Genomic DNA, 57,671 nt, shown 5'->3' with positions numbered 1-57,671 from the left:
CGCGTAGCTCTGAGCGTGGCTTGAAATTACGTTGCGCCGCCTCGCGGGCAAGCACCATCAGCTGGCGCAGCGGCACTACCAGGTTATGGCGAACATCGTAAAGGGCTATCGAAACCACGATAGCGATCAGCACCAGAAAAAGTAGTTGCATCATCCCCAGTAGCCGCACCTTAGCCTCGGTGCTCTGCTCCAGATAGGTCACTAGCACTTCAATGTCACTGACCATCTCAACGATCATCATTTCTAGCGTAGCGAGGTCTAGCGCCGTGCCATCGGCCGGAGCCTCTAGTGCCGGGCGAAGCGAGTGTTGCCAGTAGCTCTGAAGTTTTTCCAGTTGACGGCGGCGCTCATGACGATCATCAATGGGGATCGTTTGTTGTAGCGTTGTGCCATACAAGCGTTGATCGAAGCTCGAAATCAGTCCTTCGAGCTGCTCCTCGCTTGTCTTCTCTGGAGCATACTCCAGGCGTTGCAAGGCTCCCATAATCTGATAGGCATTCATGCGTAACGAGCCAGCGACATTAATCGCGGCCGCATCGCCACGGCTGCTGTTAGACATTGTCATGGTCAGGGTGATACTGATGAGTGCCATCCCGCTAATGGCAAGCAGGGACGCAATGATGCGAGCAACCAGGGAGCGCTGAAGTAATTTCATGGCATTTCCGATAGCGCGAAAGAGGTAAGAGAGTGTGGCACTGTCTGCATTTCGATACGAGGGCTATTCCTTTGGGGTTAGCCAGCCTACCTCCGATGCCTTTTTGACCTACGCCCAGTATTTACCGACAATTCTGGCATGTCTTCCGATGTCTTTATACCCTCGCTGGGAAACGCCATGCCATCATCTGTGCCGCCTCCCACGTTGGAGACATCAACACAGCCAGTAAATGGTTATCAGTTGCTGGTAGCCATGCTGCTAATGCCGCTAGCAAGCGCTTTAGCGGTGGCGACCTGGACACTTTATGCTCTGCTTGCAAAGCAGCCTGTCTATGTGTTGGTACCGTTGATGAGTGGTGTGCTGTTGGCGTGGCCGGCCTGGTATATCGCCAAACGGGGCGACACCTGCCGCTTGATGCAGTGGCTATTGTTGGGGCTAGCGTTGGCGCTGGGCGGGTTTGGGTTGGCTAGCCAGCCGTGGGAGTTTTTGTTGGTAGGGGCTGGGCTTGGGCTGGGAGGAGCGGTGATTACCACCGGCATCGCCCACGCCAAAGGCTGGATGCCTGGTCGTTGGGTGTGTCTTTGTATCGCCCTTTTTCTGGCGTTAGCGGCGGGGGTAGGGCTTTCCTTGCGAATGGCGCCCCTGGTAGTTCAAGCCTATGGTTGGCGCGCGGCGCCACTTAGCCTGTTGATCCCTCTGTTCATGGTAATGCTGCTGCTGTGGCTTTTCGTAGAGTCACCTGAGTAACGTCGCCTATTAGTCTCACCTGTTCATTCTTAACTACTCTCTCTCTCCTTCTGATTCTTAACTACTAGCGATAAGGCTCACTTTATGACCACAGTTGTTATGACCACCGGTTTTATGACTATAGCGACGTTTGCCGATTTACTGCAGGAAGCACGTAAACAACCTAATCCCCAGCGCCTGCTGTTTGTGTTCGTTCGCGCAGAGCTGCCCGATTTCCCCGATGCTGAACAGCGCCGTCGCTTCGAACAGGGTGAAGGGGGTGTGTTGGTGCCGGTGGTCTGCGTAGATAAGTCGACCCAGGAACTGAGCAGTATGGCGGCGTTGGTCGAGGAGTCACGGCGTACCGAGATCGAATGGGATCTTGTCTTCACTGCTGCCATGGACGATCCAAAAGATGATGCCGAGGTTGAACGGCAACTCCAGCGTATGATGGAGTCGCTGCAAATGGGTAATATCACCGCCTATCTTGCCTTCGATCATCACGGCAATGCGGTTAACGTCGGCTAGGGATGGTTAGCATGGAGCACTATTTCCTCATCAAGCATTTGCACATGACGGCCGCTGCGCTGAGCATCACGTTATTCGTAGTGCGCGCCTGGTGGTCGGTGCAGGAAAGCCCGCGACTCAACGCCCGTTGGGTCAAGGTATTGCCTCATCTTATTGATACGGCTCTGTTGGGGCTGGGGGTGACTTTGATGGTATTGCTTTCCGTATGGCCCTGGCAGCTTCCCTGGCTTGGCGCCAAGCTATTAGCACTGCTGGCCTATATCGGTATTGGTACCATTGCGATTAAACGTGGGGCCACGCCAGCGGTGCGAGCCCTAGCCGCGGTAGTGGCAGTGGCCATCTTTGCCTATATGGTGGGGGCTGCTGTTCACCACAGCCCGCTTTCCTGGTTGGGCTGATTATTTCAGCATTCTTAAGTACTGGCGAAGTACCTCGGCATTGTTGCGGCGCTCTTCCTTAGAAGCAAACACCAGAGTAACTCGCTCTTTCCTGGCACGTTGTGCAAGGTCCCGAAGAGTCTCGCGATAGGACGTTAATTCTTTGAGATAGCGTCGGCGGAAGCCATTCCAATCGAGTGAGTCAGTATGAAACGCTTTGCGAAGCTCGCTGCTCGGTGCAATTTCCTTACGCCACTCATTAATTTTAGCATCCTCCTTGGACACCCCGCGTGGCCAGATACCATCGACGAGAACACGATAACCATCCTTGTTGTGCGGTGATTCGTAGGCACGCTTTAATTCGATACTCATCGTTACCTCGTTAGTCACTGTATCGCCCTCTAAACCTAGCGAGTTAGTAGCCTCCGTTCTACCTGAAGTTTAATAAGCCCAAACAATAGCCATCAGTAGACCCCATGCCAGCATTCCGGCGGCCATAACGGTGTAAGTTACAGACATTGTTGTGACGTCATTTGCTGAGCGTTTACACAGAGCCTGCAACCCGTGGTAGACCAAACTGCAAGAGATACCAAGTGCTACTAGCACTATCAGGGTATTGAACAACAGGCTAGGGATCAGCAGGGCGATCGCTGCAGACCAAAGTGGTAAAGGTGCTAGGGCTGCCACCAGATAAGCGTCGTGGTAGCTAATTGATAGATCCCGATCGCTATTGACCACCGCGTGAATTAGCCAGCCCATCACGAAGAAGGTGAGCAGCTCAGCCAAGAACAGAATGGTAGTGATGAAGCGCCACTGTCGGTCAGCAAAGCCTGGAGCAAAAATATCTCCGTAGTGTGTGCCCGCGTAATAGAGCATCACCGGGGGGAGTAACGACATGGGCAGCACGATGCACCAAGCCAGAGTGGCGATTGAAGGATGGCGTTGCTGGAGGTCTTTCCATCCCGCTAAATGGGTAAAGGGCAATTGAATAATGCTTAGAGGGGTCATTGTGTTAGCCTCGCCGCCGGTTGAGATCGTAGCTGATAATTAAAATATCATGTTGTGATGTTATTTAAGGAGTAGGACTTACTGGCGGTTCTGTCAAGGTAGTTCTGCTTTCATCTAACGAGAGGATCGCAGTTGGCTGAGCTGTTAATGAGCGGCCTCAGGTAGATGCCGAGGCCGCCCATTATTAAGCTGCGTCGAGTGGGCGTGAGGGGCCAAAGTGCTCAAAGTGTCGGCGATCCTCGTCGACTCCCAATTCTGACAACGCATTATTAATCGCTGTCATAAACCCTTGAGGGCCGACGAAATAGCAGCGCGCCTTAAGATCAGGCAGGTAGTGAGCTAATAAGCTGCGGTCGATACGACCAATATGTTCGGCTTCGTTGCCACGCTCATGAATGCGGACAGCCTTAAGGCGTTGAGGATACTCGCTTTTCAGCGTCTCTAATTCACCTTTAAAGGCCTGATGTTCGGCATCCAGGGCGGCGTGTAGATAGATAACTTGCCGCCCAAGGGACAGGGCATGGCGTGCCATGGGGAGCAGGGGCGTTTGCCCAACGCCGCCGCTGGCAAGCAGCAGAGGCTCGTCACCTTCAATCAGCGTGAGGTCACCTGCTGGTGGTAATAGTTCCAAGGTGTCGCCGGGTTGTAAGACATCGTGGAAGTGGCGGCTGACTTGGCCCTGTTCTTCGCGTTTGATCGAGATTCGATAGCTTTGACCATTCGGCGTGTCTGAGAGGCTGTAATGCCGATAAACCAGCTCGCCATTAATGGTTAGACGTACACCGATATACTGCCCCGGCTCATGGTCAGCCACACGACCGCCATCCTCAGGTTCAAGGATAAAAGAGCGAATTAAAGCGCTTTCCTGCTGGGTACTGGCAATCTTGAAACGGCGTGTGCCACGCCATCCGCCAGGGCGCTGTTCAAACTCACGATAGCGCTGATCTTCGAGGTCGATCAACAGGGCGGCAAGCTCGTTATATAGAGCGCCCCATGCGTCGGCGATTTCCGGGGTGACAGCTTCAACCAGCACTTCGCCAATGGCCGCCAGTAGGCATTCACCGACAATAGGGTACTGCTCGGGAAGAATGCCTAGCGAGACGTGTTTACTGACCACGACATCCAAAGTAGCACGCGCCTGAGCTGGATTACTGCGTAGTTGCACATAGGCCAACACGGCGTTGGCGAGAGCACGAGGCTGGCCGCCGCTTTGCTGGTGTACCTCATTAAAAAGCGGTTTGACCTCTGGATAGCGGCTAAACATCAGCGGATAGAAGCGTTGGGTAATCGCATTTAGGTGTTCGGCCACGATGGGAGCTGTCGCGTTGATCAGCTTTTCCTGCTCATGTGTTAGCACTATTACTACCTCGGTATATTAAAATGTATTCAAAATGCATCTTAATGATATGGGTCTACAAAAGCTAGCCATAAGATGTATTTTTGATGCATGTCATGGTCTTTGTTGATGTCTAGGCGCACACTCATATTTCCAAGTAAATTAGTCGGGATTACGCCATGTCAACGACCACCTCATCCCAGCCTGTTTCTAAGCTTAAGCATTTACCCTTAATGCGCCTGGCTTTTAGGCCTTTCTTTCTGCTGGCCGCGCTGTTTAGTGTGGCGTCCCTCTTGGTGTGGTTGGCCTTCTGGCACGGCACTATTTTGCTGCGACCTTATGGCGGTCTGGTTTTCTGGCATCAGCATGAAATGTTGTTTGGCTTTGCCGCGGCGGTGGTAGCAGGATTTTTACTAACCGCTGTGCGTAACTGGACAGGGTTGCCGAGTTTAAACGGCGGGCCGCTGCTGGGTCTGGTGGTGCTATGGCTATTAGGTCGGGGGCTGATGGCTTTCCCCATGGGGCTGCCGGAGTGGATGTTGCTGACGGTTGACCTAGCGTTTCTGCCAATTGTCGCTATTGTTATGGCGCGTCTCGTTATCACCGCAAAGCGTTGGCGCAACTTGATCTTTGTACCTGTGCTGTTGCTGTTTGCCACGGCTAACCTGGCGATGCACTTAGGGGTGGTGCAAGGCGACGCCGAGCTGATCCGCCAAGCCGCCTACTTAGCCGTACTGTTAATCACACTGATGATGACCGTCGTGGGCGGACGCGTGATTGCCATGTTCACTGCCAATCGTTTGGGCCGCACCAAACCTGAACCTATTGCTTTGCTCGAAGGAGTGACGCTGTTGAGTACGGCTGGCGTAGTCGTGCTGCAGCTGGTCATCATGTTGGGGGTTGCCATTCCTACTTTATTAATGGGGGGAGTGATGCTCTTAGCAGCGTTGGCCAACACTGTTCGCATGGCGCGTTGGGGTGGGTTGCATAGCTGGCGTGAACCTTTACTTTGGGGGCTCCATGGTAGTTACGCCTGCATTCCGCTAGGGCTTGTCATGTGGGTCTTGGCACTCATGGGGCTGATGCGCGTTGAACTTGCCGTGCACGCTCTGACCATTGGTGGCATGGGCACCATGATGCTGGCCATGATGGCCAGGGTTTCGCTAGGTCATACGGGCCGCCCCATACGCACATTGCCTGGTATTGGTGTGGCGCTGGGCTTAATGCTAATAGCCGCCTTGGTGCGCTCACCCGTCTTGGCGTTATTTCCTCAGATTACCCACTGGACCTATACGCTGAGCATCATCTTCTGGTGCTTAGCCTACGCAATATTTCTCGCGCACTACACTTGGCCGCTGATGCAGGCGCGAGTCGACGGTCAGGATGGCTAGGGAGTGCTATGCGCTGACGGTAGGAATGCGCATAAGTTGCGCCAGTTGAGATCGTTGACTGCCCAGCAGGTCGGCCAACGTATAGTGGTCTAGCACACCTATAAATGCTGACAGTGCATCATTAAGAATCGGTTGAAGGCGACATGCAGGCGTAATGATGCAGGCGTTGTCGCTATGAAAGCACTCCACTAACGCCATGTCATGCTCCATCTCGCGTACTAGCTCGCCTAACCCAATGGTGGCGGGGTCCCGTGTCAGCAGTAAGCCGCCATTCTTGCCACGAATAGCGGTAACGTAGTTCTTTTGACTTAGCTCTTGAACGATTTTCATCAAATGATTGCGTGAGATATTAAAGGTCTCGGCAATCTCGTGAATGGTAGAGCGCTCCTCTCCCTTGGTAGCAAGAAAGATTAATACGCGTATCGAATAATCAGTGAATCGGGTGAGGTGCATGGAGTGCGTTTTGCTCCGAGAGTAATCCGGCTATAAAAAGCATGTTGTATGAATGTTCAGTGAGTTGCAATGTAAACGTAGTTGAAGGCCTGCGAGCATATTCCGCTCCGCTACAGCAAGCATTCAAGCACGGTGTAATTTCAACAGCGCCAACCGTCTATTCCTTTACGTTGGCCGCTCTATCACCTTAGGGGTAGATAGGGTGTATATGGAGGTAATCACGCAGTAATTCCCTTGTCGATCACGCAGAATCCACTCCATGGAGCCCGCCTGGCGGGTACGCAAATTTCCGAGGAGCCTGGAGATCGACCATGAGTCACTTCATAGATCGGCTGAATTTCTTCCGCAAGTCCCGTGAGCCTTTTGCCAACGAACACGGTGAGCTACGCAGCGAATCCCGCCAGTGGGAAGATAGTTATCGTGCCCGCTGGCAGCACGACAAAGTGGTACGCAGCACCCATGGGGTGAACTGCACCGGCTCTTGTAGCTGGAAGATCTACGTTAAGAACGGTTTAGTTACCTGGGAAACCCAGCAGACTGACTACCCCCGTACCCGTCCCGACCTGCCTAACCATGAGCCGCGTGGCTGCCCCCGCGGCGCCAGCTACTCCTGGTATCTGTACAGCGCTAACCGCCTCAAGTACCCGTTGATTCGTAAGCCGTTGCTGGCGCTATGGCGCGAAGCGCTCAAGGCTAATCCAGACCCGGTCGACGCCTGGGCGTCTATTGTTGAAGACCCTGCCAAAACTAAACAGTACAAGCGTGCCCGCGGCATGGGCGGCTTCGTTCGCGGTAACTGGGATGAGCTCAACGAGCTGGTCGCTGCCTCTAACGTTTACACCGCTAAGCAGTACGGCCCTGATCGTATCCTTGGCTTTTCGCCGATTCCTGCCATGTCGATGGTCAGCTACGCCGCGGGTAGCCGCTACCTGTCGCTGATAGGCGGCGTCTGCATGAGCTTCTACGACTGGTACTGTGACTTGCCGCCGGCCTCGCCAATGACCTGGGGTGAGCAGACCGACGTACCTGAATCCGCTGACTGGTACAACTCCGGCTATATTATCGCCTGGGGCTCTAATGTGCCTCAAACGCGTACCCCGGATGCCCACTTCTTTACCGAAGTACGTTACAAGGGCACTAAGACGGTCTCGATCACCCCGGATTATGCCGAAGTCTCCAAACTGACTGACGAGTGGCTGTCCGCCAAACAGGGCACCGATGCCGCCCTGGCGATGGCCATGGGCCACGTCATTCTCAAAGAGTTCCACCTCGATAACCCGAGTGCTTACTTCACTGACTATGTGCGCCGCTATACCGACATGCCGTTCCTGGTGGAACTGGAAGTGCGTGAAGATGGCAGCTTCGCACCGGGTCGCCAACTGCGTGCAAGTGATTTTGATGCTGCCCTGGGTCAGGAAAACAATCCCGAGTGGAAAACCGTCGCCTGGGACGAAACCCGTGACCAGCTGGTGGTGCCACGCGGTTCAATCGGTTTCCGCTGGGGCGAAACCGGCGACGAAGTGGGCAAGTGGAATCTGGAATCGCTGGACGCCGCAGGCACTGAAATCAAGCCGTTGCTAAGTTTGGTCAACCACCACGATAGCGTCGCGCGCGTGGCGTTCCCTTACTTCGGTGGCATCGAGCACGAGCACTTTGAGCACGTCAAAGGGGCCGGTGTAGGCGCCGCCGATGACCTACTGTTCCACAATTTGCCCGCCAAACGCTTGAAGAGAGCCGATGGCAGCGACATGCTGGCGGTCACCGTTTTTGATCTGATGTGTGCCAACTACGGTATCGACCGTGGCTTTGTTGGCGACGGCGAAGATGATGGCGCGACCTCATTTGATCAGATTCGTCCCTATACCCCCGCGTGGCAGGAGAAAATCACCGGCGTCCCTGCAGAGCAGTGCACCCGCATTGCCCGTGAATTTGCCGATAACGCCCATAAAACCAACGGCCGTAGCATGATCATCGTTGGTGCCGGTATGAACCACTGGTACCACATGGATATGAACTACCGCGGCCTGATTAACATGCTGGTCATGTGTGGCTGTATCGGTCAGAGCGGTGGCGGCTGGGCCCACTATGTTGGTCAGGAAAAACTGCGTCCGCAGACTGGCTGGACGCCTTTGGCCTTTGGCCTCGACTGGCAGCGCCCGCCGCGCCATATGAACTCTACTTCCTTCTTCTATAGTCACTCCTCCCAGTGGCGCTACGAGAAGCTAGAGATTAAAGAAATTCTTTCGCCGTTGGCCAAGGCCGAGGATTACCCCGGTAGCCTGATTGACTTTAACGTGCGTGCTGAGCGCATGGGCTGGCTGCCGTCAGCACCACAACTGGACACTAACCCGCTACGCCTAGCGAAAAAAGCCGAAGCCGCGGGTATGTCGACAGCCGACTATGCTGTTCAGCAGCTCAAGAGCGGTGAACTGCGCTTTGCCGCGGAAGACCCGGATGCGCCAGAGAACTTCCCGCGTAATATGTTCATCTGGCGCTCCAACCTGCTGGGTAGTTCCGGTAAGGGCCATGAGTACATGCTCAAGTACCTGCTGGGTACTCGCCACGGTATTCAGGGTAAAGATCTGGGCGACTTCGGCGGCCAGAAGCCCGAAGAAGTGGTATGGCGTGACGAGGCGCCGGAAGGCAAGCTCGACCTGCTGGTGACGCTGGATTTCCGCATGTCCACCACCTGCCTCTACTCGGATATCGTGCTGCCTACGGCGACCTGGTATGAGAAGGACGACCTTAACACTTCTGACATGCACCCCTTTATTCACCCCTTGACTGCCGCCACCGACCCGGCCTGGGAATCGCGTAGCGATTGGGATATTTACAAGGGTATTGCCAAGGCTTTCTCCAAGGTGTGTGTAGGCCACCTGGGCGAAGAGACCGACCTGGTCACGCTGCCGATGCAGCACGACTCGCCAGGAGAGTTGGCCCAACCGGCGGTGATGGATTGGAAGAAGGGCGAATGCGCGCCGATTCCCGGCAAGACCATGCCATCGCTGATTGAAGTCAAGCGCAACTATCCCGAAACCTATGAGCGCTTCACCTCCGTAGGGCCGCTGCTGGAAAGCATCGGTAACGGCGGCAAGGGTATCGCTTGGAACACCGATGCGGAAGTCGAGCTGCTGGGCAAACTCAACCATCGCAAGCTGGATGGTCCGCATAAAGGGCGTCCGTTGATCGACAGCGCTATCGATGCCGCCGAGATGATTCTGACCCTGGCACCGGAAACCAATGGCGCCGTGGCAGTAAAAGCGTGGGATGCGCTTTCCAAGATTACCGGGCGTGATCACACGCATTTGGCTAAGCCTAAGCACGAAGAGAAAATTCGCTTCCGCGATATCGTCGCTCAGCCACGCAAGATTATCTCCAGCCCGACCTGGTCCGGCCTTGAGGATGAGCATGTCTCCTATAACGCCGGTTACACCAACGTTCACGAGCTGATTCCATGGCGCACCGTGAGTGGTCGTCAGCAGTTCTATCAGGATCATGCCTGGATGCGCGCATTCGGTGAAAGCCTGCTGGTCTATCGTCCGCCCATCGATACCAAGGCGGCCAAAGGCTTCCAGCTTCCCGCCGACAACGGCTTCAAGAGCAAGGCGCTGAACTTCCTCACGCCGCACCAGAAGTGGGGCATCCACTCCACTTACTCGGACAACCTGCTGATGTTGACGCTTAACCGAGGCGGCCCGGTGGTGTGGCTCTCCGAGGCAGATGCGGCTGAGATCGATATCGAGGACAACGACTGGATCGAGGTCTACAACGCCAACGGCTCGATTGCTGCGCGGGCAGTGGTCAGCCAGCGGGTCAAAGCGGGCATGGTGATGATGTACCACGCTCAGGAGCGCAACGTGAACGTCCCTGGCTCTGAGGTCACCGGTACGCGGGGCGGTATTCACAACTCGGTCACCCGGGTCTGCCCCAAGCCAACCCACATGATCGGCGGCTACGCGCAGCTCTCTTACAGTTTTAATTATTACGGCACCGTCGGCTCAAACCGCGATGAGTTCGTGTTAGTGCGCAAGATGAAGCACGTTGACTGGCTGGATGGTGAGGGCAATGACAGCGTTCAGGAGGCCGTGAAATGAAGATTCGTTCCCAGGTAGGCATGGTTCTCAACCTTGATAAGTGTATTGGTTGCCACACCTGTTCGGTGACCTGCAAAAATGTCTGGACCAGTCGCGAAGGTATGGAGTACGCCTGGTTCAACAATGTCGAGACCAAGCCCGGTATCGGCTATCCCAAAGAGTGGGAGAACCAGGCCAAGTGGAAGGGCGGCTGGATGCGCCGTAACGACGGTCGGATTGAACCGCGTATTGGTGGCAAATGGCGGGTGCTGGCGAATATCTTCGCCAACCCCGACTTGCCCGAGATGGATGACTACTATGAGCCGTTCACGTTCGACTACCAACACCTGCATACCGCCAAGATCGGCGAGCACCAGCCGGTGGCGCGTCCGCGCTCGCTGATTTCCGGTCAGCGTATGAAAAAGATTGAATGGGGCCCCAACTGGGAAGAGATTCTCGGCACCGAGTTCGCCAAGCGGCGCAAAGACGCCAACTTCGACAAGGTGCAGGCAGATATTTACGGCCAGTTCGAAAACACCTTCATGATGTATCTGCCGCGCCTGTGCGAGCACTGTTTGAACCCCACCTGTGTGGCGTCCTGCCCCAGCGGTGCGATCTACAAGCGGGAAGAGGACGGCATCGTTCTAATCGACCAGGACAAGTGCCGTGGCTGGCGTATGTGTATCTCCGGCTGCCCCTACAAGAAGATCTACTACAACTGGAAAAGCGGTAAGTCCGAGAAGTGTATCTTCTGTTATCCGCGTATCGAGGCCGGCCAGCCGACCATCTGCTCCGAGACCTGTGTGGGCCGCATTCGCTATCTCGGCGTACTGCTGTATGACGCTGACCGTATCGAGGAAGTGGCAAGCTCCCCTGACGAGCGTGATCTCTACCACCGCCAGTGCGAGATTTTCCTAGATCCCAACGATCCGGAAGTGATTGCCCAGGCCAAGCGGGATGGCATCCAGGATAACGTCATCAAAGCCGCCCAGGCCTCTCCGGTCTACAAGATGGCTATCGACTGGGGATTGGCGCTGCCGCTGCACCCGGAATACCGCACGCTGCCGATGGTGTGGTACGTACCGCCGCTGTCGCCGATTCAATCCGCCGCTGAGGCGGGGCATGTCGAGTTCGACGGCATCCTGCCCAAGATTGAATCGCTGCGTATCCCGGTGAAGTACCTAGCTAACCTGTTGACTGCCGGTGAAGAGGAGCCCGTGGTGTTGGCACTCAAGCGCTTAATGGCGATGCGGGTCTATATGCGCGGCAAGCACGTAGAGGGTTCACCCAACGCCGACGTGCTCGATGCCGTGGGTCTGAGCGTCGCTCAGGTAGAGGAGATGTACCGCTACCTAGCCATTGCCAACTATGAGGATCGTTTTGTGATCCCCACCAGCCATCGAGAAATGGCCACCGAAGCCTTCCCGGAACGGGGCGGATGCGGCTTTACCTTTGGTGATGGTTGCCATGGTGAGAGCCAGCCCAACTTGTTTAATGGCCGTAAGCAGACCAGCGTGTTGGTGAAACCGGTAGAGGTCTTCGACCCGCAGCCACAACTTGAGGAGTCTCGTCATGACTGAAGCCGCTACCCAATCGCCGATCCCGGTAGAGCCGTCGCTCGAACCGCTACAGGGTATGCGTAGCCTACGCGTACTGGCCCGCCTGCTCGATTACCCGACCCAGGAACTGCAGGATGCCAGCGGCGAGCTCATCGAAATTCTCAATGCCGAGCGCCGCCTGGGGGCGGCTCTCAAATCGTCGCTAATGGAGTGGTGTCAGCGTCTCCAAGAGGGCGACCTGCTTGAGCTACAGGCCGAGTACGTCGCCATGTTCGATAAGGGGCGGGCTACGTCGCTGCTGCTATTCGAACACGTTCACGGTGAGTCCCGTGATCGTGGTCAGGCCATGGTGGATCTCATGGCCGAGTACAGCGCGGCCGGTTTTGAGCTGGATGCCCGTGAACTGCCCGATCATCTACCGGTATTTCTTGAATACCTTTCAATGTGCGACGACGCCGAGATAGGCCGCTGGCTGGGCGAAATACGCCATATTCTAGCGTTGCTGACGGCACGGCTGGAGGAGCGGGGAGCGGATCACGCGCTAGTACCGCTGTCACTATTGGCGTTAATCGGCGCCGAGGGAGATGTCGAGGAGCATCGGCCCCAGGTCAAAAAAGAAGTGCCGGACAACACCCCCGAAGCCTTGGACGCCGTATGGGAAGAAGAAGCGGTGCGTTTCTCAGCGACCTCTGACGAAGACTGTGCGCTGCAGTCTGCTGAAGGTCGCCGCTTGGTTGAGCGCAAGCACACCGTTCAGAGCCAGCCGGTACGCATTATGCCTGCTCCGTCTTTAAATGCCTCTTCCGCTCCTTCCGCCGATCGTTAATAGGAGAATCACCATGTATGACGCGATTGCGCATTACTTAACCCATCTGATCTACGGTTACTACCCCTATCTCGCGGGCACGGTGTTTCTGCTTGGCAGCCTGCTCCGTTTTGATCATGGTCAGTACACTTGGAAGACCGGTTCTAGCCAGATGCTCTCTTCAAAGAACATGCGCCTGGGCAGCAACCTGTTTCATATCGGGATTATCGTGATTTTCTTCGGTCACTTGGTGGGCATGCTCACGCCGCACTGGGTTTATGAGCCGTTCCTGCACGCCGGTACTAAACAGCTAGTGGCTATCGTGGTGGGCGGTATTGCCGGTGCCATGTGCGTGGTGGGCGGCGCCATGTTGCTCTATCGTCGTCTGGCCAACCCGCGCGTAAAGGCGTCGTCGAGCATGATGGATACCTTGATCTTGGGCTTGATCGTCTTACAGGCGTGCCTAGGTATGGTGACCATCATCTTCTCGTTGGGCCATATGGACGGCGAGATGATGCTAACGCTCTCCAGCTGGGCGCAGTCGATTGTCTTCTTCAGCGGCGGTGCGGCGGACTACATGCAGGAAGTGTCGTGGATCTACAAACTGCATATCTTTATCGGCCTGACCATCATCCTGCTGTTCCCCTTTACCCGCTTGGTGCATGTGTGGAGCGCGCCGTTTGGCTATGTGACCCGGCGTTATCAGCTTGTCCGCCGTCGTGGCTAAAAACTGGCTTGTGCTCGGCCAGGCCTAGAGGAGAAATAATATGCAGATGATTGATATCGAACAGTTACCTGGGGGCGTTGCTGCGCCTCCGGTACGTGTCGGTGATACCCCTATCGATGAAGCAACGATTGCGTTGGAGATGCAGTACCACCCCGCCGAAACGGCGGGAGAGGCCCAGCTTCAGGCAGCCCGTGCGTTGGTGGTCAGAGAGCTGCTTCGCCAGCGTGCTAGCGTCCTGGGCCTACTATTGACACAGGACGTTAGCGAGGCACAGGAAGATGCGGCGATTGCTGCTTTGCTCGAACAGGAGCTTGAGGTGCCCGAACCGGGGGAAGCAGATTGCCAGCGCTTTTTTGACACCCACCGTGAGCGCTTTAGCGAACCAGTGCAGTTACGCGTTCGGCATATCCTGCTCGCGGCCGCACCCGATGACTCCCAGGGTCGCGACGATGCTTACCAGCTTGGCGAAAAGCTACTCGAACAGCTTAATCAGATACCCGAACGGTTTGCCGAATTTGCTCAACACCACTCCGCGTGCCCTTCAAAAGAGCTGGATGGTGATTTGGGTTGGCTAGTGTCGGGGCAAACCGTTCCAGAGTTGGACCGCGCTTTGCAGCACCTGCCCGAAGGTCTACATGAGCGCCCCTTGGCGTCTCGCTATGGCTGGCATGTGGTCAGTATTGACGAGCGCAGAGAAGGTAGGGCGTTACCTTTCGATCAAGTGATTGACCGGGTGCGCCATAGCCTTCGGGAGCAGGCAACTCGACGTGCGCTGCGTCACTATTTGCTGATGTTAGAGAGCGAAATAGGCGTCGAAGGGATTGTGCTGGATGACGATGCTGGCGGCAGCTTGATGCAATAGCTTGAAGCAATAGGAAAGCTAATAGGAGAGGCTTGATGTCCCATGTTCCTGTAGATGCTCTTTTCATTCCGCTTGGCATCGCGGTGTTAACCGTTTCCGATACGCGTGGATTCGATGAGGATGGCAGTGGTGACTTACTCGCCGCGCATCTTATTGAAAGCGGCCATAACCTAATGGAGCGGCGCATCGTGCCTGATGATATTTATCAGGTTCGTGCTGTGGTTTCGGAATGGATTGCGCGTAAAGAAATTCAGACGATACTGGTGAATGGCGGTACGGGCTTCACTGCTCGCGATACCACACCTGAGGCGTTAGTTCCTCTTTTTGACAAAGCAATTGAGGGGTATGGCGAGCTGTTTCGCTACTACTCTCTGCAAACGATTGGCACGTCGACTATTCAATCTAGGGCAGTGGCGGGGGTTGCCAACCAGACACTGTTGTTTGCGATGCCCGGTTCGCCCAAAGCATGTGAATTGGCGTGGGAAAAAATCATCTCATTGCAGTTGGACTCCCGCACTCGGCCCTGCAACTTTGTAGCAATGGTGTTGCCTTCTGCTCCTGCTTGTAGTGGACGTCAAGTAGAAACGACGTCGCATGTTTCGGAGCGCTTATGAACTGTCAATGCGCAGAAATAGTCACGCCCGGCTTATTAAATTTATTTGATGCACGCCAACGAGTTATCGACGCAGCCACGCCGATTAATGCCGTAGAAAACGTCTCCCTTGAACAGTCGGCGGGGCGAGTGCTGGCAGAAATGGTGGTTGCACCTCTCGATATGCCGGGCGTGGACAATAGCGCTATGGATGGTTACGCGCTGTGTCTGGCTGATTACCAAGCGGCACCTCGCGGTGCAGGCCTACCCATTCTTCAACGCGTGCCAGCTGGCGCAGGTGTCATGCTGCTACCCGAAGGGGGCTGCGCGCGTATTTTCACCGGCGCGCCGGTACCCATAGGGGCTGATATTGTGGTGCCTCAAGAGCGGGTAACCCTTGATAAGCGTGGGCATATACACCTCGAGGGTAGCTTGGTGCTAGGCGCTAATATTCGCCGTCAAGGCGAGGAAACCCGCATGGGAACCCCGCTACTCGCTGCGGGTAAGTTTCTTGACTCAGCGTCGATTGCGCTTCTGGCAAGCCACGGGATCAATATCGTTGCCGTCAAGCGGCGCCTACGGGTGGCATTGCTCTCAACCGGCGATGAGCTGATTGCCCCAGGCGCGGTGCGATCTCCGGGACAGGTATACGACAGCAATCGCGCCATGCTTAACGTACTGCTCGCACAAGCGCAGTGCGATGTACTGGATCTGGGCGTCATCGCTGATTCGCCGCAGTCATTGCACCAGGCCTTTGAGCACGCACAAACCATTGCAGATGTGGTGATATGCACCGGTGGCGTTTCGGTAGGCGAGGAGGATCACGTTCGTCCGGTGATCGAGCAGCGCGGTGGGCTACATTTTCATGGTGTTGCGATGAAACCCGGAAAGCCTTTTGCATTCGGTTATCTGGGCGCGGAGCCTTCCACTTGCACGCCGTTAATGGCGCTGCCGGGTAACCCCGTGGCCTCCCTGGTGGGCTGGCAACTGCTGGCGCTGCCGTTTATTCATGCTATGCAGGGTCGACACTTAGCTGCGCTACAGTGTTTTCCAGTCAAGGCAGGCTTCTCTCAGCGTGGCCCCAAGGGGCGCTGCGAGCTATTACGGGTAGTGTTGGATTGGTCACAGGGGAGTCCCGTGGCGCAGTTAGCGGGCGGACAGGGCTCGCATATGCTTGGTGCGGCTAGCCAAGCTGATGGTTATTTAATGATTAACCCCGAAATCGATGTGGCAGAAGGGGAGGCGTATCACTACTACCCCATCAATCAGTTCGCCGCTTGAATCACTTTTTCAGTCGTGACCACTGACCTCGTTAGTTTTTTATAGGAGAGGGTATGTCTTCACATCACAAACCCCGCGCACTGATTTATGCTTGTTCCGGCTGCTCTGATGTTGCGCAACTAGCCAATAGTGTTGCCCTGCGACTTGACCATGCAGGAGAGGCAGAAATGTCATGCATTGCCGGTGTCGGTGGTGGTGTGCCTGGCCTGGTGCGCATTGCCCGTTCCGGGCGGCCTATCGTAGCCATTGATGGGTGCCAGATGCACTGTGCCAGCCACTGTCTCGCCAACGCGGATGTGATACCTACAGAGCACGTAAAGCTATATGAAAACGGCCTGCGCAAGCGGCGGGGTCAGTTTTATGATGAGCAAACAATCATCGAAGTGACCGCTGAGGTAAAAGGACTCATTGCTCGGCTGCCCGTTAATGTCAGTTCCCAAGAGGAGTCCGAAAAATGAGTGCGCTAGTCGATGGGTTTGGCCGTACGGTGCGTTACCTACGTATATCGGTAACTGATCGTTGTGATTTTCGCTGTGTGTATTGCATGGCCGAGGAGATGACCTTCCTGCCCCGAGCCCAATTGCTGACCCTTGAGGAAATAGCCGCGCTTTCGCAGGCATTCGTCGAGCTGGGCGTGGAAAAAATCCGTCTAACTGGCGGTGAGCCGCTGGTACGCCAGGGCGTGCTAACGCTAGTGCAAAAACTCGCTGAATTGGAGGGCCTGCGCGAGCTGGCTATGACCACCAACGGCTCAGGGCTGGTCAAACATGCCGATGCTTTGCGGCAAGGCGGGCTACATCGGCTCAATATTAGCCTCGACTCGCTCAAGCCCGAGCGTTTTAAAGCATTAACTCGAACAGGTGACTTAAACCAAGTGATCGCGGGTATCCGTGCCGCACGTCGCGCTGGTTTTCAGTCGATTAAGCTCAACGCCGTATTGCTTAAGGGGCGTAATGACGACGAAATTATCGACTTGGTAAACTTTGCCCGGGATGAACAAGTCGATATCAGCTTTATAGAGGAAATGCCGCTAGGCGCAATCAGCGAGCATAACCGTGGTGAAACCTTTCTTTCCACTGATGCGGTTCGTGAGACCATAGAAAACCACTACCCACTCCTACCCACCACCGAGACCACCCTAGGGCCATCCCGCTATTACCGCATGGCAGACAGCCAATCGCGCATTGGCTTTATCTCTCCCCATAGCCACAATTTCTGTGCTGCCTGTAATCGTGTTCGAGTGACGGCGGAAGGGCGACTACTCCTCTGCTTGGGCAATGAGCATTCGGTAGATTTACGCGCTGTAATGCGACGTTATCCGGGGGAGATCCAGCGCCTAAAAGCAGCCATTGTGGGGGCGATGACGAAAAAGCCTGAGCGGCACCACTTTACGACCGATGGTGAGGTCCAGGTTTTGCGATTTATGAATGCAACTGGCGGTTAGTACAGCGTTGCCGAAAGCAATTTTTACTTCAAACTGTACCTGCTTGATAGAGTCTAAGAAGTGATCTAAGTATATTTTTAATATGAGGAGCTTCGGTGAAGGTGATTTTAAGATAGCCACTGAATCGGCCCTCCTTGAGTTGGCATAAATTTCCTCTTGATTTCATCCGTTTTGGCAGTGGTTCTGCGAAAGGATGCTTTGTCGTGTCCCGCCGTTAACTCTGTCTGCTTCGCATAAAAAATTGCCACCAATTTGTCTTTAATGGCGAGCCTTTGTATGCGTTAACATTTGTCCTAACGGGAAGCGAAGCAGTACCTTTGTTAAATTAATCGACTAGGACGGGGTTAGAATCGCTGCTATGCCCCAGGAATGATCAATAACCCAAAGAAGACAATTAATGACGCGTACTAAGCCATTTCAAGGTGAGTTTTCCAGCAACAAACTGACCATTTGGATTCAAACACTTCGCCCGCGTACTTTGCCTGCAGCGGTAGGCCCCATTTTGTTAGGGCAGGCGTTAGTCCTACCAAGCCATTTCTCCTGGCTCACCGCGTTCTTATGCTTGGTTAGTGCATTAGCGCTACAGCTTGCGGTTAATTTGGCCAATGATCTTTTTGATGGGCTTTCGGGCGTCGATCAGCACGATCGTCTAGGGCCAGCACGTGCACTCCAGTCTGGCTTGTTAGGAGTTAGTGAGCTGCGGGTAGGACTGCTGCTAATGCTAGGCATTGCCTTGGTAACGGGTGTATGGCTAGCCTTCTTTGGGCATTGGTTATTGTGGGTGTTTGGTGGGCTAGCGCTGCTTGGTGTGCTGGGTTACAGCGGTGGAAGGAGTCCCTATGCCAATCTGGGATTAGGAGAAGTGGCCGTCTGGCTGTTTTTTGGCCCAGTGGCCGTGTTAGGTAGCCTGCTGGCCCAACAAAGCCCAGTAAACGAAAGAGCCATCATCAGCGCATTGCTGATGGGGCTACCCGTGGCTGCCATTTTGGTCGTTAATAATCTTCGTGACCGCTTTACTGATGCGCGGGCTGGTAAACGAACACTAGCAGTGCGGCTCGGACCACGAGCCACTCGATGGCTTTTTAGCTTCTTAACGCTCGGCCCCTGGATGGTATCTCTGCCTTACTCAACAGAAGTTTGGCGCTGGGGGGTATGGAGCTGCCTGGGCTTAATAGGCGTAGGATTAAATGTAGTGTTTTGGCAGCGAGATGGGGCGGCACTCAATCCAGTATTGGGAAAGACAGCGCTCTATTCTTTAGCGATAGCCGTCTGGTTGATTCTACGTTTTGCGTAAGCAACAACACATGCGGATCAATAATTGCTGCTGTTCTCTTTTCTTTTAGTGCGTTTTTATTCACTGCAAAGAGGAGGCAAAGGGGAGAAGAAGCCGCTGGTAGCAAGTTCCCAGTGAGTATTGTCATCGCGCTTAGGTTCTTGTTGCCTGCAGATAATTAGCTTTTTAATCGTGTGTGGCTGATGTTGTTAAGCTTTATTGATTAATGTGCCGGCTCATTATTCGCAAGCTATCGTCAGCTTGTTTTACTATCGATAAGGTTAAGCTGATCAATAGTGTTCTATTAATTGGGAACTCCCCCTACAATCTATGTCGGTGCCTAGATTTTACGCGTAATTTATTGAGTAGTTTTGATAGATCCAAATTGCCAGCAATACTGTGCAAGTAAATAATACAAACTGTGTGCAAGTATTTAAAAGGCTATGGGCTTGCGTAAACAAGCTAGAGATTGCTTCCCGGTGACACTGACAAGGCAGATGCTTTATGCAGGCTATCGCAATCACCACATTCCCGCTGTTGGTGCCTTTAGGCTATTGGCTAGGGCTGGTGGTTACTCTTATAGGGGGAAGCCTTGCTTGGAGAAAAACACCAAATTGGCGCTGTATAGAGCGTACGAGTGGGCGTGATGATCACCTTTTATTAGTGTTGATCGTTGGGCTGGGTGTCGTCGATATTGTCATTGGCGTATGGCATGGCAGCTTGAAACAGGCACTTCCATTGGCGGGAGCCGCTTGGCTAGCTGCGCTGGTTGTGTTGATGATTGGCGCCGTTAAACCACCGCCAGCAGGGTGGTGGGCTGGGCTGGCATTAAGCGGGTTAGGAGCGGGTGGATGGGCTGCGTGGCAAAAATTTGGGGTTGGATTGACGCGCGCGACAGGGCACCCGCCGTTACACTCCATTTTCTTCGGTAATTTTGCGTTATTGAGTGCGCTGTTATGTCTGGCTGGTTTGAGCTGGGCCTGGCATCAGAGAGCGTCACGTTTTGGTTGGTTGTTACTGTTACTGGGGGGCGCAGCAGGAGGCGTAATGGCATCGGCACTTTCCGGTACGCGAGGTGGTTGGTTAGCCCTGCCATTAGCGGTAGGGGTGTTTTACTACAGTTATGCGCATCAGTGGCGAGCAGCATGGCGTTGGTTGGGTATCTGTTGTGTCGTGGCAGTGCTGGTGGTGGCGTATGTCATCCCGCAAAGCGGAGTGGAAAGGCGGGTGAATAAGGCGGTAGCTGATGTGCACCACTATATTGAGGGAACGGATGTTGGCTCTATCGGAGCGCGTCTGGAAATGTATCGCGGTGCCTTATGGTTAATAGGTGAGCATCCGTTCATGGGCTACGGACATGAAGGCTATCAGCCCGCAATGCAAAGGCTAGAAGCTGAAGGGGTTCTAAGCCCAAAGTTAGGCAATTACTGGCATGCGCACAATGATCTACTGGATGCCTGGGTGAGGCGAGGACTGCTTGGCATGTTAGTAGTGCTGGGGCTTTACCTTGTGCCCTTATGGCATTTCTTTCCAGGTTTGCGCAGTGAAAATCCAGTGCATAAATCCTTTTCTGTCGCTGGAGTACTGTTGACAGTCGCCTTTATAAGCTTTGGTTTGAGCTACTCTTTTTTCGCTTACCCTGCAGGTATAGCCGTATATGCTAGCTGGCTGGTTTTCCTGTGGGTTCAGATTCCCGAGACACTTCCGCAGAAGAGTCGCTATGGATACGCTAATTAATGCGTTGGCTGCAACAATAGTGATACCCCATGGCTTTGATGACTATCACCTTTGTATCGAATGCGGGGTCGGCTTGCTGTCGGGTGTATGCATTAAGCACGCTATTTGAAGGCTAGACGCTCCGCTTCTTGTTAAGGAAATAAGTAGCTTATGTTCAAGCATATTTTGGTGGTTTGTACGGGTAATATCTGCCGCAGCCCTGTCGCTGAAGCAATTCTCAGGCAGCAACTCCCCAACTATCAGATTAGCTCCGCTGGCTTAGGTGCCTTACAAGGGGAGCCAGTATCATTGTTTGCACGACAATTGGCAGAATCGGATGGCCTGGATGTCACTCACCACCGAGCACGCCAGTTGACGACGATAATGATTCAGCAAGCCGATCTCATTTTGGTCATGACGGAAGGCCAGCGTCGTGCTCTAGGAAAGCAAACACCGCAGGCCTTGGGGAAGACGCTGTTACTTGGACGCTGGCTGAATGACGGTGAAGGGCAAGACATCCCTGATCCGTATAGAAAGACGCTAGATGTCTTTGAGCATGTGCATACGCTGTTAAAGGATGCGAGCTTTTTGTGGGTAGACAAGCTTCCAAAAACGCTACGTTGATACCGGTCATTTTGAGCAGGGCCCCCTAATCTGCGTCAGGTGGCCTTCTAGATTTCTCCTTCTGAGACTTTCCTTCCTCTCTTTCGCTGAATCTTCACTGATGCAGCGAGCGGCTATTAATAGCCAGATTGATTTCTAATTAAGAATTTACGCACACAAAGCCCCAACCTAAGTTAATCCTATGTTTGTAACGTTTATGTTACATGAAAAATTGGCTTTCAGAGAGCACCTGTTTTCTTTATATAGGTACTGTAAAAATCTAATGACAATATTGTTAAATATTATTCATATTTTTTAATATATTGATTTTTCGTAATTATTATTTGAAATAATACCAGTTCTCCTTTTTTTCCTTCCCTAGAAACCTAGAGTTTCTCCTGTTTTTGCTACCGCTTAAGCATGTCTCCCTGCTCAAAAAAGTAGTAGTTATTTCACCCTCTGGTAGTTATGTAAATAAAGTTATTCTTTTTGTATTCTTATGTAACATTAAAAATAATTACCAAGTGGGTAGTTCTGTCTCATGGCGATAGTGAATTGATGTCGCCTGGGCTGTGTTCCATAAGGCTCTGGGAAATGCCTGACCAAAATCCTCGGGCGGTAGCGTGGCTAGACAAAAGCAAAGGGAGCAACCATGAATAATTTCAATGAAGTAGAAAGAGTGGAATCTAGAAGAAGTCCAGTTCGACTAGTCCACTATCTCGTATTGATCGTGCTCCTGGGAGTCCTCAGTGGCTGCGCTATGGCCCCTGGTGGCCATATTGATCAGGACAACCTTGAGCAATCACTAGATGGACGAGTGGACGTGGAGCAGATCACCCCAGATTTAGTGAATGCGATGTTTGAAAGAGATGTTTCTTCTCGGGTTCCATCTCCCGCATTGAATCCAGTGGTGCCGGGGTATGAGTACCGGGTGGGGCCTGGCGATATTTTAAGTGTGATTGTCTATGACCATCCAGAACTGACCATCCCAGCAGGTTCTGAGCGCTCAGCAGCAGAAACCGGTAACCGGATACGGCCCAATGGCACCATGTTTTATCCATACGTGGGGCGTGTAAGGGTTGAGGGAATGACGCTTGATGAAGTGCGTAACCTAATTACTCGGCGTCTAGCCAATGTGATCAATGAGCCGCAAGTGGAAGTTGGCATCGCCGCGTTTAACTCCCAGAAAGTCTATATCAGTGGTGCTGTCGAAAACCCTGGCACATTACCACTGACCATCGTGCCGATGACAATCCTGGATGCCATCAGTGCAGTAGGCGGGGCGCGGGAAAATGCCGACTGGCGAAACGTAACGTTGAGTCGTAATGGTGGCGAAGAGCGCATCTCACTTTATGCAATGATGCGTCAGGGGGATATGACGCAGAATCGTTTGCTGCGTGATGGTGACTTGCTTCATGTGCCTACTATGGAGAACCAGAACGTCGTGGTGATGGGGCAGGTAGTACGTCCCGGCACAATCGCTATTGGCAATGAGCGGATCACCTTGACGGATGCATTAGGCAGGGCAGGTGGTGTGAATGAGAGCCGCGCTGAGCCTTCAGGAATTTTTGTAGTACGAGGCAACTCGCCAGGTAGTGAAAAGTTTGCCACTGTTTATCAGTTAGATATCAGAGATGCTACACGGCTATTGCTTGGAACCCGCTTTCCTCTCCAGCCTCAGGATGTGGTGTACGTGACGTCAGCACCATTGGCTCGTTGGAACTCGGTCATTTCTCTGCTGCTGCCATCAGTCAGTCTGCCGGGTAATGTTGTAACGGTAGCCAGTGATGCCAGCGAGCTTTAAGTGGCTATTTTGAATAGCATTTCTGAATAGCGAGGCATGACCATGAACTACTTTCCTCATCCACCTTCATCATCAACTGGTCCTCAGGAGAGTGATGACCTTAATCTGCGCAAGCTGGTCGACACACTATCTGACCATCGTTGGTTTATCGTAACGATAACGGGGCTTTTTCTCCTGGCAGGATATTTTTATGCCAGTTCTCAGCCACGTATCTATCAGGCTGACGCATTGGTTCAGATAGAGAGTCGAGGGGCTAACTTGGCGTTTATGGAGTCATTGGGTGAGCAACAGCCAGGTAACCCTACCGCCGCAGAGCTCGAAATATTGCGATCACGTATGGTGTTGGGAGAAACAGCTGAACGGCAAGACCTGGCGATTAAGGTTGAACCGCGTCGATTGCCGGTCATTGGAGACTTTCTTGTCAATCATGGGGTTAGTCAGGATTTAATCGAAAGCCTAACCCCGGCCTTTATGCGCGAATGGTTAGGAATGGGAGAAGAGAGTCGCTGGCAAAATCCTTATGTGTGGGCCAATGAGTCTGTGCGTGTCTCACGCTTTTCTGTGCCCGATGAACATGTGGGAAGCGAGCACTTACTGCGCATAAAGGAAGAGGGTAACTTTGAGTTATGGCTAGAAGATGAGCGAGTGCTTATCGGTAACGTTGGGGAAACCGTTCAAGACGAGGGGGTAGGTTATCGTCTTTTTATTAGCCAGGCAGTTGCCCATCCTGGTGCTGAATTCGGCTTGACGCGTATGTCGTCTCTTAATGCGATAAAAGACCTTGAGAGTCGTTTTGAGGTTATGCCGAGAGGTATTGAGTCAGGTGTCTATGAACTTATGCTTAGTGGTGCGGACCGCAGTAAGATCCAGCCGACACTTGACACCCTAACAGGGGTTTTTCTAACTCAAAATGTGCAGCGTCATTCAGAAGAAGCAGAGAAACAAATCGCCTTTCTTGGCGAGCAAATTCCCCAAGTTAGGGATCAGCTATCTAATGCGGAGGGAATGCTCAATGACTATCGGGCGCAGCGTGACTCAGTCGACTTAACATTCGAGACGCAAAATCTTCTCACCCGTGTGGTAGATGTAGAAAATCAACTCAGCGAGTTGGCTATGAGGGAGGCCGACCTAGCTGAGCGTTACCGCCCCTCGCATCCCAACTATCAAACCTTGTTAAGGCAGCGCTCTCAACTCGTAGAGGAGCGTGACCGTCTCAATGCCCAGGTCAATGAATTGCCTGAAACTCAACAAGAAGTGCTTCGCCTGACTCGGGACAGTCAGGTCAATCAGCAAGTGTATGTTCAACTGCTCAATCAACTTCAAGAGATGCGTTTGGTTAAAGCCGGTACGGTGGGTAACGTACGCATCCTTGATGCCGCTATTCTAAATCCGGGCACTATCGCACCGCGCATTCCATTGATAACGGCTGTCAGTGCACTGATAGGCGCGTTGCTGGCCACGATGCTGGTGGTCGTGCGGTTGTTACTGAGTCGCGCGATTAAGTCACCCGAGCAACTGGAAGAGTTGGGGTTGCCTGTCTATGCAACGCTGCCAGATTCTGGCGGGCAAACAGGGCTTACCGAGCGAATTCGTCCGCGCCATTCTAAAAAGGTTCAGGAAGTTTTCCGAGGCTTGCTGGCGATTAAAAAACCCGCCGAAATTGCGGTGGAAGCGTTGCGTGGTCTGCGAACTAGCCTCTATTTTGCGATGCTCGAATCGGACAATAACCGCTTGATGATTACCGGTGCGAGCCCAGGGGTTGGCAAGAGCTTTGTCGCCGCTAATTTAGCCGCTGTCTGTGCCCAGGCGGGGCAAAGAGTTCTACTGATTGATGCCGATATGCGTCGTGGACATCTGCATCATGCGTTTCACAGCAAGGGCGTTAAAGGCCTTTCAGAGTTGTTAGCACGACGAATCGATGCAGAAGAAGCTGTTCGCCATAGCGACTTAGAAGGGTTGGATTATGTTGCCCGGGGCAGTGTGCCGCCTAATCCATCGGAGTTGTTAATGCAGCAAAGCTTCCACGATTTCCTGGAAGCCATGAGCCAGTGCTATGACTTAGTGATCGTAGATACGCCGCCGATACTGGCGGTAACCGATGCAACGGTGGTGGGTAAGCTGGCGGGAACCAGTTTGATGGTAGTCCGCTTCGACAGCCATCCTCCTGGAGAAATTAAGGCTGCTAAACGCCGTCTGGAGAGCGCTGGCGTGAATATTAAAGGTGCAATCCTAAACGGCGTTAAGAAAACCACCAACAGCCGTCATGGCTACTATGGCAGCTACCTCTATGCTTACCGGTGATCCAAGATGCTGAAGCAATTGCGCGAACTCTACTCATTATTGACGCAGCAACAGCGGCGCCAATTATTGAGGCTCCAGGTGCTGATTATCGGTATGGCGTTGGCACAAATTGCTGGGGTCATTGCTATTGGGCCGTTTATGGCGGTTGTGGGTGATATGAATAAGCTCCAGGGCGATGGTTGGCTTGCTATGGCGTATAGCGTTACCGGTATGCAAAGCCCCAAGGCTTTCTTAAGTTTATTGGGTGCCATGGTACTCGGCGTTCTGTTGATGGCGGCCTTGCTGTCTATCTATACGTCTTGGCGGCTGGCGCTTTACAGCGCCCGTGTGGGGGCAGAACTGTCAAGTCGCCTCTACCGCTATTACCTGCACCAGCCTTGGTTGTTTCATTCCAATCAAAATACCAGTGCTCTGACCACTAAGGTATCTGCGGAAGTCCAGCGTGTGTCTCTTAAGATCATCAATCCTGTTATGGAGCTTAATGCTAAGTTGATCATGCTATCACTGATGACCTTAGCCATTTTTCTCTATAACCCCTTGGTGGCGATAATTGGTGTAGTGGTCTTTTTTGGGACTTATTTACTGCTTTACCAAACTGTTAGGCGTTTTTTAATCATTAACGGAAGACGAATTTCTAAAGCTCAATCCAAGCGTTTTAAATTGATGAGTGAAGGATTCGGTGGCATTAAGGATCTGCTTTTACTACATCGACAGGCAAGTTTTACCACACGCTTTGATGATGCCTGCAATTCTATCGCGCGTGGTGAAGGAGTGACGCAGGGGCTAAGTGAAGCCCCACGTTATGCCATTGAACTGGTAGCTTTTGGTTCGGTTATTGTGTTGGTGCTTTATCTGCTTAACCTTTATGAGGGTAATCTTGGGGCAATTTTGCCAGCACTCTCTATTTATGCGCTGGCAGGCTTTAAAATGCTGCCTGGTTTTCAAAAGATATACACCTCACTTACAAAAATTCGCGGCAACTTAGCCGCTTATAACGCCATTCGTGATGACTTGATCGCCAGCCGTGATGAGACGAAAAACGGCGATATCGCCATTAATGAAACTCAGTCAGCAGCTTCAATAACGCCTTGGGTACCTCAGCAAGAGATAAAAATCCAGGATGTGGTCTTCGACTATCCAGGAACGCGGGCCTTGGCGCTTGATCGGCTCACGCTAACGATCCCCGTCAACCAGATGGTGGGGCTAGTGGGAACCTCTGGTAGTGGCAAGAGCACGGCGGTGGATTTATTACTCGGCTTGATTGAGCCCCAGCAAGGTCAAGTACTGATTGATGGTGTTCCCTTAACGCATGAGAATTTACGCCAATGGCAGGCGGGGGTGGGGTTTGTGCCTCAGCAGATATTTTTGTCCGATGCCAGCATCCTCGAAAACGTCGCCTTTGCTATCGAGCGCAAGGATATTGATGTTGAGAGGGTTAAGGAATCGCTGCGTATGGCGCAATTGGATGATCTGCTTGATAGATTCCCGGAGGGGCTTGAAACACGCATAGGCGAGCGCGGTGTTCAGATATCTGGTGGGCAGCGCCAACGCCTGGGAATCGCTCGCGCCCTTTATCAGCAAGCTAGAGTGCTGGTGTTTGACGAGGCGACGAGTGCGTTGGATGGCATTACCGAGCGCCGTGTAATGGAAGACATTCAGCGATTTTCCGGCCAGATGACCGTCATCATGATTGCCCATCGTCTAGCGACCGTTAAGGGGTGCGACATCATTTATATGCTTGAGAATGGGCAGGTAATTGATGCTGGCACTTACGACGACTTGGCCAGCCGTAACCATACTTTCCAGATGATGGCGAATCTCTAGCCAGGCGTCTCTTCCAAGATAGACAAAAGGGTATCGCCATGAACTTAATCGGCGCACTACTACTGTTTTTGGGTCTTTCATTAAGTAGTCTTTATTTGTTCCCTAGTGGTGGACCGCAGCTGACTGATTTTGTCTTGATAGGTTTTGTGGGTGTGATGCTGTTGATGTCACTAGGTGATAAACACCTGAAAGTTTCACCCTTCGCCATATGCTGGGGAATGATGGTGCTGTGGGTGTTGATGGTTTGCCTTAGCTGGACGCTGATTTTGGGAACGACCAGCTTTTTCAGACCTGCTCAGTTTTTCCTGTTTAATTTCCTGGTGGGCATGGCGTTATTACGTTTTCTTAGCGTATATGGCGAACGCGCTACAGGGCTTATCCGTAACGGTGTAGCAATCGCGCTATTGATCGCGGGTAGTCAGGTGTTGTTGCAGTTAGCTATGGGAGTTAATCGCACAACGGGAAGTTTCAATAACCCTAACCAGCTCGCTTATTTTTCATTATGTGGCGTGGTGGTGTTATTGATGCTTGATGATTTTCATCCGCGGATGAGGCTCTTGGGATTGGCTGGGCTAGCTTCCGGCGTGTTGGGGATTCTAGCAGCGTCATCGCTTGCAGCAATGGGGGGAGGTGTCTTGGTCCTGATTGGATGGGCCATGGCCAATGCCCGCCAAATTAAGCATTTTGCGCGCTTGCTACTGTTACTTCCGTTGCTACTGTTGGGTGTTTTGTTCGCCAATATCAGCTCGGATGGACAAGTGTTGCGCAACTTAGAGGCGCGCTTGGACAGAGCGCCAAGTAAAGTAGACAGCGTCTATGAAGAACGCAAATTTGACCGACTAACGAACTTCCCTGAATACGCCATTTTAGGTGCAGGGGAGGCTGAACGTCAGCGTTTTGCCCCCTACGACGGGCATGAAATTCACTCCTCTTTTGTCAACATGTTATTTGCCTATGGGCTGCCAGGACTAGGACTTTTCTTATTAACGATCGTTATCGCATTACGACGAGCACCGCTGTATGTCTGGGCGGGTGTGGCCGGACCGTTGATTTATTCCACTACCCATAATGGCCTTCGCGCGACGCTATTTTGGTTGGTGCTAGTGTTGTGTTGGCACCTTTACCGACAAGGGGCATTAGCTGCTTCGTATCATCGGCTGATGCCTGACGTGCGCTGAAATAACACCATTGCCACTCATGTGGCCAGATAACTAGCACGTACCGCCAGCAAGGAATAATAACGGGGGAATCATGGATAGCTTAATGAAATCGTTGTCGGTGACACCCCGATGGATAAAACGCAGAGTACTTGTCTTGCTGGATGGTGTGATTGTAGCGGGTAGTTTACAGCTGGCAACGGTGATTCACTTGGAAAATTTGCAGCCACTAAGAGATGGCTCCCTGTGGATGACTATTGGCCTGTTAGTGCCAACAAGTCTGTTGCTTTTCCATTGGCTCGGGCTATATCGAATAGTGATTCGTTATATGAGCCATGTCACTGTGCCGACCGTCGCTATGGTCGTCGTGACGTCAGCGCTATTAGTGGTACCAGTCAGTTATATGGTTGAACACTCTGTCGGGCTATCCGTCATCGTCATTTATACGCTCCTCTTATTATTAGGTATTGGTAGCCTGCGTTTTTTTATCCGTGAACTGTATCGCTATAGCCAGCGTCGTCAACGCAAGCCAGTAGTGATCTATGGGGCAGGAGCTGCTGGCTGCGAATTGGTTGATGCACTTCGCCATGGTGGTGAGTATGAGCCGGTGGCTTTCGTAGATGATTGGCGTGGGCTAGAAGGTGCCATGGTCGAAGGGCTGAGGGTACACCAACCGGTTGCGTTAGCCGCCTTGGTGCAAGAGTATCAGGCTGCCATGGTTCTGCTGGCAATTCCTAGCGCTCCGCGTTGGCGACGCCGTGAGATATTACACTGGCTTTCGGGCCTGTCTGTTCCTCTAAAAACAATTCCTGGTAGCGCCGACGTGATTGCTGGGAGAGCAAAAATTAGCGAGCTTCATGACGTGGCGCTAGAAGATCTGTTGGGTAGAGAGGCCGTGCCTGCCTTCCCTGAGTTGCTGCAGGCCAATATTCGCGATAAGGCGGTTATGGTCACCGGCGCTGGGGGGTCAATTGGTAGTGAGCTATGCCGTCAGATCCTTGCTCAGAATCCCATACGCCTGTTACTGGTCGACAACTGCGAATTTGCCCTATACGCCATTGAGCAGGAGTTAAGACAGGTAGTTGAAACGACCCATTCACGCTGTGAACTAAAACCACTGCTTATTTCGGTTCAGCATGCGGGTAGCCTCAAAGCAGTATTTGAGAGCTTTCAGGTGCATACCGTTTACCATGCAGCCGCTTACAAGCATGTGCCGATGGTTGAGTTTAATCTTGTCCAAGGGGTCAGTAACAACGTCTTTGGCACCTTAAACCTGGCTCAGGCGGCAATGACAGCCGGTGTCGAAACCTTCGTGGTTATTTCCACCGATAAGGCAGTTCGCCCCACCAATGCGATGGGGGCTTCCAAGCGATTGACCGAACTTATTTGCCAAGCTTTCGCTCATGCGCAGTCAAATACACGTTTTTGCATGGTGCGTTTTGGAAATGTGTTGGGATCAAGTGGCTCTGTTGTGCCGTTGTTTCGCAAACAGATTGAGCAGGGCGGCCCTATCAAAGTTACCCACCCGGAAATCACCCGTTATTTCATGACAATTCCCGAAGCCGCCCAGCTAGTTATTCAGGCTGGCGCCATGGGCGAAGGTGGCGAGGTATTTGTTCTCGACATGGGTGAACCGGTTCGTATTCTGGATTTGGCAATGAATATGGTTAGGCTTTCAGGGCTTGAAGTGAGAGATGCCGAACACCCTGAAGGTGATATTGAGATTGTTTATTCCGGTTTGCGCCCAGGAGAAAAGTTATACGAAGAGCTGTTAATCGGCGATGACGTCAGGCGGACTCGTCACGATCGGATAATGACTTCAAAAGAGCGCTTCTGGGAATGGCCAAGGCTTGAAACCTTTTTAAAAGAATTGGAACAGGCTTTTATCGAGACCGACCATTTGCGTATCCGTCAACTTTTACAGTCGGCCCCATTAGATTATCACCCCTTAGGCGACATAGCGGACCTAGTATGGGCAGCGCGTCAGGCATCGCCCTTTGAGCCACAGGGCCAACGCTTAACTACGAATCCATTCTTAACGTCTATGAACCGACTCGATCCAGTTCTTAACCAAGCACTTAATCCCGCCACCAAGGAAAGCTAAAATGCTGATCGACTCATTGTCTATCAAAGTGTGGATGCTCCGAAAGGCCGAGCGTGCGGGATTACACATTCAGTCGATGAAACATGTTCGGCCAGTGGATGCTCGTGGGCATCTGAGCAATCCACTTGAGTTAAATTATCTTTATCCTGGCAGAGAGCTGCTCCTTGACGCGCCTATGGAGTGGGGGTTTGGCTTGTTCAATCTCAGTGGTCATCGGCGCTTTCTGAATGATGTGATACAGGAAGCATTTGATAATCCTGGCAGGGAGCGCGACTTGCTCCGTGAAGCGCTCCGTGTTTTCTATGCTGACTGGCAGCCAGCCAATGCTGCCGAATTTCTGGGAGTTTCTTCTGGTCAAGCGGGTGAGCTAGTCGATGTACCTCCGTGGCAGGCTTACTCGCCATGGGACTCCCATAATGCAGCAGAAAAGAGTGTCAAACGCCAGCGAACTGAATTACGTGAAAATACCCGAATATTAGGCAAACGCCTGGGCATTAATGCGGGTTGGAAGTTCTGTGGACCCGTCAGCGAAGATAAGCTTGAAGTTGAGGTTGAGCGCTTGGCTCGGGTACTTGAATCGATTCGCCGGCAGGGGATTTGTCGCCATGACGGCACTGATGGAGATATCCGGGCGAACGTTTTGACGCACTCAGATGGGCGCTGGCGCTGGGTTGTACATGGTGGCCAGCATCGCTACGCGGTGATCAGTGCGTTAGGAGCGCCGCGGGCTACTATTCGGGTGGAGCGTTTTATTCGGCGTGAAGACGTTGCCCTTTGGCCTACAGTGACCTTAGGTTTATTTAGCCAAGAAACAGCCCTCGAAATATTCGATAACTACTTTGCCAATTAGTATATAAAATTATTTTTTAATAAAACCACTCTGTCTAAGGTGTTTTGGTCTCTTCCTGAATTATTTATTGTTTTCTCTCTTTAGTGGTTTTTTCATTTTAAATTATTTTTTAATGATTTTTATAAGAGGCTTTATAAAGCCTCTTGTTAGCTTTTTACAACACTCCCTTTAGTTTTAAAGGAGAAAGGCTGCGATGAATAAACAACATAATATTGAGGAAAATGAGTGGTTAACTGGCGTTGCCGTTTTTCTAATTAGGGAGCGTGGGCTGGCATATTTAGATGTCTTACGTAGCCTGCTTGATCGCTACGGTTTCACTATTTTGTGCGAACTAGCAATTCATGAAGATCAGCGGCAAACGTTGGCAAAGTGGATTGATAGTAGTGAACAGGAGCCTGTGGATTGGCCTGGTAATAGCGGTCTGCCAGCTTATTTTTTGGTGGTGCACGATGTGCATCCTGTGATGGAGCAACCTTCTTCAAGGGAGACACCAGGACGAACCGATAATGTACGGCTGCTTACTGTAGAAACAGTGCTAACTCAAAAGGTCAACGATGGGCGCAGTGGTCAAGAACACGTCAGTCCACTGTATTTGTCTTGTAGCACCACTCAGGCACTTGAATACCTAAAGAAAATAGTTCCACAGCAAATCGGTAAAATACGTACGATAGCGCAGCGCTATAACATGGAGTTTCGCACCCCTTATCCAGTGCTAGCCGACGTGAGTAAGCAGGTATGTCGAGCCAAAGTAGAGCTGGTGGATTTTCACGGCACGGAAGCAATTTGCAAAACCTTTCGCCCGGGGCGTGAGCGGTATTTAGAGCGTGAAGTAAAAGCCCGTGAGCTAGGCGCTTCATTACCTGAAGTATCGCGATTGTTAGAAGTGGGGCCTCATTACCTAGTGTTTGAGCGCTATTCAAATCGTATGGAGCGTATCCTTTCTCCCCGTGCACCGTTCTCACCACATGGGTTACTACCTCTCTGGACAATTGAGCGTGTCAGAGCGGTTATCTTGCATTATCGACGTCTTGGCTACGAGTGCATTGACCTTAATCCGCAAGACCTGATTTATGACCCTTGCCAAGGCCTTAAAATTATCGATTTCGAATTTCTTCAGCCTGGCACCGACGAGATAGAAAGTCTGAAGGGCAATTATGCTTGGTATGACGTGCCATCACGTTTCAAGGGAGATTTGCCAATTTCGGCTCATCAAGGCTCCTATCATGAGCGCTGGTTCCCCTATACCGGGCTACCTCGAACCCTATGTTTGAACAAGCTTCCGAGACCGGTTCTCACCATGGTGCGCTCGGCGGCACTAGTGCCTTTAACGTTAGACGGTTTAAGGCGAGTGAGTTGGCAACATATTCAGCGCCTTGTGCGTAACTGATCTATCTCCCTTTCTTCCTCTTGCTCACGGTTGTCTCGTCATGGAGTCACTGTATGAAGATTCTAGTAACCGGCCATGCTGGATTCATTGGCTTTCACACTGCTAAACGTCTGCTAGAGCGGGGGGATAGTGTTGTCGGGTTTGATAACGTTAATGACTATTACGACCCTGCTATAAAAGAAGCGCGTCTCAAAATACTTGAACAGACGGCAGCTGAGACAGGAAATAACTATCTCTCAATTCGTGCCAACTTAGCTAATCAGCAAGCGGTGGCAACGTGCTTTGAAGAGCACCATTTTGATCGCGTCATTCATCTTGCTGCCCAAGCTGGCGTGCGCTACTCACTGGAAAATCCGCTTAGTTATGTGGAAAGTAACTTAATTGGCTTTACCAATATATTAGAAGCGTGTCGCTACGCTAAGGTTGCGCACCTGACTTACGCCAGCACCAGCAGCGTATACGGTGCCAATACGCTAATGCCATTTTCCGAGCACAAGGGCGCCAATCATCCGTTGCAATTTTATGCGGCCACCAAGAAAGCTAACGAAATGATGGCTCATAGCTATAGTCATCTGTTTGGACTGCCGACGACTGGCCTAAGATTTTTTACTGTCTATGGGCCGTGGGGTCGCCCAGACATGGCGCTTTTTAAATTTACCAAGCACATTCTGGCTGATGAGCCTATTCAGGTTTTTAATTATGGCCACCATACACGCGACTTTACTTATGTAGATGACATTGTAGAAGGCATTATTCGCGCCAGTGACGACATCGCAACCCCGGCTCAAGAGTGGAATAGCGATAGCCCCGATCCTGCTACCAGTAATGCACCGTTTCGCCTCTTTAACATAGGTAATAATGATCCGGTAACGATCAGTGTTTATATCGAAGCCATTGAAAAGGCGCTAGGTAAAAAAGCCATCAAAGAAATGCTGCCTCTACAGCCAGGAGATGCGCTAGATACGTATGCCGACTCAGGTGAGTTAGAAAGAAGGGTGGGATATAAACCCTCTACACCAATCTTTAACGGCATTGAAAACTTCATTGCTTGGTATCGCGACTATTACTCATTAAAAAAATATTCACCTACTGCCTCCTCTGATGCTGCAAGCGAAGTGTCTGGCTTAATTAAGTGATATGAACTCCTTACTTCTCCCTTAGTACACCCAACCCTAGCAGGAACTCCAATGAACGTTACAGTTTTCGGAACGGGTTATGTTGGCCTGGTTCAAGGTGCAATTTTGTCTGAAGTTGGTCATCACGTTGTTTGCGTAGATGTGGATGCCCATAAGGTTGAACAGCTTAAGATGGGTATCACGCCTATCTATGAACCTGGATTGGAGTCGATAGTAAAAGAGAACCACGCTGCTGGAAGGCTCGATTTTACTACCGATGCGGTTGCCGCGATTAAACATGGTCAGGTTCAATTTGTCGCCGTGGGAACTCCTCCGGATGAAGATGGAAGTGCGGATCTATCCTATGTACTCAACGTGGCGACGACTATCGCTGAACACATGGAGCGCGACCAAGTTATCGTTAACAAATCCACTGTGCCAGTAGGTAGCGCCGACAAAGTTCGTGTCGTGATGGAAGAAGTATTGAAAAGGCGTGGTCGAAGCGACATCAGCTTTGAAGTGGTGTCTAATCCTGAGTTTCTGAAGGAAGGTAGTGCCGTCGTAGACTGCCAAAAGCCAGATCGAATTATTATTGGTAGCAGTTGCGATGCAACAATAGAGGTCATGCGAGAATTATATGCGCCTTTTAATCGCAATCACGACAAAGTTATCGTGATGGATGTAAAAAGTGCTGAGTTAACAAAGTATGCCGCTAACTGCATGTTAGCAACCAAGATTAGTTTTATGAACGAAATGGCAAACTTAGCCGAGCTACTGGGAGCCGATATTGAAGCCGTGCGTAAGGGAATCGGCTCGGATCCACGCATTGGCTACCACTTTATTTACCCTGGTGTAGGCTACGGGGGTTCCTGCTTTCCCAAAGACCTACAGGCGCTTATTCACACTGCAAATAGTATCGACTTTGACGCCAAACTGCTCAAAGCGGTGGAATTCCGTAATAAAGAGCAAAAAACCACACTTTTCCAGAAAATAAATCAGCACTTCAATGCACAGTTAAAGGGTAAAACCTTTGCTATTTGGGGTCTTTCCTTCAAGCCCAATACGGACGATATGCGTGATGCGCCCAGCCGAGTGCTTATGGAGGCTCTATGGGCGGCAGGTGCAAAGGTACAGGCCTATGACCCAGAAGCTATGGAAGAAGCGCAGCGAATCTATGGCAGTCGTGAGCATTTAACCCTTTGTGGAACCAAAGAAGCCGCGTTAAAAAATAGTGATGCGTTAATTATCGTTACCGAGTGGCAAAATTTCCGAGCGCCTGATTTTGAGCTTATCAAGGCTCAGTTATCGGAACCGACTATCTTTGATGGTCGAAATCTTTATGAGCCACACAGAATGGAAGCTAAAGGGTTTAACTACTACTCGGTAGGTAGAGCCAATCCAACGCTGTCAATAACATCCCAAGCTGAACGCCATCTGGTAACTGCCAGTAATTAAAGACGATATCTAATATGGTTGTTTTTTTGGGTATTTAATTGTTGTAGCTGGCTTTGTATTGTGTTTTTAATGGTAGGTGGCTCATGTTAAAGCGCCAGATTGATATTGCTATTTCAGTAACAGGGTTAGTATTGCTATCCCCTTTGCTAGTTGTTATAGCACTGCTTGTTCGCTATAAACTAGGCACGCCAGTTCTCTTTCGTCAATATCGTCCAGGGCTAAACGGTAAGCCATTTGAAATCATCAAGTTTCGCTCTATGCGAGATGCCTATGATGAGCAAGGCCGAAAATTATCAGAAAAAGAGCGGCTGACTCCTTTTGGTCGACGTTTGCGTGCTACCAGTCTGGATGAGCTACCCGAACTATGGAATGTACTGAAAGGAGATATGAGCTTGGTCGGCCCCAGGCCTTTATTAATGGAATATTTGCCTTATTACAGCGCCCACCAATTTCGTCGGCATGAAGCCCGCCCCGGCGTGACAGGTTGGGCACAAGTAAATGGTCGTAATGGTATCTCATGGGAAAAAAAGTTTGATTACGACATTTGGTATGTAGATAACCAGACACTGCTTTTGGATATAAAAATACTACTATTAACAGTGAAAAAAGTTTTTTTCCGCGAAGGTATCAGTTACTCGGGTGATGTAGCGATGCCAAACTTTAAAGAATCAAAACTGAAAAACGACAAAGGTGGACAAAATGGCTAAAAAAATTAATATCCTTGTCACTGGCGTCGGTGGGCCAACGCCACGCAGCTTTGTCAGGTCTGTCCTTGATTCTGGAACTGATAGTTATTGTTTTATTGGTGTTGATGCTAACCCGTTAGCGATTGGTCTTTATGATAAATCTTCATATGAGCATACCTATTTAGTACCAAGGGCTGATGATGAACGTTACTGGTTAGAAATATCAAAAATAATTGATCATCATCAGATTCAATTTGCAGTTGTATTGCCTGAAGTTGAAGTAGTGGCATGGTCGAAGCGGAAAGACCTTGAAGGCTTGCCTTGTAAAACATTTATTTCTTCAAGCCAGCCCACCGAAGCGATAATAGATAAGAAAAAGCTGCATGAAATACTGATGGATAAGCCTTATATACCCCGTTACTGTACTTTTTTAAACGGCTTTAAAAGCCGTGATTTGACGCTTGATTATCCTTTTTGGGTACGCGGTACTATTGGTTCAAGCGGGCTAGGTTCTTTAAAAATTACAAGTGAAGAAGAACTTGATGAATGGATGCAAATAAACCCTCTCATTGAGGAATTCATCGCATCTGAGTTTTTGCCGGGAAGAAATCTTGCGTGTAAGGTTATTTATATGGACGGCAAGATTATACGCTCCGCTTGTGCCGAGAGAGTAACGTATATCATGTCTAAGGTTGCACCTTCTGGAATAACTGGCAACACTGCGTTTGGTCGTATGATTAATGATACTCAGCTTGTGAATATTGCTGATGATGCGATTAGTTCATTTTTTAATCACTATCAATCGAAAGCCAATGGCATATTCACAGTAGATTTCAAAGAGGATGCGCAGGGGAATCCAATGATCACCGAAATAAATGTAAGGTTTGTTGCTTTTATTTCCTCTTTGGCTCAAGCAGGCGCTAATCTTCCTCTAGACTATCTTGAGATGAATCTTAATCCAGACAACTTTTCACACGTATACAAACATTATGAGTTTCCAAAAGGAGCAATATTTTTAAGAGATGTGGATGAAAAGCCAGTTGTAATGAATGAAAAAGATCTATTAAATATGGATCCCCACCATGCTTAACGGACCATTTTCTCCTTGGCCTTCCTTTACTCTGGAAGAGGCCCAGGCTGTTCAGGACGTACTGCTTTCCAACAGAGTGAACTATTGGACAGGCAAGGAGTGCGTTGAATTCGAAAAGGAGTTTGCTCAATTTGCCGAGACTAAGCATGCCATAGCGTTAGCAAATGGGACTAACGCGCTAGACTTAGCTCTAAAAGGGCTGGGTATTGGCGAAAAAGAGCATGAAGAGGTAATTGTTACCTCTCGAACGTTCGTGGCTTCAGCATCATGCATTGCGAATGTCGGGGCTGTGCCAATCTTTGCTGATGTTGATCGCGACTCTCAAAATATCACTGCCGCCACGGTCGCTGAAAAAATTACCCCGCGTACTCGCGCTATTGTTGCCGTGCATCTAGCAGGATGGCCCTGCGAAATGCAGGAGCTCATGGCGTTGGCAGAGCAATACGGGCTTTATGTCATCGAAGATTGCGCTCAGGCTCATGGCGCTCGTTATCAAGGCCGAAGCGTCGGAGGAATAGGTCATGTGGGGTGTTGGTCGTTCTGCCAGGACAAAATTATGACCACTGGTGGTGAAGGGGGAATGGTCACTACCAATGACTCCGCGCTTTGGAAACGAATGTGGGCTTATAAAGATCATGGCAAGAGCTGGGACGCTGTCTATGTGCAAGAACATCCACCGGGTTTCCGCTGGTTGCATGATACGTTTGGCACCAATTGGCGCATGACTGAAATGCAGGCCGTCATTGGTCGTATTCAACTTAAACGGATGTCTGAGTGGAGTGCGATTCGCCAGATGAATGCTCAACATATCTGGCAAGCTGCGTTAGATTGCAAAGGGTTGCGTGTTCCTGATTTTTGTTTAGATATGGCCTCTGGATCACTAACGCAAGATACCAAGCATGCCGCTTATAAATGCTATGTATTCATTGATCCGCGTCAGCTACGGAATGGCTGGGATCGCGATCGTATCCTGAGTGATATCAACCTAAGAGGAGTGCCCTGTTTTCCAGGCAGTTGCTCTGAAGTATATCTCGAAAAGGCCTTTTTAAACGCTGGCTGGCAGCCGCAAAGCAATTTGCCAGTTGCACATGAGCTTGGTCAAACCAGTCTGATGTTTTTGTGCCACCCGACACTCTCCCAAGAAGAGATTGATAAGACATGTCAAGTTCTTAAAGAGGTCATGGCGTTAGTTGTTTAATCATTTTTTCAAGCCTTTCAGAATTTAAAAGATAATCTGTATTTAAAAGATCAGCTGTCTTTAAAACTACCTGCATTTAATACTCACTATTTAAAATAGTTAATGTCGGCAAACGAGCACTCAACCTGTGTGGCTTGGTGTTTCGTTAAGGAGTTTTTATGAAGCCTAAGGTTGCTACATCGAATAAGCGTTTTTTGCTGATATCGGGCACAAGCTATTCGTTGGTCAATTTTCGAGGGCCACTGGTGCAAGCCTTGATCAAAGCTGGATTAGACGTCCATGTGGCTGCTTCAGGGCTTCTTGAAGACATGACTACTCGCCAGCAACTTGAAGCTTGGGGGGCTGTTGCTCACGACTTTCCGATGCAGAGAAATGGACTAAACCCGTGGCGCGATGCTTTAACGCTGCACGCACTTTATCGTCTTATGTGCAGGATTCGCCCAGAAATGGTGCTTAGCTACACGATCAAGCCAGTTGTTTACGGACTACTAGCAGCCTGGCTGGCTAGAGTTCCTCGCCGCTATGCATTAGTTACCGGGCTAGGTTACGCATTTGCTAGTCAGGCCAGCGGCAAGCGTGCTCTGGTCTATCAAGTCGTGCGTAGGTTATATGCCGCGGCACTCAATAGAGCAGACAAGGTGTTTTTCCAGAATCCTGATGATAACGCTTTGTTTCGTGAGCTGGGGATACTGCGTGAGAAGGTGCCTTCGCAGGTTCTCAATGGATCAGGGGTAGACATGAACCATTTTACGGTAGCTCCTATACCCGCAGGCCCACCGCGCTTCTTACTGATTGCTCGCCTGTTGGGCGATAAAGGCGTGCGTCAATATGCTGATGCTGCACGCCGAATCAAACAGCGGCATCCCGAGATAGTATTTCAACTGGCCGGTGACATTGATAGTAATCCCGATACGATTACTCGGGAAGAATTGGATATCTGGATTAAGGAGGGCTCTATTGATCATTTAGGCTGGCTTAATGACGTGCGCCCGGCAATAGCGAATTGCAGTGTTTATGTACTTCCCAGCTATTACCGGGAAGGTACACCCCGCTCAGTGTTGGAAGCCATGGCGATGGGGCGGGCGGTGATCACTACCGATGCGCCGGGATGCCGTGAGACTGTCATTGAGGGTGATAATGGCTACTTGATACCCGTTAGAGATGTCGATGCGCTTGAGGTTGCCATGCAGACGTTCATTGATAGTCCTGCCCTAGTACAAACCATGGGCCGACGTTCGTATGAAATTGCTAAAGATAGGTACGATGTTCATAAAGTTAATGCCGTCATGCTTAAATCGATGGAAATAAAAGGTCTGGTAGCGAGTGGCCGAGAGCAAGCGCTAGTTAACAATAATGCTATTAATGAAGCCTGAAAATATAAAATTATTTCCTAAGGCTTAATGGTCTGTTGAATAAAACCTATTAATTCTATTCCTAATAAAATTATGAGAACCTATTGATATGGCTTTCTTCTCGGTGATCATGCCTGTCTATAATAAGGTGAACACTTTAAGTGATTCCCTGGAGTGTATATATAGGCAAAATTTCAAAGATTTTGAGGTGATTGCCGTAGATGATGGTTCTACAGATGGCTCTCTTGGCATTTTGCAGCAGTATGAGAAGGCCGGTTTATTAAGGCTTTACCAGCGTGATTCTCCCGGTTCAGGAGGATATGCTGCGCGCAACTTAGGGGCAGATAAATCCACCGGTGAGTGGTTGGTTTTTTTTGACGCTGACGACATTATGTTATCAGACCACTTGTCATGTTTTGCCAATGCAATTAGTCAATGTTCTGATATTGAGTTATACGTCAATGCTTACCAGAAGATGGAAGGCTGGCGGCGGCTGCCGAGAATAAAAGGACGGGCTAGTGGTCGCCTGAGCCGCTTGGAGGCCTTAGAATTCTTTGCACTTTTCGACTTTATTCACATGAATGGTGCGTGTATTTCGCGTCAGCGTTTTTTATCTATGGGAGGGTTTCCTGCTGGGCTTTATCGCCGAGGTGGCGATGTATATTTCTGGTTGAAAGTGCTTTGCGAATTAAAAACGATTCACTACAACGCCAATGTGACTACTTTATGGCTGCTTGAAAACAGCGATATCACGCGTGATAAACGCAACCTTGTTGGTTTACATCCTGGTGTTGATCTTTTTAAACAGTATGAATCTACATTAAAGCGTAGTGAGCGGCGACAATTGCGTTTGGCAATAAATCGCAAAGTTCTTTCTTGGGCCGTTGAGAAGAAGCTGCTTGGCCAATCAGTGCGCTTGGATTTAGAAGCATTAAGATTGGGAGGGATGAACATGCGTTTATGGCTGCATGCTATCTCATTACTAGTGCCCCAACCTTATTACAATCAGTTACGTCGCCGTATTAAATAATCTTTGCAAGCAAAGGGGGCAGCACTCATGACCAAGACAGTAATTACTTATGGCACCTTTGACATGTTCCATATTGGCCATCTGAATTTGCTAAGACGTTTGGCTGAAATGGGGGATCGTTTGGTAGTGGGAATCTCAACGGATGAGTTTAACACGCTCAAAGGCAAGCGCACGTTGATTCCATTTGAGCACCGTGCTGAGATTGTACGCTCCTTGCGCTATGTCGACCAAGTGATTCCCGAGACCGACTGGGAACAAAAGCTTCAGGATATCATGCGCTATTCAGTTGACACTTTTGCCATTGGTGATGATTGGAAAGGCCACTTTGACTTTCTTTCACCCCACTGTGAAGTGATATATCTGCCACGTACCGATGGCGTCTCTACGACTCAATTGAAACGTTCACTTAATCCTTTCTATAGCGTTTCACGTGATGAATTAATGAATGCCTTTGACGTGCTCGATACGTTAAGAAAAGACTTCGGCTAATGTTCCTTTGATTGATGGCGATAGTGCCAAGGAAATCACAATGTCCTCTTACACACTTCGTTTAGCAAAACAGCTGGCATGGTTACCGCTGTGCCTGATCGGCGGATGCTTTCCTCGCAATGATCGTTTATGGATATTTGGTGCTTGGCATGGTCGACAGTTCGCTGACAACACAAGCTATTTGTACCGCCATGTACGTGATCACGAGCCTAGCTTGAGAGCGGTTTGGCTTGCGCATGATCAAGAGGTTGTTAAGCGAGTTCGTGAAGAGGGCGGAGAATCCTATCTTGCTTACTCAGTCAAAGGAATCCTGTTGTCGCTGCGTGCGCGGCTTTTTCTCGTCACTCATTCGGCAGAAGATGTTAATCCCCATGCGTCATTTGGGGGGCAGCTAATCAACCTAACCCATGGAACCCCTCTTAAGCGTTTGGTTCAGGATGCTCGCTCTTCCCGGCTTGGCGTTTTTACCAGCGTGTTTGATCGTTACCTGCGCAGGGTACTACCTGGGCAGCGCCGGCCTCAGCAAGTATTAGTGGCTTCCGACGTCGGCCGAGAGCGAATGATCTCTGCCTTCGGTTTACCAAGTGATCGTGTCACTGCCCTTGGCTATCCTCGTTGGAATGCTTTCCAAGAAAATGCGTCAACATTATTGCAAAGGGCTGGCATCGATATAGTAGCGTACGACAAGATAGTGCTATATGCACCGACCCTTAGAATGCAAGGCAAGGGGGGGCTTGATGTGTCCCAAGGAGAACGCCTAGAAGCATTACTGCCATGGCTTGAAAAGCATCGAGTGCTATTGCTCATCCGCGGGCACACCTCGTTGAAAATGAGCGGTGTACAAGCGTTAATGGAGGGAAATGCGAGTATTCGTGAAGCGCCTGTCAGTATATTTCCAGATGTAAATGCTTTATTTCCGGCAGTGGATGTACTTATCACTGACTACTCGAGTTTGATGTTCGACTATGCTTGTTTGAATCGTCCCATCATTTTAATGGCACCTGACCTGGATGATTATCTCAACCTCGATGTAGGGGTTTATGGAGATTATCTTGCTGACGCGCCAGGTCCGGTAATCGAATCTTGGGAGTATTTACCTGAAGCCTGGGACTCCTTGACTAAAGAGGTCCATCACCAGCGCTTAGCAACTTTTGTAGCTCGCCATGCCGCTATGAACGATGGCAGAGAGTGTGAACGCGTCACCTCTCATCTGCGTAACAGCTGTCGCCTCGAAGTAACCAGCCATGCCTGAATGACTGTAACTACAAGGTGAGTACGTAGTTTGAATAGAGAATAAAGCTAGCTTCTCAATGATTTTATGGGGATGCGACATGTCATTTTATGAAAAAGGGATAAAGAGCAGGCAGGTAAGTGACGATGCAAATGGTGGTGCTCGAGTTGGTTTTCCAAGGGTTTCTGTGATTGTACCGACTTATTATGACTGGTCACGTCTAAAAAAGTGTGTTGTTGCATTAGAGAACCAGTCGCTTGCTCAAGACAATTTTGAAGTCATTATTGTCAATAATGCCTCTGATGATTCTCCGCCAGCGGACTTTTACTTACCCAAAAATTTCACCATGATCAAAGAAGCGAAACCAGGTTCATATGCAGCAAGAAATGCCGCATTAAAGATTTCTCGAGGTGAAATAGTTGCGTTTACTGATTCTGATTGTATCCCAGATTCTTATTGGCTGGAGACAGCTATTAATCGACTCGATAAAGGTGCAGAACGCGTTGCTGGTAAAGTAGAGCTTTTCTTCAAATCTGAAAAACTGACGCTTGTTGAAATTTATGAAAAGGCCTTTGGATTTGATCAAGAACGCTATGCTCAGCGGGGAGGAGCGGTGACTGCGAATATGGTAACTTGGTCGAAAAATTTTGAAATAGTTGGATTTTTTAACGATAACCTTATGTCTGGTGGTGACAATGAATGGGGAGTGCGTGCGAGCGAAAAAGGGATTCCTGTTGAATACGCCCAGGAGGTTATTGTTAACCATCCAGCACGCTCAAATGTAAAGGATATTCTTAAAAAACGAAGACGAGTGATGGGAGGACAGTTGAATAAAATGAAAAAGAATTCGAAGAGAAGTTTTATTATAATTTTAGCTAAAGGCTATTTCCCACCAATAAAAGCGCTAAAGTTGTTTTTAGAAAAAGAGTTGACTTTTTCAGAGAGATTTTTAGCTTATCTATTGTGTTATTATTTTAAATCTTATTCAGCCACGTACAGGTTGGCGTTACTCCTCGGCCTGGCTAAGCCAGAAAGATCTTAGCTTGAAATTATGTGAGTGGTGAGTGGTGATGGGTTAGCGGTAGTCGAGTATTGTTTTTATAAATGCCTCGCCGAATGTTAAAGAAATATTCGGCGAGGCATTTTTTTTACTTAATATTTTTAGGGAGCAGCAGACTATCGTCTTCATCAGTAGGTGCCTGATAAGTCTAAGGTTACGCATTGAGGTGAATAGTCTTATGAATTAAGTTGTATTTGTAGATACGGTATTGACAGGCACAGTCTTTGCAGACACAAATCTTTTGATTTAGTATCTATGGATAGGTGGATGCAGACAGGGTACGAGGTGCTTATGCAAACAGCCAGCAATGTTATTCAGGACAAGGCCGCCGCTGCGGCTGGTCTAAAAGCCGCTGTGCGTATTTTGGATAAATGGCGGGCGACAGGTGAGCAGGGCGAATCTATTCTACGCGTCTCCCACAGCAGCTATGCCCGCGCGCGGCGGGGAGATTTAGCTGAGATCAAGTTAGACAGTGATCAATTGGCACGAATCAGTTATTTGCTCAATATTCATGCGGCACTGCGAATGCTGTTTGAAAACCCTGATAATGTTTACGGGTTCGTCTCTATGGCAAATCACAATCCTTACTTTAACGGGCGTACGCCGCTTGAGGTGATTGGTACTGGAGATTTCGCAGCACTTTATGAAACCTTCAAGCGTATTGATAGCTTGCGAGGTGCTCAGTGGTAGATTCGGCGGGAATAAGCGAAGGTTCGCTGCCCCTTTGTCAATCGAAAGAGGTAGTGGGGTATCGCTTAGTCAACAGTAAATTTCCTCCCATTGGGCTGTTTGACGATGTTGCGAGCCTCGATGAGTTTGAAGCGCTTTATGCCCTGCAGGCGCTGACGAATCCAAGGCTGCGTAACGAGGCTGGTGATTTGGGGCTCATTCCTCACAATCAGATTCCCTTTGGGATCCGAGGATGCTCTTATGCGACAGCGCCTTTTACCCACGTTAATCCGGAGGGTTCTCGCTTTAGCGACGGCAGCTTTGGTGTGCTTTACATTGCGGATGCACAACCAACGGCAATCAGTGAAGTGAGGCACCATCAGGAAATCTATTGGAAAAACGTACCATCGTTACATTTTGAACGGTTTATCTTCCGTGGGCTTAAGTGCCTATTTAATGAAAAAGCCTGTCGTGATGGCTTAGTGCTTCAATCGTCCCATGTCATTTATGATGCCGACGATTATCGAGCAGCGCGCACGTTAGGCAGAGAGCTTCGCAAAGAGCAACGTACCGGTTTGCGTTATCATTCTGTTCGGCAACCAGGTGCCACTTGCTGGGCGTTAATGACGCCGCAGTTCGTCCTGGATATTATCCAGACCACTCATATTGAGATGATCTGGAACGGGCGAATAGCCCAAGTGAATCGCCTCTCAGCGGTACCCATCAAGTGAATTCAGTAGAGTAATTATGTTCGCTGTTGCTCGGTGAAGCGCTGCATGATCGTGAGTGTTTTATCACTAACATGATGCTCCATGCCCTCTGCATCAATACGCGCTGTGCTGTCATCAACTCCAAGGGCACGCAAGAAATGCAGCACCACATCGTGGCGTGACCGGGAAATTTCGGCCATTTTTTGCCCTTCTTCGGTCAAGAAGAGCGAGCGATAGGGCTTGCTTGTCACTAGGCCCAGCTCATTCAGGCGGCGAATCATTTTAGAGACGGTAGCTTGGCTAACGGCCATTCGGGTGGCGATATCGGCTGCGCGCGCTTCTCCACGGTGGCGTAATAAGTCGCCGATTAACTCGACATAATCTTCGATCAGTTCCGTTTCGTGGGCATTACGCACCGTCTCATACTGCTGTGCATGCTGTTCCACTGGCGGTAGCGCATCTCCATCTTGGCCGTATGCGGTAGGAGAGTGTTGCTGTTGGTATTCACTCATTGGCAAAATTTATCAAGGTTAGTGGAAACGTTAATTAGTGATGGTAGCGCATTTTTTTAGATAATTGTTAGCCATGGCTAAACTGTTTGCATAAAGCTTTTTTGTTGAGCTGCAGCTGTACTTATTGGGATCCTAGCACAGGAGGAAGAAATAATGACCAAGCAGTATGGCTGGTTAATCATTGTGCTAGTAGCGACTTGCTGCTTTTTCCTGACCCTGTTGTTTTCACCCAGGCACAGCGTGTTAATGCGCTTATGGGGCATCGTAAGATCGGTACTGCCGATAACGCTTAAGAGCGAGATTGGAGACTTTCCCATGCCTTCTCTGCGATGCCAATACCAGCCCCTGTCATTAATAAGTAGGTTTGGTCGACACCTGCCTCATGTAATGGGGCTGCTTCATCCTGAAAGTGTATGCCCGCAAGCAGCTGTCCAGTAAAGCCTGCTTTACGCAGCTCGCGAGTTGCAATTAATTTACTTTCAAGCTCTGGGGTGGCCAACGTTACTGCCAACAGCTTGGAAATATCTAATTGATGCCAAAATCCCACGTCTTCTATATCGCCATAGTAGACGTGGCGTTTGTGTTCCGATTTATTAGGATCAGAATCAATACCCGCAACTGACACCCCCTTATCGTTAAAAAAGTCGTAGGCAGCGCTACCTGTGCGTCCCATGCCAAGTATTAACACGGTAGCATTACCGATATTAACGGGTTGTTCATCTGGATGGCGTGTATCACGCTCAAAGCGTGTTAACGACCTTTCCCAGCGATCGAAAAGTCCATGAGCCAAGCGGTTTAGAGGTGCCGAAATGACAAAAGATAATGCGACAGCGATGGCGAGCGGTACCAACCACTCCTCTAAAATACTAGAGGCAACGATTAGGCCAAATTCACTGTAGGCAGTTAGGCTTAAACCTCCCAGAAAAGCGTTACGTGCTCGGATACGAAATGCGATCAACAGCGCAAAAAATAATAGTCCTTTTAAGGGCAGTGCTAAGGCGAGAACTCCGGCAAAAATCAAGGCATTGGTGTCGGGTAGCCCAGCCATTCCTATTTGTAAGAAAAAGCTGATTAGGAGCATTTCCTTTATTCCCCATAGCGCCTTTGAAAGCTCCTGGGCGCGCGGGTGTTTGGCAAGCAATAGACCCATGACTAAGGCACCTACCTCTGAGCTTAACCCGACGGCTTCAAACCCCATTCCACCGATAGCAATTGCTAGCACAGCGCCTAGCAGCACCAGCAGCTCATCGTGTTGGGCAATACTCATTAACCAATAAAGAAGGGGTCTAAGTAGTGGTAGTAAAAATACCAGTAGTGCCCATGGGCTGGGGGTCTGGCCACTATAAAAGCTGAGTACTGCAATGGCGACCAAATCTTGAATAATTAAAATACCGATGGCAATTCGGCCATGGAGAGCCCGCAATTCTCGCTTAGCCTCAAGTACCTTAGCGGCAAGAACGGTGCTTGAAAATGACAGAGCAATGGCAAGCAATATTGCCTTATCCATAGATAGCGATAAAAACACGACGAAGCCAATCGTAAAAAATAAGCAGGTAATGGCTAGGTGTATAAATGCGCTTCCAAGCACGACGGGCTCAGCAAGGCTCTTCACGTTAAGTTTTAGGCCAATGGTAAAGAGCAGCAATAGAACGCCTAAGTGGGCAAGATGTTCTAGTAATGGACCTGCTTCACTGGGCAGGCCAACGCTAGGGCCGAAGGCGTTGAGTGCAAACCCGGCGGCCAAAAAGCCCACCAAGGGCGGTAAGCTAAGCTGACGGGCAATAATCCCGAAGACAAGAGCAAACGATAAAATAAGCACTTCAAACATGCTGAATCCTTAACATAAAGGTGGCTTGGTTATCTTCCCACTCGCCAATGTTTTTGCATTTCAATAAAGGTGAACGATGCCGACCAAGTGATCAGGACAAAGCCTGTTAATGCCAGCGTTCCGTATAGGAATCGAACGGGGCCCGTTGCATAAATATCCCCATAACCGACTGTGGTGTAGGTGACGGCAGAAAAGAATATATAATCTAATAGATTAAAGCTGTCATAACCTTGCAGGGCGCCAATACCGTTGAGCGCTGTTAACCACCATCCGGTCATACCAAACAGCCAAATTTCGGCAACGTGCGTCAATAAAACACCAAATGCCATACCAAGGATACGCTGGCGATGAGGCTTATGTGATCGTTCAATTTGTCGTGAGATAAGCCACAGTGATTCGTAGTGAAGCAGCACCGCTAGTACGACAGCGATGAAAGTAGTTATTACGACGACCAAATGTTCGGGGTATGGAATGGTCAAGTAGTAAGAATCCCAAAGTCGCTATGAGAAAATGTTCAGCACAATCGACTGCCAAATAGCAGCAGCGAGCCATCTAAAGAGTGCCAGCCCCACCAGGCTAGCACCACTCCGCCCAGCAGTAGCGTTGCTAGTACGATCAACAGTGTAAACGCTGTTAGTTGCTTCATGAGACCACCTGAGGGGCGACGTTTCGTGCTAACGGTTTTTCGCTAATAAACCAGTGCAGACCAGCGGCGACCAGTGAGAGCACAATGGCAATCTTCCAGACAGTGTCATAATGGCCAGTGAGATCATAAAGATATCCGCCAAGCCAGACACCCATAAATGATCCTAGCTGGTGAAATAAGAATACAATGCCGCCCAGCATGGATAAATGGCGAACACCAAATACAGACGCCACAATGCCGTTGGTTAACGGCACGGTTGAGAGCCAAAGTAGGCCCATGGCGATACCAAATAAATAAGCACTGGTAGAGGTCAGCGGCAACATGACAAAAGCGGCAATTATCGCGCCGCGAATTAAGTATAACCAGCTAAGTAGGCGCGGTTTTGACCAAATTCCTCCCATCCATCCTGCCGTGTAGGTACCCAAAATGTTGAACAAACCGACCAGTGCCAGCACAGTGGTGCCCACCTGAATGGCCAGACCATTATCGAATAAATACCCCGGTAGATGGACAGCAATAAATACGACTTGGAAGCCGCAGACGAAAAAGCCGAGGCATAGTAGCCAAAAGCCTTTCTGACCGACCGCCTCATTGAGTGCGTCGCGTAAGCTTAAATCACCCAGCGCGCTGGGACTTGGACGGTCTTTTAATATCGCCCCCAGGGGAATCATCAGCGCAGCAATGGCACCCATCGCTAGAAGAGCTGCTGACCAGCCAAGCCACTCAATTAGCCCCAGTGTGCCGGGTAACATCGCGAATTGTCCAAAAGAGCCAGCGGCACTGACAATGCCCATCGCTATACTGCGTTTTTCGGGGGCCACAGCGCGTCCCACTGCACCCAAAATTACTGAAAATGTAGTGCCGGATAGGCCTAAACCAATGAGGAATCCAGCGCTTAGAGTCATGCCTAATGCGCTGGTGGAAAGGCTCATAAAGCACAGTCCAGCCACATATAAAATGGCCCCTATGACAATAATTCTCGCCGCTCCAAAACGGTCAGCCAGCGCACCGGTGAAAGGCTGCGAGAGCCCCCAAATAAGGTTTTGAACCGCAAGGGCAAATGCAAACACGCCGCGCCCCCAGCCGAAATCGCTGCTCATCGGCTCAAGGAAAAGCCCAAAACCATGTCGAAGACCCATAGCAGTGGAAATAACCAAGCTTGCTAGCACGATAAAGAGTAGCGTGCGATGTCGCGGCAATACCATTTTACGTCCCTTATTATGTAGTTTGTTAACGCGTTAACTAACTATCTCACGGGTCGGATTTTTTTAGAAGCTATCAACTTTCGTACGAATTAGCAGTGTCGGTAATAAGTTGAGGGCGGCATACTAGGTAGTATGTTGCAAAGCAACAAGTGTGCTTTGACTAAAGTCGTACGTTTTGTATCACAAATGATCCACGTTTATTAGCGACGCTTAAATGACATAAAAAATGCTTACGTTAGGACAGGTAGGTGTGGGTTATACCGACGAACCTCTTCATTTGTTGGTGTAGGCTTATTTTTCATAATTGATTAGTAGGAGGCCAGTGGTGCTGAATCCTTTTTCTATGCAAGGCAAGGTCGGGATTGTTGCTGGCCTTGCTAATCAAGACAGTATCGCTTTTGGCTGTGCCCAGGCGCTGCATCACGCCGGTGCTGAGTGCTTAGTGACCTACGCTTCTCCCAATGCCGAAAAGTTTGTCACGCCGCTGGTAGGCGATATGGGGGAGCCGGAATTAATGCTGTGTGATGTGCAACACAATGATCAGTTGGATGCGTTATTCGCTCGCGCGCGCAAGCGCTGGGGCCGGCTAGACTTTGTCGTCCACTCGATTGCCTATGCTCCCCTTGATGACTTACACGGACGAGTAGTTGACTGTTCCAAAGAGGGGTTTGCACTCGCTATGGATATCTCTTGCCACTCCTTCATTCGCATGGCCAAGCATGCCGAGCCGCTGATGAAAGAGGGCGGAAGTCTGTTCAATATGACGTACTACGGTGCGGAGAAGGTCGTTGATAACTACAACTTAATGGGCCCCGTGAAAGCCGCATTGGAGTCTGCCACGCGCTATATGGCTGCCGAACTTGGCCCTCAAGGTATCCGTGTTCATGCGGTATCGCCTGGCGCTATTCGCACACGGGCAGCATCTGGACTTAAGGCGTTTGATGAGTTGGCCTATGACGGCGAAACGCGCTCACCATTACGTCGCTTGGCCAGCGTGCAGGATGTCGGCAATGCCGTCGTTTATCTCGCCTCTGATGCTGGAGCATCACTGACGGGTTTAACCCACTACGTAGATGCAGGCCACCATATTCGCTTCTAACGTTTGGGTGATTAAGGAAGTTTCCTAGTTTAAGGAAGTGGTTTAAAGGAGTCACTCGATGTCGGCCAATGACGCTAATGATCTAATTGAAAATCGCACCTATGACGAAATAACGGTCGGTGATGAAGCCCACCTAGAAAAACGCCTGACCATGGAGGACATCAAACTGTTTGCTGTGATGTCAGGTGACATTAATCCGTCACACGTCGACAGCGACTTTGCTAAGAGCAGCCGTTTTCAGGAAGTCATTGCTCATGGCATGTGGGGCGGCGCGCTGATATCCACTGTGCTGGGAACGCAGCTGCCCGGACCGGGCACGGTCTATCTTACCCAGTCGTTGCAGTTTAAGGCACCCGTAAGGCTGGGGGATGTACTGCGGGTATCCGTGCGGGCTATCGAAAAAGACGATCAGCACCATAGGATCACCTTTGCCTGCCGTTGCGAAAATCAACGCGGTGATACGGTCATTGAAGGTGACGCTAGCGTATTGGCACCGATTAAAAAAATTCAACGGCCTCGCGCGTTGCTGCCCAAAGTGCGTTTAACCGAGCGTGGCAGGTTGCATGAGATTCTAACTGCTGCCGATCATCCGGAGCCAATGCCCACCGCAGTCGTTCATCCGGTAGACCAAAGCGCCATTTGTGGAGCGGTTGAATCAGCAGCGCAAGGTTTAATTATTCCTGTGCTGGTTGGGCCCAAAGGGAAAATCCAGCTCGCCGCTGAAAAAGCCGAGGTGGATATCAGTGCATTCGAACTGATAGATGTTCCCCACAGCCACGCGGCTGCTGAACAAGCGGTGGCATTAGCACGTCAGGGCCGCGTAGGCGCGTTGATGAAAGGTGCGCTGCACACCGATGAGCTTTTACGTGAAGTGCTTAAGCGCGACACAGGGTTGCGTACCGAGCGGTGCCTAAGTCATGTGATGGCCTTTGATGTGCCAACCTACCCGCGACCATTGTTAATCACGGATGCGGCGATCAATATCTATCCTAAGCTGGCTGAAAAACGCGATATTGTTCAAAACGCGATTGAGTTGGCTCACGCGTTGGGTAACGACAATCCCCGTGTGGCGATTCTATCTGCTGTTGAGACCGTCAACCCCAAAATCACTTCTACGATTGATGCGGCGGCCCTGTGTAAGATGGCTGAACGTGGCCAGATTAGCGGTGGCACCTTAGATGGGCCGCTGGCTTTCGACAATGCTGTCTCAGAAGCGGCGGCGAGAACCAAAGGCATCATTTCGCCAGTGGCAGGGCGCGCCGACATCCTACTTGCACCAGATCTTGAAGCGGCCAATATGTTGATGAAGCAACTTACTCACCTGGCAGATGCGACGGGGGCGGGCGTTGTCGTCGGCGCTAGGGTACCGATCATGCTGACAAGCCGCGCGGATGATGCATTGACGCGCATGGCATCCAGTGCATTAGCGTTACTACTAGCTGACTATCAGCGTCGGAGCCTACTAAGTAGTCCTTCAGGAGCATAATCATGCAGGAAATACTGGTGCTGAATAGTGGTTCTTCCAGCGTCAAGTTTGCTCTTTATCATATCACTGCTGAAGACGCTGACGGTGGGTCTCTGGAGGAGTTGACGCTCGCCTATAGCGGCCATTTTTCGGGCTTGGCAACGTCGCAATGTCGCGTGTCGTTAGCGCATCGCGAACCTGGGCAGCCCCCGCATCGCTATGGTTTGCAAACTCTGGCGGCGCTGGGGCTAACCCCGGCAATAAACCATGAAGAGGCCATTACAAAGTTGATGGCATGGCTTAAGCAGCGTGAGGATAAAGGTACTCTGGTTGCCATTGGGCATCGCGTTGTTCATGGCGGCCAAACCTACTATGAAGCGACTAGGTTAAGCGCTAACGACGTGATCGAGTTGGAAAAATTTTCAAGCTTAGCGCCGCTGCATCAGCCCCATGGACTTGCGCCTATCAAACTACTGATGGCACGTCTGCCAGACGTACCGCAGATCGCATGTTTCGATACCGCGTTTCATGCTCATCAGCCCTGGGTGGCTCGGCAGTTTGCTTTGCCGCGGGAATTGACTGCCAAGGGGTTGATACGTTACGGCTTCCACGGCCTTTCCTACGATTATATTCAGCGCACGCTAGCCAATGTATTACCGGATGATGCACCTCGTTCACGGGTGGTGGTGGCGCATTTGGGTAATGGTGCCAGTATGTGTGCTATCCACGACGGTGTCAGCGTAGCCTCAAGCATGGGCTTTACTGCGCTTGATGGACTGCCTATGGGGACACGTTCTGGTGCTTTGGATCCAGGGTTGGTGCTCCACTTAATTGGTCATGAAGAAATGAGTGTTGAGGACGTGTCGACGCTTTTATACAAGCGTTCAGGACTGCTCGGTGTCTCCGGAATAAGTAGCGATATGCGTGAGTTGCTTGCAAGTGATGCCCCTGAAGCCGAAGAGGCTGTTGAGCTTTACTGCTATCGCGCCGCGCGGGAAATCGCCAGTTTAGCTGGCGCGCTGGGCGGGCTTGATCAATTGGTATTCACCGCCGGTATTGGTGAGCATGCTGCATCCGTGCGTGCACGTATTGTGGTGCAGTGTGAGTGGTTGGGTATGCAGCTTGATGAAAAAGCCAATAAGCGTGATGCCTGTTGCATCTCTTCGCCGAGTGGTCGTGTGGGCGTTTGGGTCATTCCAACCGATGAAGAGCGAGTGATAGCCAGTGATTGCCTAGCGCTTCTCAATAGGGCGGATTAAACCGAGTTTTAATTCTGCCACCTGATAGTGCCCAGGAGATTAGTTGAGCCACTGACCGTAGGGGGGGTTGAGTGTTGTCATTGTTGTGGTGATTACTACTGTCATTACCGCTACCGAGAAACCACTGATCTGATAGAATCCCCAGTTTTTGTAAGCTCACTCACTTATCTAACTGGGAATCTTAATGAACGCGGTAATTCTTGCTGTGCTAATCATGGTGGCGCTTTCGCTTGCTCGGGTATCCGTGGTGTTTGCACTGGTTGTAGGTGCGCTGGTTGGCGGCTTGGTTGGCGGCCTGTCACTGGATGAAACGCTCAGTGCATTCAATGATGGTGTTGGTGGAGGCGCGCAAGTAGCCCTTGCTTATGCCACGCTTGGGGCCTTTGCGGTGGCTATTTCACGTTCAGGGCTTCCAGATATGCTGGCCAATCGCCTGATTACAATGTTGGGAAAAGAAGCGACTGCGGCACATCAGGCACGGGTAAAGGTGTTTTTGCTCGTCGCAGTGCTCTTAGTGGCTATCTCATCGCAAAACGCCATTCCGGTGCATATAGCGTTTATCCCGGTGCTGATTCCGCCGTTGTTAGTGGTAATGAATCGTCTCCAGCTTGACCGCCGCGCGGTAGCGTGTGCGCTCACCTTTGGGTTAACCGCTCCATATATGCTGCTACCTGTTGGTTTTGGCGCGATCTTCTTGAATGATATTCTGCTGGCAAATTTAAATAGTGCCGGCGAGTCACTGGGCTTGGAAATTACCCGGGGCATGGTGCCCATGGCAATGGCTATTCCGGTAGGAGGAATGGCCATTGGCTTACTCGTAGCACTTTTTTTCAGCTACCGTGGGCAGCGTGAATACACTAATAAAGATCTAGTGGCGACTAATGCCCACCAAGGTCACTCGCCTGCAAAGCCTCATACGTTTGGGCTTGTGATGTCGGGCGTGGCTATTGTTGCTGCGTTAGGCTTACAGCTATATACCGGCTCTATGATTATTGGTGGGCTAGTGGGGATTGGTTTGCTTTCGCTAGGCGGCATTTTTAAGTGGCGTGAAGCAGACGATCTATTTACCAGCGGTATGCGCATGATGGCGTTGATCGGCTTCATCATGATTTCAGCGGCTGGCTTTGCAGAAGTAATGAAGGCGACAGGGGATATCGAGTCGTTAGTGACAGGTGCGTTTGAGTTGTTTGGTGATAACCGCGGTTTAGCGGCGTTTGTTATGCTGCTGGTAGGCTTGTTTATTACCCTGGGAATTGGCTCATCGTTTTCAACCATTCCCATTATCGCAGCGATTTTTGTACCGCTGGCGGTGCAGTTCGGTTTCTCGCCAATGGCGACGGTTGTGCTGGTTGGTACGGCGGCTGCACTGGGCGATGCTGGCTCGCCAGCGTCTGATTCCACGCTGGGGCCAACGTCAGGTCTAAATGTTGATGGACAGCATGATCATATGTGGGACAGCGTGGTGCCTACCTTCCTGCACTACAATATACCGCTGATTGCTTTTGGGTGGTTGGCAGCGATGTCGCTTTAAGTTTTTACACCCAAACCAACACGCAGACCAAGAGGGGCAGCCATGAGCTGCCCTTTTTTATACTAAAACCATGATTATTGCCCAGGTAGGTGTGCCTCGAAAGCGCTGAGCAGGCCACGGAGCAGGGAGAGTTCCTTGCGGCTGGGTTGGGCGCGGGAAAACAGCGCCTGAAGCTGTTCTTCAGTGCGGGCATGGGGCTGGGTAAGAAAGCCACTTTGCTGCATCAGACGTCCAAGATGCTCCTGGAAGTGCACAAACTGCTCGCGGCTGGGCGGCGTGGCTTCAAGTGGCCGTTGGTACATGAAGTGACTATCATCGCGCTTCCGCCAAGCACGGTGTACTTCATAGGCTAAAATCTGCACGGCCTGCGATAGATTTAAAATACCGTATTCAGGGTTGGCAGGTATGCTGACTTGGTGTGTGCAGCAACGTATTTCGTCGTTGGTGAGACCTGAGCGTTCACGCCCGAATACGAGTGCAACCGGCGCTTGTGCGGCGTTCTCAATTACCTGCTGCGCCATGTCATCAGGTTCATCGAAATGCGGGAGCGGTAGGCTGCGGAGCCTTGCGCTTGCACCGACTACCTGTACGCAATCACTAACCGCTTCTTCAAGGCTGCTTACACAACGGGCATTTTCAAGCACATCTGTTGCACCCGCTGCCATGCGAGTTGCTTCGTCATCTGGGAATGCGCGCGGATTAACCAATAAGAGCTCGGATAAGCCCATGGTTTTCATCGCGCGAGCAGTAGCGCCAATGTTGCCTGGGTGGAAGGTTTGCACTAGTACGATGCGAATATTGGAGAGCACGGTAATGAAGACCTACAGCTGCCGGATAAAGGCGCTGATGGTAGCATGATTTTAGCTACCGTTAGAGCTAGAGAGAGGCATTGCCGCATAAAAGAACCCCGCCATGGCGGGGTTCTTAGCGACGTTAAACGTCAGAGCGATAGGCTCAGGGTTGCATTACATCATGCCGCCCATGCCACCCATTCCGCCCATGCCACCCATGTCTGGAGCAGCGTCTTTCTCTTCAGGATCGTCAGCGATCATGCACTCAGTGGTGATCATCAGACCAGCGACAGAACCAGCGGACTGCAGTGCAGTACGGGTTACTTTAGCCGGGTCCAGAACACCCATTTCGAACAGGTCGCCGTACTCACCCGTTTGTGCGTTATAGCCGAAGTTGCCTTCACCATCTTTAACGCGGTTGATAACAACAGCAGCTTCTTCACCGGCGTTGGTAACAATCTGACGCAGCGGAGACTGCATAGCGCGCAGCGCCATGTTGATACCGTGGTTCTGGTCTTCGTTGTCGCCAGTCAGGCCTTGTACTTTAGCCATGACGCGAACCAGTGCAGTACCGCCACCAGGTACAACGCCTTCTTCTACTGCAGCGCGGGTTGAGTGCAGCGCATCTTCAACACGAGCTTTCTTCTCTTTCATTTCTACTTCGGTAGCCGCACCGACGCGAATAACAGCAACACCGCCTGCCAGCTTGGCAACGCGCTCTTGCAGCTTCTCTTTGTCGTAATCAGAAGAGGTTTCTTCGATTTGCGCACGGATCTGGTTAACGCGTGCTTCGATGTCATTTTCGACACCAGCGCCATCGATGATGGTGGTGTTTTCTTTAGACATCGTCATGCGCTTAGCGGTACCCAGGTGATCCAGGTTCGCTTGCTCAAGCGTCAGGCCAACTTCCTCAGAAATCACGGTGCCGTTAGTCAGGATAGCGATATCCTGCAGCATCGCTTTGCGACGGTCGCCGAAGCCAGGTGCTTTAGCTGCAGCAACTTTAACGATGCCGCGCATATTGTTCACAACCAGCGTTGCTAGCGCTTCGCCTTCGATATCTTCAGCGATAATCGCGAGCGGTTTACCTTGCTTAGCAACCGCTTCCAGCACCGGCAGTAATTCGCGGATGTTGGAGATTTTCTTGTCTACGAGCAGGATGTAAGGGTCTTCCAGCTCGACAGCCATGGTGTCTTGGTTGGTAACGAAGTAGGGCGAGAGGTAGCCGCGATCAAACTGCATACCTTCAACGACTTCCAGCTCGTCTTCGAAGCCACGGCCTTCATCAACGGTGATGACGCCTTCTTTACCGACTTTCTCCATCGCTTCAGCGATGATCTCGCCAATGCGCTTGTCGCCGTTCGCAGAGATTGTGCCTACCTGAGCAATCGACTTGGTGTCGGTGCAAGGAACAGACATTGCCTGAATCTCTTTAACCGCTGCGCTAACCGCTTGGTCGATACCGCGCTTAAGATCCATCGGGTTCATGCCCGCAGTAACGCCTTTCAAGCCTTCTGCGACAATTGCTTGAGCCAGAACCGTTGCCGTAGTGGTACCGTCGCCTGCAGCGTCAGACGTTTTGGAAGCAACTTCCTTAACCATCTGCGCGCCCATGTTTTCGAACTTGTCTTTCAGTTCGATCTCTTTGGCAACTGATACACCATCTTTGGTAACGGTCGGTGCGCCGAAGGACTTGTCCAGTACCACGTTACGGCCTTTCGGACCGAGGGTAACTTTTACTGCGTTGGCCAGAACGTCAACGCCACGTGCCATGCGTTTGCGTGCATCATCGGAGAACTTAACTTGCTTAGCTGCCATGTTCGTTATTTCCTAAACATTGAAATTTAAAAGGAAAAGTAAGTAGTCGAGGCGAGATTTAGCCTTCGACGACTGCCAAGATATCGGCTTCGCTCATGATCAGAACTTCTTCGCCGTTGATTTTCTGTTTCTCAACGCCGAAACCGTCTTTGAAAATCACCGAGTCGCCAACTTTAACGTCCAACGGGCGAACGTCACCGTTGTCGAGAATGCGACCATTACCAACCGCCAGGACTTCACCGCGAGTGGGTTTTTCCTGGGCGTTGCCCGGAAGCACGATGCCGCCAGCGGTTTTCTGCTCTTCTTCCACGCGACGAACAACGACGCGATCGTGCAAAGGACGGATATTCATGCTCACGTTCTCCTGAGTATCGTCAAAGCCCATAAGGGCAGTTAGCTAAATGAGATTTTCGTGGGCCTCTTGCCCGCGAAAAGTGAAGGTAAGTCACCTTCATGTTAATGGCGAAAGCTAGTGCATCCGCCGAACTTGTGTGCTGACTCAAAAGTGGGGGCTGCTCGTAGCCTTTCAAGGGGTAAGTGATAAAAAAATGTGGTTTTTTGGCATTCTTCTTCGATGAGCCTTCAGCGCCGCCTTG

The 57,671-nt window shown here is 50.7% G+C and carries 53 protein-coding genes (2 of these 53 only partly in view); 39 read left to right on the top strand and 14 right to left on the bottom strand.

All coding sequences use genetic code 11. The annotated features are described in order from the left end of the window. On the bottom strand, positions 1 to 655 hold the beginning of the coding sequence (locus ACN06F_RS10045) for a type IV pili methyl-accepting chemotaxis transducer N-terminal domain-containing protein (RefSeq protein ID WP_433923841.1). The gene continues 1,244 nt to the left of window position 1, outside the view; the window shows 655 of its 1,899 coding nt (coding positions 1-655); the start codon lies at positions 653 to 655; the stop codon falls past the left edge of the window. A gap of 177 nt (positions 656 to 832) precedes the next feature. Here ACN06F_RS10045 and ACN06F_RS10040 point away from each other — a divergent pair, with 177 nt between their 5' ends. The 3 genes from ACN06F_RS10040 (at position 833) to ACN06F_RS10030 (ending at position 2,307) form a co-directional block, all read left to right on the top strand. Continuing rightward, complete coding sequence (locus ACN06F_RS10040; RefSeq protein ID WP_433923840.1) at positions 833 to 1,402, top strand: hypothetical protein; 570 nt, start codon at positions 833 to 835, stop codon at positions 1,400 to 1,402. 84 nt (positions 1,403 to 1,486) lie between these two features. Beyond that, positions 1,487 to 1,909 (top strand): ribonucleotide reductase subunit alpha, encoded by a 423-nt coding sequence (locus ACN06F_RS10035; RefSeq protein ID WP_287705646.1) that lies wholly within the window; start codon positions 1,487 to 1,489, stop codon positions 1,907 to 1,909. Positions 1,910 to 1,920: 11 nt separating this feature from the next. Then, positions 1,921 to 2,307 (top strand): SirB2 family protein, encoded by a 387-nt coding sequence (locus ACN06F_RS10030; protein ID WP_433923839.1) that lies wholly within the window; start codon positions 1,921 to 1,923, stop codon positions 2,305 to 2,307. Here the strand turns inward: ACN06F_RS10030 and ACN06F_RS10025 are convergent, their stop codons facing one another. The 3 genes from ACN06F_RS10025 to hmpA form a co-directional block, all read right to left on the bottom strand. Continuing rightward, positions 2,308 to 2,658 (bottom strand): DUF488 domain-containing protein, encoded by a 351-nt coding sequence (locus ACN06F_RS10025; protein ID WP_198349628.1) that lies wholly within the window; start codon positions 2,656 to 2,658, stop codon positions 2,308 to 2,310. 69 nt (positions 2,659 to 2,727) lie between these two features. Then, positions 2,728 to 3,294, bottom strand: coding sequence for a Yip1 family protein (locus ACN06F_RS10020; protein WP_038484890.1), 567 nt, complete (start codon positions 3,292 to 3,294; stop codon positions 2,728 to 2,730). A gap of 184 nt (positions 3,295 to 3,478) precedes the next feature. Next, on the bottom strand, positions 3,479 to 4,651 hold the full coding sequence (hmpA, locus tag ACN06F_RS10015) for an NO-inducible flavohemoprotein (RefSeq protein WP_433923838.1): 1,173 nt from the start codon (positions 4,649 to 4,651) through the stop codon (positions 3,479 to 3,481). A gap of 158 nt (positions 4,652 to 4,809) precedes the next feature. Between hmpA and ACN06F_RS10010 the strand changes: the two genes are divergently transcribed. Next, a complete protein-coding gene (locus tag ACN06F_RS10010) occupies positions 4,810 to 6,021 on the top strand; it encodes an NnrS family protein (protein WP_095603050.1) in 1,212 nt (403 codons plus the stop codon). A gap of 6 nt (positions 6,022 to 6,027) precedes the next feature. On the opposite strand, the gene ACN06F_RS10005 is transcribed toward ACN06F_RS10010, so the two are convergent. Continuing rightward, positions 6,028 to 6,474 carry an Rrf2 family transcriptional regulator gene (locus ACN06F_RS10005; protein WP_253485398.1) on the bottom strand — a complete coding sequence of 149 codons (447 nt, stop codon included), beginning with the start codon at positions 6,472 to 6,474 and terminating at the stop codon, positions 6,028 to 6,030. A gap of 311 nt (positions 6,475 to 6,785) precedes the next feature. On the opposite strand from ACN06F_RS10005, the gene ACN06F_RS10000 reads away from it, so the two are divergent. The 31 genes from ACN06F_RS10000 to ACN06F_RS09850 all read left to right on the top strand — a co-directional run bounded on the left by ACN06F_RS10000 (position 6,786) and on the right by ACN06F_RS09850 (position 44,942). Beyond that, positions 6,786 to 10,568 carry a nitrate reductase subunit alpha gene (locus ACN06F_RS10000; RefSeq protein ID WP_433923837.1) on the top strand — a complete coding sequence of 1,261 codons (3,783 nt, stop codon included), beginning with the start codon at positions 6,786 to 6,788 and terminating at the stop codon, positions 10,566 to 10,568. Next, the gene (gene narH, locus ACN06F_RS09995) at positions 10,565 to 12,127 is read left to right on the top strand and encodes a nitrate reductase subunit beta (RefSeq protein WP_253920650.1); all 1,563 of its coding nucleotides are present in this window, start codon (positions 10,565 to 10,567) and stop codon (positions 12,125 to 12,127) included. The genes ACN06F_RS10000 and narH overlap by 4 nt, the downstream gene beginning before the upstream one ends. Beyond that, entirely contained in the window at positions 12,120 to 12,932 is an 813-nt protein-coding gene (gene narJ, locus ACN06F_RS09990) for a nitrate reductase molybdenum cofactor assembly chaperone (protein ID WP_433923836.1), read from the top strand. Before narH ends, narJ begins: the two co-directional genes overlap by 8 nt. Before the next feature lie 13 nt (positions 12,933 to 12,945). Further along, positions 12,946 to 13,638: a respiratory nitrate reductase subunit gamma gene (gene narI, locus ACN06F_RS09985; protein WP_038484872.1), complete on the top strand. Its 693-nt coding sequence runs from the start codon at positions 12,946 to 12,948 to the stop codon at positions 13,636 to 13,638. Between the two features lie 40 nt (positions 13,639 to 13,678). After that, positions 13,679 to 14,500, top strand: a complete 822-nt coding sequence (locus ACN06F_RS09980) for a peptidylprolyl isomerase (RefSeq protein ID WP_038484870.1) — start codon at positions 13,679 to 13,681, stop codon at positions 14,498 to 14,500. A 35-nt stretch (positions 14,501 to 14,535) separates the two neighbouring features. Continuing rightward, positions 14,536 to 15,114 carry a molybdenum cofactor biosynthesis protein B gene (gene moaB, locus ACN06F_RS09975; protein WP_120386877.1) on the top strand — a complete coding sequence of 193 codons (579 nt, stop codon included), beginning with the start codon at positions 14,536 to 14,538 and terminating at the stop codon, positions 15,112 to 15,114. Continuing rightward, positions 15,111 to 16,373 (top strand): molybdopterin molybdotransferase MoeA, encoded by a 1,263-nt coding sequence (locus ACN06F_RS09970; protein ID WP_038484864.1) that lies wholly within the window; start codon positions 15,111 to 15,113, stop codon positions 16,371 to 16,373. The genes moaB and ACN06F_RS09970 overlap by 4 nt, the downstream gene beginning before the upstream one ends. 53 nt (positions 16,374 to 16,426) lie before the next feature. Continuing rightward, the gene (locus tag ACN06F_RS09965; protein ID WP_433923835.1) at positions 16,427 to 16,831 is read left to right on the top strand and encodes a putative zinc-binding protein; all 405 of its coding nucleotides are present in this window, start codon (positions 16,427 to 16,429) and stop codon (positions 16,829 to 16,831) included. Beyond that, positions 16,828 to 17,817: a GTP 3',8-cyclase MoaA gene (moaA, locus tag ACN06F_RS09960; protein WP_433923834.1), complete on the top strand. Its 990-nt coding sequence runs from the start codon at positions 16,828 to 16,830 to the stop codon at positions 17,815 to 17,817. The genes ACN06F_RS09965 and moaA overlap by 4 nt, the downstream gene beginning before the upstream one ends. Before the next feature lie 397 nt (positions 17,818 to 18,214). Next, positions 18,215 to 19,111, top strand: coding sequence for a 1,4-dihydroxy-2-naphthoate octaprenyltransferase (gene menA, locus ACN06F_RS09955; RefSeq protein ID WP_433923833.1), 897 nt, complete (start codon positions 18,215 to 18,217; stop codon positions 19,109 to 19,111). A 483-nt stretch (positions 19,112 to 19,594) separates the two neighbouring features. Then, positions 19,595 to 20,827 carry an O-antigen ligase family protein gene (locus ACN06F_RS09950; protein WP_433923832.1) on the top strand — a complete coding sequence of 411 codons (1,233 nt, stop codon included), beginning with the start codon at positions 19,595 to 19,597 and terminating at the stop codon, positions 20,825 to 20,827. A 150-nt stretch (positions 20,828 to 20,977) separates the two neighbouring features. Then, entirely contained in the window at positions 20,978 to 21,430 is a 453-nt protein-coding gene (locus ACN06F_RS09945; protein WP_433923831.1) for a low molecular weight protein-tyrosine-phosphatase, read from the top strand. Between the two features lie 631 nt (positions 21,431 to 22,061). Continuing rightward, the gene (locus ACN06F_RS09940; protein WP_433923830.1) at positions 22,062 to 23,213 is read left to right on the top strand and encodes a polysaccharide export protein; all 1,152 of its coding nucleotides are present in this window, start codon (positions 22,062 to 22,064) and stop codon (positions 23,211 to 23,213) included. A 42-nt stretch (positions 23,214 to 23,255) separates the two neighbouring features. Next, positions 23,256 to 25,514: a polysaccharide biosynthesis tyrosine autokinase gene (locus ACN06F_RS09935; protein WP_433923829.1), complete on the top strand. Its 2,259-nt coding sequence runs from the start codon at positions 23,256 to 23,258 to the stop codon at positions 25,512 to 25,514. Positions 25,515 to 25,520: 6 nt separating this feature from the next. After that, positions 25,521 to 27,338 (top strand): ABC transporter ATP-binding protein, encoded by a 1,818-nt coding sequence (locus tag ACN06F_RS09930; RefSeq protein WP_038484852.1) that lies wholly within the window; start codon positions 25,521 to 25,523, stop codon positions 27,336 to 27,338. A gap of 38 nt (positions 27,339 to 27,376) precedes the next feature. Next, entirely contained in the window at positions 27,377 to 28,516 is a 1,140-nt protein-coding gene (locus tag ACN06F_RS09925) for a hypothetical protein (protein WP_095603037.1), read from the top strand. A gap of 73 nt (positions 28,517 to 28,589) precedes the next feature. Continuing rightward, positions 28,590 to 30,599, top strand: coding sequence for a polysaccharide biosynthesis protein (locus ACN06F_RS09920; RefSeq protein ID WP_095603036.1), 2,010 nt, complete (start codon positions 28,590 to 28,592; stop codon positions 30,597 to 30,599). A 1-nt stretch (position 30,600) separates the two neighbouring features. Beyond that, entirely contained in the window at positions 30,601 to 31,449 is an 849-nt protein-coding gene (locus tag ACN06F_RS09915) for a hypothetical protein (protein WP_433923828.1), read from the top strand. A 193-nt stretch (positions 31,450 to 31,642) separates the two neighbouring features. Continuing rightward, positions 31,643 to 32,836, top strand: coding sequence for a hypothetical protein (locus tag ACN06F_RS09910; RefSeq protein ID WP_095603034.1), 1,194 nt, complete (start codon positions 31,643 to 31,645; stop codon positions 32,834 to 32,836). A 53-nt stretch (positions 32,837 to 32,889) separates the two neighbouring features. Beyond that, positions 32,890 to 33,972 (top strand): NAD-dependent epimerase, encoded by a 1,083-nt coding sequence (locus tag ACN06F_RS09905; protein WP_433923827.1) that lies wholly within the window; start codon positions 32,890 to 32,892, stop codon positions 33,970 to 33,972. A 51-nt stretch (positions 33,973 to 34,023) separates the two neighbouring features. After that, the gene (locus tag ACN06F_RS09900) at positions 34,024 to 35,406 is read left to right on the top strand and encodes a UDP-glucose dehydrogenase family protein (RefSeq protein WP_433923826.1); all 1,383 of its coding nucleotides are present in this window, start codon (positions 34,024 to 34,026) and stop codon (positions 35,404 to 35,406) included. 83 nt (positions 35,407 to 35,489) lie between these two features. Further along, positions 35,490 to 36,113, top strand: a complete 624-nt coding sequence (locus ACN06F_RS09895) for a sugar transferase (RefSeq protein ID WP_433923825.1) — start codon at positions 35,490 to 35,492, stop codon at positions 36,111 to 36,113. Next, positions 36,106 to 37,182: a hypothetical protein gene (locus ACN06F_RS09890; protein ID WP_433923824.1), complete on the top strand. Its 1,077-nt coding sequence runs from the start codon at positions 36,106 to 36,108 to the stop codon at positions 37,180 to 37,182. Before ACN06F_RS09895 ends, ACN06F_RS09890 begins: the two co-directional genes overlap by 8 nt. Next, positions 37,175 to 38,380, top strand: coding sequence for a DegT/DnrJ/EryC1/StrS family aminotransferase (locus tag ACN06F_RS09885; RefSeq protein ID WP_433923823.1), 1,206 nt, complete (start codon positions 37,175 to 37,177; stop codon positions 38,378 to 38,380). The genes ACN06F_RS09890 and ACN06F_RS09885 overlap by 8 nt, the downstream gene beginning before the upstream one ends. 158 nt (positions 38,381 to 38,538) lie before the next feature. Further along, on the top strand, positions 38,539 to 39,753 hold the full coding sequence (locus tag ACN06F_RS09880) for a glycosyltransferase family 4 protein (RefSeq protein ID WP_433923822.1): 1,215 nt from the start codon (positions 38,539 to 38,541) through the stop codon (positions 39,751 to 39,753). Between the two features lie 88 nt (positions 39,754 to 39,841). Then, complete coding sequence (locus ACN06F_RS09875) at positions 39,842 to 40,762, top strand: glycosyltransferase family A protein (RefSeq protein WP_433923821.1); 921 nt, start codon at positions 39,842 to 39,844, stop codon at positions 40,760 to 40,762. Between the two features lie 27 nt (positions 40,763 to 40,789). After that, the gene (gene tagD / locus ACN06F_RS09870; RefSeq protein WP_038484831.1) at positions 40,790 to 41,251 is read left to right on the top strand and encodes a glycerol-3-phosphate cytidylyltransferase; all 462 of its coding nucleotides are present in this window, start codon (positions 40,790 to 40,792) and stop codon (positions 41,249 to 41,251) included. Between the two features lie 40 nt (positions 41,252 to 41,291). Continuing rightward, positions 41,292 to 42,503, top strand: coding sequence for a CDP-glycerol glycerophosphotransferase family protein (locus ACN06F_RS09865; protein ID WP_433923820.1), 1,212 nt, complete (start codon positions 41,292 to 41,294; stop codon positions 42,501 to 42,503). Positions 42,504 to 42,582: 79 nt separating this feature from the next. Further along, positions 42,583 to 43,524, top strand: a complete 942-nt coding sequence (locus tag ACN06F_RS09860; protein ID WP_433923819.1) for a glycosyltransferase — start codon at positions 42,583 to 42,585, stop codon at positions 43,522 to 43,524. Between the two features lie 309 nt (positions 43,525 to 43,833). Next, positions 43,834 to 44,232 (top strand): antitoxin Xre-like helix-turn-helix domain-containing protein, encoded by a 399-nt coding sequence (locus tag ACN06F_RS09855; protein ID WP_095603026.1) that lies wholly within the window; start codon positions 43,834 to 43,836, stop codon positions 44,230 to 44,232. Beyond that, positions 44,226 to 44,942 carry an RES family NAD+ phosphorylase gene (locus tag ACN06F_RS09850; protein WP_084183730.1) on the top strand — a complete coding sequence of 239 codons (717 nt, stop codon included), beginning with the start codon at positions 44,226 to 44,228 and terminating at the stop codon, positions 44,940 to 44,942. Before ACN06F_RS09855 ends, ACN06F_RS09850 begins: the two co-directional genes overlap by 7 nt. A gap of 14 nt (positions 44,943 to 44,956) precedes the next feature. Here ACN06F_RS09850 and mntR read toward each other — a convergent pair whose 3' ends face one another. From mntR to ACN06F_RS09825, 5 genes are all read right to left on the bottom strand, one after another. Then, positions 44,957 to 45,433 (bottom strand): manganese-binding transcriptional regulator MntR, encoded by a 477-nt coding sequence (gene mntR / locus ACN06F_RS09845; RefSeq protein WP_038484825.1) that lies wholly within the window; start codon positions 45,431 to 45,433, stop codon positions 44,957 to 44,959. A gap of 289 nt (positions 45,434 to 45,722) precedes the next feature. After that, entirely contained in the window at positions 45,723 to 47,261 is a 1,539-nt protein-coding gene (locus ACN06F_RS09840) for a cation:proton antiporter domain-containing protein (RefSeq protein ID WP_198349647.1), read from the bottom strand. 29 nt (positions 47,262 to 47,290) lie between these two features. Then, complete coding sequence (locus ACN06F_RS09835) at positions 47,291 to 47,740, bottom strand: ion channel (protein WP_038484818.1); 450 nt, start codon at positions 47,738 to 47,740, stop codon at positions 47,291 to 47,293. A 35-nt stretch (positions 47,741 to 47,775) separates the two neighbouring features. Continuing rightward, a complete protein-coding gene (locus ACN06F_RS09830) occupies positions 47,776 to 47,907 on the bottom strand; it encodes a hypothetical protein (protein WP_269438752.1) in 132 nt (43 codons plus the stop codon). Further along, positions 47,904 to 49,112: an MFS transporter gene (locus ACN06F_RS09825; protein ID WP_433923818.1), complete on the bottom strand. Its 1,209-nt coding sequence runs from the start codon at positions 49,110 to 49,112 to the stop codon at positions 47,904 to 47,906. Before ACN06F_RS09825 ends, ACN06F_RS09830 begins: the two co-directional genes overlap by 4 nt. Positions 49,113 to 49,437: 325 nt before the next feature. Here ACN06F_RS09825 and fabI point away from each other — a divergent pair, with 325 nt between their 5' ends. From fabI to ACN06F_RS09805, 4 genes are all read left to right on the top strand, one after another. Continuing rightward, positions 49,438 to 50,211 (top strand): enoyl-ACP reductase FabI, encoded by a 774-nt coding sequence (fabI, locus tag ACN06F_RS09820; protein WP_038484812.1) that lies wholly within the window; start codon positions 49,438 to 49,440, stop codon positions 50,209 to 50,211. 58 nt (positions 50,212 to 50,269) lie between these two features. Then, the gene (locus ACN06F_RS09815; protein WP_038484809.1) at positions 50,270 to 51,697 is read left to right on the top strand and encodes a bifunctional enoyl-CoA hydratase/phosphate acetyltransferase; all 1,428 of its coding nucleotides are present in this window, start codon (positions 50,270 to 50,272) and stop codon (positions 51,695 to 51,697) included. A gap of 2 nt (positions 51,698 to 51,699) precedes the next feature. Continuing rightward, a complete protein-coding gene (locus ACN06F_RS09810; RefSeq protein WP_433923817.1) occupies positions 51,700 to 52,935 on the top strand; it encodes an acetate/propionate family kinase in 1,236 nt (411 codons plus the stop codon). A 184-nt stretch (positions 52,936 to 53,119) separates the two neighbouring features. Then, positions 53,120 to 54,466 carry a Na+/H+ antiporter family protein gene (locus ACN06F_RS09805; protein ID WP_433923816.1) on the top strand — a complete coding sequence of 449 codons (1,347 nt, stop codon included), beginning with the start codon at positions 53,120 to 53,122 and terminating at the stop codon, positions 54,464 to 54,466. Positions 54,467 to 54,540: 74 nt separating this feature from the next. Here the strand turns inward: ACN06F_RS09805 and ACN06F_RS09800 are convergent, their stop codons facing one another. From ACN06F_RS09800 to ACN06F_RS09785, 4 genes are all read right to left on the bottom strand, one after another. Beyond that, the gene (locus ACN06F_RS09800) at positions 54,541 to 55,275 is read right to left on the bottom strand and encodes an RNA methyltransferase (protein WP_271909909.1); all 735 of its coding nucleotides are present in this window, start codon (positions 55,273 to 55,275) and stop codon (positions 54,541 to 54,543) included. A gap of 156 nt (positions 55,276 to 55,431) precedes the next feature. Continuing rightward, positions 55,432 to 57,075, bottom strand: a complete 1,644-nt coding sequence (groL, locus tag ACN06F_RS09795; RefSeq protein ID WP_030072731.1) for a chaperonin GroEL — start codon at positions 57,073 to 57,075, stop codon at positions 55,432 to 55,434. A gap of 58 nt (positions 57,076 to 57,133) precedes the next feature. Continuing rightward, the gene (locus tag ACN06F_RS09790) at positions 57,134 to 57,427 is read right to left on the bottom strand and encodes a co-chaperone GroES (RefSeq protein ID WP_009724706.1); all 294 of its coding nucleotides are present in this window, start codon (positions 57,425 to 57,427) and stop codon (positions 57,134 to 57,136) included. A 230-nt stretch (positions 57,428 to 57,657) separates the two neighbouring features. After that, positions 57,658 to 57,671, bottom strand: partial view of an FxsA family protein gene (locus tag ACN06F_RS09785; RefSeq protein ID WP_038484793.1) — the 3' portion only. 457 nt of this gene lie beyond the right edge of the window; the window shows 14 of its 471 coding nt (coding positions 458-471); its start codon lies off the right edge, out of view; the stop codon is at positions 57,658 to 57,660.

The sequence above is a fragment of the Vreelandella sp. 21 genome (assembly GCF_050995515.1).
Classification (GTDB): domain Bacteria; phylum Pseudomonadota; class Gammaproteobacteria; order Pseudomonadales; family Halomonadaceae; genus Vreelandella; species Vreelandella alkaliphila.
Note: the sequence above shows the minus strand (reverse complement) of the source record. Positions and strands in the feature narration are given on the sequence as shown.

What these genes read in the sequence shown, in the direction of transcription:
- ACN06F_RS10040 (WP_433923840.1), top strand. Translation starts at nt 833, where the DNA reads ATGCCATCATCTGTGCCGCCTCCCACGTTGGAGACATCAACACAGCCA.
- ACN06F_RS10035 (WP_287705646.1), top strand. Translation starts at nt 1,487, where the DNA reads ATGACCACAGTTGTTATGACCACCGGTTTTATGACTATAGCGACGTTT.
- ACN06F_RS10030 (WP_433923839.1), top strand. Translation starts at nt 1,921, where the DNA reads ATGGAGCACTATTTCCTCATCAAGCATTTGCACATGACGGCCGCTGCG.
- ACN06F_RS10025 (WP_198349628.1), bottom strand. Translation starts at nt 2,658, where the DNA reads ATGAGTATCGAATTAAAGCGTGCCTACGAATCACCGCACAACAAGGAT.
- ACN06F_RS10020 (WP_038484890.1), bottom strand. Translation starts at nt 3,294, where the DNA reads ATGACCCCTCTAAGCATTATTCAATTGCCCTTTACCCATTTAGCGGGA.
- ACN06F_RS10010 (WP_095603050.1), top strand. Translation starts at nt 4,810, where the DNA reads ATGTCAACGACCACCTCATCCCAGCCTGTTTCTAAGCTTAAGCATTTA.
- ACN06F_RS10005 (WP_253485398.1), bottom strand. Translation starts at nt 6,474, where the DNA reads ATGCACCTCACCCGATTCACTGATTATTCGATACGCGTATTAATCTTT.
- ACN06F_RS10000 (WP_433923837.1), top strand. Translation starts at nt 6,786, where the DNA reads ATGAGTCACTTCATAGATCGGCTGAATTTCTTCCGCAAGTCCCGTGAG.
- narH (WP_253920650.1), top strand. Translation starts at nt 10,565, where the DNA reads ATGAAGATTCGTTCCCAGGTAGGCATGGTTCTCAACCTTGATAAGTGT.
- narJ (WP_433923836.1), top strand. Translation starts at nt 12,120, where the DNA reads ATGACTGAAGCCGCTACCCAATCGCCGATCCCGGTAGAGCCGTCGCTC.
- narI (WP_038484872.1), top strand. Translation starts at nt 12,946, where the DNA reads ATGTATGACGCGATTGCGCATTACTTAACCCATCTGATCTACGGTTAC.
- ACN06F_RS09980 (WP_038484870.1), top strand. Translation starts at nt 13,679, where the DNA reads ATGCAGATGATTGATATCGAACAGTTACCTGGGGGCGTTGCTGCGCCT.
- moaB (WP_120386877.1), top strand. Translation starts at nt 14,536, where the DNA reads ATGTCCCATGTTCCTGTAGATGCTCTTTTCATTCCGCTTGGCATCGCG.
- ACN06F_RS09970 (WP_038484864.1), top strand. Translation starts at nt 15,111, where the DNA reads ATGAACTGTCAATGCGCAGAAATAGTCACGCCCGGCTTATTAAATTTA.
- ACN06F_RS09965 (WP_433923835.1), top strand. Translation starts at nt 16,427, where the DNA reads ATGTCTTCACATCACAAACCCCGCGCACTGATTTATGCTTGTTCCGGC.
- moaA (WP_433923834.1), top strand. Translation starts at nt 16,828, where the DNA reads ATGAGTGCGCTAGTCGATGGGTTTGGCCGTACGGTGCGTTACCTACGT.
- menA (WP_433923833.1), top strand. Translation starts at nt 18,215, where the DNA reads ATGACGCGTACTAAGCCATTTCAAGGTGAGTTTTCCAGCAACAAACTG.
- ACN06F_RS09950 (WP_433923832.1), top strand. Translation starts at nt 19,595, where the DNA reads ATGCAGGCTATCGCAATCACCACATTCCCGCTGTTGGTGCCTTTAGGC.
- ACN06F_RS09945 (WP_433923831.1), top strand. Translation starts at nt 20,978, where the DNA reads ATGTTCAAGCATATTTTGGTGGTTTGTACGGGTAATATCTGCCGCAGC.
- ACN06F_RS09940 (WP_433923830.1), top strand. Translation starts at nt 22,062, where the DNA reads ATGAATAATTTCAATGAAGTAGAAAGAGTGGAATCTAGAAGAAGTCCA.
- ACN06F_RS09935 (WP_433923829.1), top strand. Translation starts at nt 23,256, where the DNA reads ATGAACTACTTTCCTCATCCACCTTCATCATCAACTGGTCCTCAGGAG.
- ACN06F_RS09930 (WP_038484852.1), top strand. Translation starts at nt 25,521, where the DNA reads ATGCTGAAGCAATTGCGCGAACTCTACTCATTATTGACGCAGCAACAG.
- ACN06F_RS09925 (WP_095603037.1), top strand. Translation starts at nt 27,377, where the DNA reads ATGAACTTAATCGGCGCACTACTACTGTTTTTGGGTCTTTCATTAAGT.
- ACN06F_RS09920 (WP_095603036.1), top strand. Translation starts at nt 28,590, where the DNA reads ATGGATAGCTTAATGAAATCGTTGTCGGTGACACCCCGATGGATAAAA.
- ACN06F_RS09915 (WP_433923828.1), top strand. Translation starts at nt 30,601, where the DNA reads ATGCTGATCGACTCATTGTCTATCAAAGTGTGGATGCTCCGAAAGGCC.
- ACN06F_RS09910 (WP_095603034.1), top strand. Translation starts at nt 31,643, where the DNA reads ATGAATAAACAACATAATATTGAGGAAAATGAGTGGTTAACTGGCGTT.
- ACN06F_RS09905 (WP_433923827.1), top strand. Translation starts at nt 32,890, where the DNA reads ATGAAGATTCTAGTAACCGGCCATGCTGGATTCATTGGCTTTCACACT.
- ACN06F_RS09900 (WP_433923826.1), top strand. Translation starts at nt 34,024, where the DNA reads ATGAACGTTACAGTTTTCGGAACGGGTTATGTTGGCCTGGTTCAAGGT.
- ACN06F_RS09895 (WP_433923825.1), top strand. Translation starts at nt 35,490, where the DNA reads ATGTTAAAGCGCCAGATTGATATTGCTATTTCAGTAACAGGGTTAGTA.
- ACN06F_RS09890 (WP_433923824.1), top strand. Translation starts at nt 36,106, where the DNA reads ATGGCTAAAAAAATTAATATCCTTGTCACTGGCGTCGGTGGGCCAACG.
- ACN06F_RS09885 (WP_433923823.1), top strand. Translation starts at nt 37,175, where the DNA reads ATGCTTAACGGACCATTTTCTCCTTGGCCTTCCTTTACTCTGGAAGAG.
- ACN06F_RS09880 (WP_433923822.1), top strand. Translation starts at nt 38,539, where the DNA reads ATGAAGCCTAAGGTTGCTACATCGAATAAGCGTTTTTTGCTGATATCG.
- ACN06F_RS09875 (WP_433923821.1), top strand. Translation starts at nt 39,842, where the DNA reads ATGGCTTTCTTCTCGGTGATCATGCCTGTCTATAATAAGGTGAACACT.
- tagD (WP_038484831.1), top strand. Translation starts at nt 40,790, where the DNA reads ATGACCAAGACAGTAATTACTTATGGCACCTTTGACATGTTCCATATT.
- ACN06F_RS09865 (WP_433923820.1), top strand. Translation starts at nt 41,292, where the DNA reads ATGTCCTCTTACACACTTCGTTTAGCAAAACAGCTGGCATGGTTACCG.
- ACN06F_RS09860 (WP_433923819.1), top strand. Translation starts at nt 42,583, where the DNA reads ATGTCATTTTATGAAAAAGGGATAAAGAGCAGGCAGGTAAGTGACGAT.
- ACN06F_RS09855 (WP_095603026.1), top strand. Translation starts at nt 43,834, where the DNA reads ATGCAAACAGCCAGCAATGTTATTCAGGACAAGGCCGCCGCTGCGGCT.
- mntR (WP_038484825.1), bottom strand. Translation starts at nt 45,433, where the DNA reads ATGAGTGAATACCAACAGCAACACTCTCCTACCGCATACGGCCAAGAT.
- ACN06F_RS09840 (WP_198349647.1), bottom strand. Translation starts at nt 47,261, where the DNA reads ATGTTTGAAGTGCTTATTTTATCGTTTGCTCTTGTCTTCGGGATTATT.
- ACN06F_RS09830 (WP_269438752.1), bottom strand. Translation starts at nt 47,907, where the DNA reads ATGAAGCAACTAACAGCGTTTACACTGTTGATCGTACTAGCAACGCTA.
- ACN06F_RS09825 (WP_433923818.1), bottom strand. Translation starts at nt 49,112, where the DNA reads ATGGTATTGCCGCGACATCGCACGCTACTCTTTATCGTGCTAGCAAGC.
- ACN06F_RS09815 (WP_038484809.1), top strand. Translation starts at nt 50,270, where the DNA reads ATGTCGGCCAATGACGCTAATGATCTAATTGAAAATCGCACCTATGAC.
- ACN06F_RS09810 (WP_433923817.1), top strand. Translation starts at nt 51,700, where the DNA reads ATGCAGGAAATACTGGTGCTGAATAGTGGTTCTTCCAGCGTCAAGTTT.
- ACN06F_RS09805 (WP_433923816.1), top strand. Translation starts at nt 53,120, where the DNA reads ATGAACGCGGTAATTCTTGCTGTGCTAATCATGGTGGCGCTTTCGCTT.
- groL (WP_030072731.1), bottom strand. Translation starts at nt 57,075, where the DNA reads ATGGCAGCTAAGCAAGTTAAGTTCTCCGATGATGCACGCAAACGCATG.
- ACN06F_RS09790 (WP_009724706.1), bottom strand. Translation starts at nt 57,427, where the DNA reads ATGAATATCCGTCCTTTGCACGATCGCGTCGTTGTTCGTCGCGTGGAA.